This is a genomic window from Streptomyces akebiae, assembly GCF_019599145.1.
Taxonomy (GTDB): domain Bacteria; phylum Actinomycetota; class Actinomycetes; order Streptomycetales; family Streptomycetaceae; genus Streptomyces; species Streptomyces akebiae.
Genome location: NZ_CP080647.1, coordinates 5,854,168 through 5,910,175, shown reverse-complemented (window position 1 = coordinate 5,910,175; position 56,008 = coordinate 5,854,168). Strand labels below are relative to the sequence as shown.

Below are 56,008 nucleotides of genomic sequence, written 5' to 3'. Positions count from 1 at the left end.
AAGGGAGTTGGGGGCCCGACTGGCACGGGCGGCGGGAGACGCCGAAGGGTGAGGCACGGGTGAACGGCGCCTACGGTGCCTACGGTGCCTCTGACGTGCGGGGACGGCCGTCGCGGGGCCTCCGGCGGAGTGGGACTCTGTGGCACAATCTGCCGTTCGGGTCACCCCGGGGTTCAGGTCCGGGGTGGCCCGTCGGCGTGCGGGGCGGCAACGGTGGCGGCAGCCGGCGGCAGCGCCAGCGCCAGCGCCAGCGCCAGCGCGAGCGGCCCCCGGAAATCGAGCCGGGCTTCGGCGCCAGGGGGGAGGCGCCGAAGCCCGGCTCTGGGAGAGTCCCGGCGCTGGGGGGAGAGCGTCGGGACTCGGCTTCGGATGACTGCGGTCGCGGCGGTCGAACTCCGGGTCCCGGGCCGCACGGCTCCGGGCCGGTGAAGTCGGCCCGGAAGTCTTGTGCCCCGGGAACGGGGAGTTGAAGCGACGTAGTACGGCCAAGTAGCGGCGTAGTACGGCCAAGTAGCGGTGCACTACGACCAATCGGCGGCCAGAGTACGACCAAGAGTGTGGGTGACGTGCGGTCAAGGCGTGGCCGACGTACGACCGGGGGCTGCGGTCGGCGTACGGCCGGGGTGGGCGGCGTACGGCGGTAGGCCGGGCCGGGCCCCGTGGCGGCCCCAGGAGGGCGGGCCGTTACGGGGCCCTGGTCGGTGCCCGGGCTGGATCAGGCGGCGGCGTCGAAGCCGGTGTCGCGGGCGAGCTTCTTCAGTTCGAGCAGGGCGTGCTTCTCGATCTGGCGGATCCGCTCACGGGTGAGACCGTGCTCCTTGCCGACCTCGGTGAGCGTGCGCTCGCGGCCGTCCTCGATGCCGTACCGCATCTTGATGATGGACGCGGTGCGCTGGTCGAGGCGCCCGATGAGACCGTCCAGCTCCTCGCTGCGCAGCAGCGTCAGCACGGACTGCTCGGGCGAGACCGCGGAGGTGTCCTCCAGGAGGTCGCCGAACTGGGTGTCGCCGTCGTCGTCCACCGACATGTTCAGCGAGACCGGGTCACGGGCCCAGTCGAGGACGTCGCTGACGCGGTCCGCGTTGGAACCGAGCTCGGCGGCGATCTCGGCGGGCTCGGGGTCGCGCCCGTGCTCGCGGTTGAACTCGCGCTGCACACGGCGGATCCGGCCCAGCTCCTCCACGAGGTGGACGGGCAGCCGGATGGTGCGCGACTGGTCCGCTATCGAACGGGTGATGGCCTGACGGATCCACCAGGTGGCGTACGTCGAGAACTTGAAGCCCTTGCGGTAGTCGAACTTCTCCACCGCGCGGACCAGGCCGGCGTTCCCCTCCTGGATCAGGTCGAGCAGGGGCAGGCCGCTGCGCGGGTACCGCCGGGCGACAGCCACGACGAGGCGCAGGTTCGAACGGATGAAGACGTCCTTGGCCCGCTCGCTGTCGGCGACGAGGGCTTCGAGCTCGTCGCGGGTGGCGTCCGCCCTGGGCTCCTCCTCGCCGTCGAGGATCTGCTGCGCGAACACACCCGCCTCGATGATCTGGGACAGCTCGACTTCCTTGGCGGCGTCGAGCAGCGGTGTGCGCGCGATCTCGTCGAGGTACATGCCGACCAGGTCGCGGTCGGCGATCTCGCCGCCAGAGGCGCGAACGCTGCGAGCCGCGTCGGTCCGGCCGGAGGCGGACGAACGACGAGCGGCGACGGCACGGGTTGCCATGCGTGCTCCCTTGCGATGGTGGGCTGGCAGGGTCGTATCTGGTCCTACGTGGGTCGTGATGCGGCCGCTCGGACACTCTCCCGAGTGCCCTGCTTCCGAAGGAAACAACGACTGGAATCAGGACAGAATTCCCAACCCATCCCACTATTTTTCTGATCTTGCAGTACCCTGTGCCGCCACAGGAGGAGGCGTGATGTCAGCGGAGTCCGCAGAGGTGCAGGTCAGACCAGGAGTCGAGACCGACCTCGCCGCTCTCACCGACATCTACAACCACTACATCCGTGAGACGCCCATCACATTCGATACCGCTGTCTTCACCCCGGAAGAGCGCCGCCCTTGGCTGCTCTCCCACCTTGAAGACGGACGGCATCGTCTGATGGTTGCCGCCGAGACGGGTTCACAGCGGATTCTGGGGTACGCCACGAGCAGCCCGTTTCGCGCTAAACAGGCGTACGACACCTCGGTGGAGGTGTCGGTGTACCTCGCCCCGGAGGCGGGCGGCCGGGGCGTGGGCACGCTGCTGTACAAGGCGCTGTTCGAGGCGCTCGCCGACGAGGACGTGCATCGCGCCTACGCCGGCATCGCCCAGCCGAACGTGCCGTCGACCCGGCTGCACGAGCGCTTCGGGTTCCGGCACGTCGGCACCTATCGCGAGGTCGGGCGGAAGTTCGGGCGGTACTGGGATGTCGCCTGGTACGAGAAGGGGCTGTAGGACCTCCGGGCTCACCGCTCGGCGGCCAGGGCCTCCCTCATGACCTTCGCGGTGGCGCGCGGGTCATAGCCCGCGGGTACCCCTTCGACCAGGATGATGTCGCCCTCGATGTGGCGTGCGCGCAGGGGGGCGATCTCCTGGTAGGCGGGCGAGTCCCACCAGCCGCGCGCCTCGTCGATACCGGGGAAGCCGATCACCACGACGGCCCCGGGCCAGCTCCCCTCCTTCACCTCGTGCGGGGTGACGTGCACGAGGAAGCGTCCGCCGTACGGCTCGAAGGTGGCGGGGATGCGCTCGATGTACTCGGCGATCTCCGGATGCGGGGCGGCGTCCTTCAGATGGGCGATGGCGTAGGCGGGCATGCGGGTCCCTCCGGTCGGTCGGGTCGGTCGGGCTGCGTACGCCGTCGAGCCTGGCAGGCGTACGGGCCCGGGTCGATGACCTGTCAGGTAAGCGACCCGGGCCCGTCAGGTGAGCGACCCGGGCCCGCACCCGCGCTCGCGGGTCGGCCGACCCCCGTGCCCGCGGGGTCAGCCGAACTGCACCGACCTCTTCGCCAGGCCCATCCAGAAGCCGTCGATCACCGACTTCTGGGCGTCGAGCTCCCCGGCGGCCTCGGCCGCGCCCATCGTGACGAAGAGGGGGGCGAAGTGCTCCGTGCGGGGGTGGGCCAGCTGTCCGGCCGGGGACTTGTGGAGGAAGTCGAGGAGGGCGTCCCAGTCCCGGGACTCCAGGGCGCGGTGGCCCCAGTCGTCGAACTCGGTGGACCAGGTGGGGACGCCGGGCTGCCTCAGGGCGGCGAGGTTGTGGGTGAAGAAGCCGGAGCCGATGATCAGCACACCCTCGTCGCGCAGGGGGGCGAGTTTGCGGCCGACGTCCATCAGCTTCAGCGGGTCCAGGGTCGGCATGGAGATCTGCAGGACCGGGATGTCGGCGTCGGGGTACATCTCGACGAGGGGCACGTACGCGCCGTGGTCGAGGCCCCGGTCCGGGATGTCCTGGACGGGGGTGCCGGGGGCCTGGAGCAGCTTGCGGACCGAGGCCGCCAGCTCGGGGGCGCCCGGGGCGCCGTACTGGACCCTGTAGTAGTGCTCGGGGAAGCCCCAGAAGTCGTAGACCAGGGGGACGGTGGAGACCGCGCCCAGGGCGAGGGGGGCCTCCTCCCAGTGGGCGGAGACCATGAGGACCGCCTTGGGGCGGGGCAGGGTCGCGGCCCAGCCGGCGAGTTCGCCGGGCCAGATCGGATCGTCGGCGAGCGGCGGGGCCCCGTGGCTCAGGTACAGGGCGGGCATGCGCTCGGTGGTGGCGGACATAGGGGTGACTCCCTCAACACATGCGCGACGCACACGACACACACGCCTCGGCGGGCCCGGCGGTCGCTTCTGTCTCCTTGGTCGCGCCCGGCACGCCAGGCGCTTGAGACCTCTCCCGACTCCCCAGTAGTTGAAGTCTCAATATTTGTTGTTTCACCTTACATCTCTATAGTTCAAATTTCAAGGAAGGCCTCGTACAGTGGGGGCATGAAGACCGCATCCGCCGACGAAGAACCCCGCTGGCTCACTGACGAGGAGCAGCGCACCTGGCTCGCCTACGTGCACGCCAAGACCCTGCTCGAAGACCATCTCGACCGCCAGTTGCAGCGCGACGCGGGCATGCCGCACCTCTACTATCACCTGCTCGTGGTGCTGTCCTCGGCGCCGCAGCGGCGGCTGCGGATGACGGAGCTGGCGATGCAGACGAAGATCACGCGATCACGCCTGTCGCACGCCGTGGCCCGGCTGGAGAAGAACGGCTGGGTGCGGCGCGAGAACTGCCCCGTGGACAAGCGGGGCCAGTTCGCGGTCCTCACGGACGGCGGGTTCGAGATGCTGTCCAAGAGCGCGCCCGGGCATGTAACGGCGGTGCGGCAGGCGCTGTTCGACCGTTTGTCGCCGGAACAGCAGAAAGCCCTCGGCGAGATCATGGAGATCGTCGCGGAGGGACTTCAGCCGACCGAGGCGGGCGCGGACCTGCCCTGGCTGCGTTAGAAGAACCTTTCCGGGCCTTTGCGGGCCTTTGCAGGCCTCTGCAAGCCTTTCCGTCCGGGGCGGGACGGGACGGGGCAGGCACGGGGTGGGAACGGGGCGGGCACGGGGTGGAGCAGGGACTCCCGCGCCCCTGCTCCACCCCGTTCCGTCATCGCCCGTCGAGTTCCCTGCTCAGTGGGCGATCACCGGGACCTTGACCTCGCTCGCGTCCTCGCCCTCGGCCGTGGTCGCCGTCATGTCGGGCTTGCCCGTCGTGACGAAGGTGAAGGCGATGGCGGCGGAGGCCACGAGGATGGCCACGGCGAACCAGATGGCGCTGGTGTAGCCGTTGACCATGCCCTGGAGCTGGACCAGCTGCGCGGCCGGCTTCGAGGTGGCCGAACCGATGTGGTCCGCGACGTAGGACGTGGTGGCGGACGCGGCGATCGTGTTCAGCAGGGCCGTACCGATGGCGCCGCCGACCTGCTGCGAGGTGTTGACCATGGCGGAGGCCACGCCCGCGTCACGCGGCTCGACACCGTAGGTCGCCAGGGACATCGCCGGCATGAACGCCGTACCCATACCGAGGCCGAGCAGCAACTGGGCCGGCAGGAGCAGACCGGCGTACGAGGAGTCGATCTCCATCTGGGTCAGCAGGAGCATGCCGAGGCCGGCGACCAGGAAGCCCGGGGCCATCAGCAGGCGCGGCGGGACCCGGGTCATGAGCCGGGTGCCGATCTGGGTCGAGCCGGTGATCATGCCCACGATCATGGGCAGGAAGGCGAAGCCGGTCTTGACCGGGGAGTACCCCTTCACGATCTGCAGGTAGTAGGTCAGGAAGAGGAACAGGCCGAACATCGCGATGATCGCGAGGCCGAGGGAGAGATAGACACCGCCACGGTTGCGCTCGGTGATCACGCGCAGCGGCAGCAGCGGGGCCTTGACCTTGGACTCGACGAACACGAAGGCCGCGAGCAGCACCGCGGAGGCGACGAACAGGGTGATCGTCATCGAGTCGCCCCAGCCGTCGGACTCGGCCCGCGTGAAGCCGTAGACCAGGCTGACCAGACCCAGGGTGGACAGGACCACGCCGGGGATGTCGAGCGGGGAGCGGTTGCGGCCGCCCGCCGGTTCACGGATGACGAAGTACGCGCCGACCGCGGCGATCACCGCGAACGGGATGTTGACGTAGAACGTCCAGCGCCAGTCCAGGTACTCGGTGAGGAAGCCGCCGAGGATCAGGCCCACGGCGCCGCCGCCACCGGCGATCGCGCCGTAGATGCCGAACGCCTTGGCGCGTTCCTTGGCGTCGGTGAACATCACCGCGAGGAGGGAGAGCGCGGCGGGCGCGAGCAGCGCGCCGAAGGCGCCCTGGAGCGCGCGGGCGCCCAGCATCATCGCCTCACCGGTGGCCGCGCCGCCGAGCGCGGAGGCACCGGCGAAGCCGATCAGGCCGGTGACGAAGGTCCGCTTGCGGCCCCAGAGGTCGGAGATACGGCCGCCGAAGAGGAGCAGACCGCCGAAGGCCAGCGCGTACGCGGTGATGACCCACTGGCGGTTGCCGTCCGATATCCCCAGGTCCTGCTGGGCGGACGGGAGGGCGATGTTCACGATGGTCGCGTCGAGCACGACCATCAGCTGGGCGAGGGCGATGAAGACGAGCGCTTTCCAGCGGTTGGCGTGCGCGTCGTCGGTTTCGGACGTCTTGGATGTGCCGACTGTTTTGGATGTGCCGACTGTTTCGGACATGGGGATACCCACTTCGGGACTTCGTGACGGAAAGATCGGTATCGGGTGACGGAAAAGGGCGTCGAGGGGTAGCGGCTCGTCGTCGGCGTCGACGACGGCCGTGAACTCAGCGGGTCAGGACAGGCGTCCCGGAGTCGAGGGCCAGGACTGAGGTCTCGGGATCGATGGCCAGGACAGGGGTGGGTCTCAGGACGGGCAGGGCCTCCGTAGGTCCTCCACGGTCACCGGGGTGCCGGGCAGTTCGGAGCGGGCCGGGGCGCGCAGTCCGTCCAGGAACAGTTGCAGATGGCGGTGGAGGAAGCGGTCGACGCCCGCGCACTGGGTGCCGGCCGGCGGCCTGCTGAGCTGGCTGACGGCGATCATCAGGTCGCCGACACCCACGTCGGGGCGGAGCTGCCCGGCGTCCCGGGCGCGCTGCATGATCCCTTCAACCTGCTCCTCCAGGCGCTCGCGCGCCGCCTCCAGGTCGGGGTGATGCTTGTCGAACGTGCTCTGGACCATCGGGCAGAGCGCGCTGACCCGTTCGTCGGCCGAGGTGTGCACGAAGCGCGAGAGCGCCTCGAACGCGTCACCGGTCTCGGTGAGCGCGACCTCGGCCGCGAGGGCCGTGCGGTCCATGACCGAGCAGACGACCTCACGGACCAGTGCGTCACGGTCCGGGAAGTTGCGGTACAGCGTGGCGTTGCCGACACCGGCCCGGCGGGCGATCTCGTCGAGCGGCACCTCGGGGCCGAACTCCACGAACATCTCCCGGGCGGCGGTGACGATCCGCTCCCGGTTGCGCAGGGCGTCCGCCCGGGGGCGAGCCACCTTGCGGCGCACGGCGGTGGCGGTGCTGCTCTCCACGGCGTACTCCTCTGCCTGATCCAGTGGTGTGGGGGGCGCCCGGTGACGATCCGGGGATGGAGTCCCCGTTTCGCTCGGACGAAGGGTTAAACGGGGAAACGTTCCCCGGTTATTTCCCCGCACCGGAGACTTTTCGAGTGACCTGAGTCACATGAGCGCGGGCGCAGCCCACGCCTCCGGAGGCGAACCCGCGTCGCTGAGGCGAACCCGCGTCGCCGGAGGCGAAACCCACGCCCCCCGCAGGTGAACCCCGCCTCCCCACGTCCCCCGCGTCCCCGGAGGTGAACCCCACGTTCGGACCTTCCAGCGCGCGCCCGCGCACCCGTCGACCCAGGGTGATCGAGAGGGCGCAGCCTTGTCACCGGACGGCTGCCGTGGAGCGAAGGGCGCGGGCATGCAGCAGCCGTTCCGCCGAAACGGGATACCTCCACGCCGGATACCTCCACGCCGGATACCTCCGCGCCGGATACGTCCGCGCCGGGCCGTGGCGCTCGCGTCCGTCACCGCCCTCACGCTCGCGGTCAGCACCTCCGCCGGGACCGGGCGCCTGATGGCGAAGGGCACGACGACGGCCGCGGGGGCCACCGCCGTGGTCCGCGGTTCGGCGCTCGGTCCCTGCATGATCCGCGGCCCGCTCGGCACCCAGATGTCCGAGGGCGTCCCGACCCCACCCGGCTACTCCCGCTCCACCGGCACGGTCCGCGCCCTCAACCTGATGATCGACTTCTCCGACGCCCCCGGTGAGGGCAGCGCGATGGCCCGCTTCGCGGAGTTCGCGCCCCAGACCCAGAAATGGTTCAGGACGAGTTCGTACGGCCGCATCGACTACCGTCCCGAGGCCCCGCTCACCGAGTGGCTGCGGATGCCGAGATCCTTCCGCTCCTACGACATAGAGCGCGGCGCCCCCTTCGAGCCCGGCTACCGCCGGCTGGTCGAGGACGTGGTGCGGGTCGCCGATCCGCTCGTGGACTTCCGGTCGTACGACCTCGTCAACGTCCTCGTCACCCCGAACGCGGGTCCTTCCGCCCTGGACACCGTCCTGTCGGTGACGTTCGCGGGCAACCGGGAGGCGCCGGTCGCGGACGGGGTGCCGGTCGCCAACGCGTCCTTCGTCTACAGCCGCCAGGACGACGGCTCGGGCTCGTACGGGGAGACCGGGTACCGGGTGCTCCCCCACGAGAACGGCCATGTCTTCGGCCTCCCCGACCTCTACACCCACGAGGGCGGGGGCGCGGTCGGGCACTGGGACATCATGAGCGAGGACTGGGGCGTCGACAACGACATGCTGGGCTGGCACAAGTGGAAGCTCGGGTGGCTCGACGAGACGCAGGTCTCCTGTGTGGCGACCGTCGGTTCCGCGGAGTACGTCCTGACGCCGCTCGCCACCGGGCACGGCGCGAAGCTGGTCGTCGTGCCGCTCAGCTCCCGCACGGCGTACGTAGCGGAGTTGCGGACACGGGCGGGCAACGACGCGGTGGTGTGCCGGCCGGGGGTGCTCGTCTACCGGGTCGACGCGGCCGTCGACACCGGCAACGGCCCCATCAAGGTCCACGACTCGCGGCGCGACAGCGGGGGGTGCACCCGCAGCCCCAACGTGCACGCGGAGTTGTCCGACGCGCCGTTCGTACCCGGCGAGACGTTCAAGGACGCGCGGGCGGGGGTGGAGATCGCTGTGGCGGGGGTGGATGTCGGGGGGAACCATCGGGTGGTGGTGAGTCGGCGGTGAGGGCGGGGGTGGGTGCGTGGGGGGTGGGGGGTGCGTGGGGGGGGTGCGTTGTCGGGTGCGGGTCCGGTGGGGCTTCTCGCGCAGTTCCCCGCGCCCCTGAAGGACCAGGCCCTGCTCCCCTGGAGGACCACGCCCTGCGCCGCTGAAGGACCAGGCCCTGCGCCGCTGAAGGACCAGGCCCTGCGCCCCTGAAGAACCAAGCCCTGCGGGCCTGAAAGACCACGATTCCGCGGCGCTGGATGACACCAGTTGCGCCCCTGAGAAGCACGGGGCGCAGCCCTCTGCTTCTCAGGGGCGCGGGGAACTGCGCGAGAGCCCCACCGGACCCGCGGCCGCCAAGGCACCCGCACCCCCGAGCCATCAGGCGCCCGGCACAGCGGCGCAGCCCAACCGCATTACCGTGAACCCATGCTCCCGAACGCCCCCGACGCGGCCGCGGCCTCCGCCTCCGCGCCCGCCGAAGCCGTCGCACCCCTGATGCGGGGGATCACCGTGCTGCGCCGGCTCACCGAAGCGGACGGAACGCTGAGTCCGAGCGCGCTGGAGAAGGCGACGGGACTGGCGCGTTCCACCGTGGACCGGATCACGGCGACGCTGGCCCGCATGGGCTACGTACGGCTGGACGGCCGTGACGCGGTCCTCGCCCCCCGGCTGATGGAGCTGGGCAACGCCTATCTGGCCGCCATCCGTCTCCCCCGCCTCCTCGACGCCCACGCGGACGCCCTCGCCGACGAGCTCGACGAGTCGGTGTCCCTGGCGGTCGGCGACCAGGACGGCGTCCGCTTCATCCACCAGGCCACCCGCCGTCGTGCGATGTCCCTCAGCTTCCGCATCGGCGACCTCCTCCCGGCCGAACGCACCGCGCCCGGCCCGCTGTTCGCCACCGAGTGGGACCCGGCCGACTGGGCCCGGTGGCGCGCCCGCCGCGCGGCCGACCCGGAGGGCCACGGTTTCCCGGCGGTGCCTCCGCGCGGCGGCGCCTACGACGACTTCGAGGACCGTACGGCTCGGGCGGGCGCCCAGGGGTGGGCGCTGGACGACCAGTTGATCGAACCGGGGCTGGTGGCGGTGTCCGTACCCGTGCGGGATCCGCGTACGGGACGGGTCGCGTGTGTGGCGAGCGTCGTCAGCCACACGAGTCGGCACACGGCGGAGTCGCTGCGCTCGACGCTGCTGCCCCGGCTGCGGGCGACGGTGGCGGAGATGGAACGAGAGCTGCGGGAGTCGAGAGAGGTACGGGATACGCGGGATTCACGGGATACGCGGGATTCACGGGATACGCGGGATTCACGGGATTCACGGGAGTCGAGGGAGGTACGCGGGGTCGGTGCCGCCGTCGGGGACGGCGGGCCGGGGTCCTCAGGGCTCGCCGCCTGGACGGGTGCCTCCAAGCAGGAACTGGGCCGGGAGTTCGTCGAGTCGCTCGCCCGGGGGCTCACCGTGATCACCTCGTTCGGCGAGGGCCGGGCCGCACTCACCCTCACCGAGGTCGCGCAGGCCACCGGGCTCGCCCGGGCGACGGCCCGGCGCGCGCTGATCACCCTCGAACACCTCGGGTACGTCGAGTCGTACGACCGGTTCTTCCGCCTGACGCCCCGGGTGCTGGGCCTGGGCTTCCCGCCCCTGTCGATGGTGCCCCTCCCCGGGATCGCCGCGCCGCACCTGACCGAACTCTCCACGCGCGTCCACGACTCGGCGTCCCTCGCGGTCCTCACCGGGGGCGGGGAGGAGGTGCAGTACACGGCGCGGGTCGCCACCAGCCGCATCATGAGCGTCAACATCACCCTCGGGACGCGGCTGCCGGCGTACGCGACGTCCCTGGGTCGGGTGATGCTCGCCGACCTGCTGCCCGAGGTCCCCCTGCCGGAGCGTCGCGCCCCGCTGACCCCGCACACGGTCACCGACCGGCGGGAGCTGCTGACCGTCCTGGAGCGGGTGCGGGACGCCGGATACGCCCTCGTCGACGGGGAGTTGGAGGAGGGGCTGCGGTCCATCGCCGTGCCCGTCCGGGAGCGGGGCGGGCGGGTCGTCGCCGCGGTGAACGTCGCGATGCACAGCAGCCGGCGGTCGGTCGAGGAGTGCGTGACGGAGGTACTGCCCGAGTTGCGGGACGCGGTGGGCCGGATCGAGGGGGAACTGGCGGTGGCGGGGATGTTCCGGCGCGTACCGGAGGTCTGACGTCCGCCGGGGGCGCCACGCGGTGAACCGGGGCACTGCGAACACCGTACGCTGGGCGCGTCAGCCGTACGCAGGCAGAGGAGACACGCCCCATGGCACCCGAGAAGCCGGCCAGGAAGCAGGAGGGGTTCCAGTCGGTCTGGACCCGGCCCCGGACCGGGCGGGAGCAGCCCGCGCTGAGCCGGGAGCACATCGTGGCCGAGGCGCTGCGGCTGCTCGACGAGGAGGGCATCGACGCGCTGAGCATGCGCAAGCTGGGCGCCCGCCTCAGCGCCGGCGCGACCTCTCTCTACCGCCACGTCGCCAACAAGGACGAGCTGCTGGAGCTGGCCGTCGACGAGATCTACGGCGAGATCGAGGTGACCACCACCCCCGACCCCGCGAACTGGCGCACCGATACGGCGAGTTGCGCCCACAGTCTGCGCACCACGATCCTGCGCCACCCGTGGCTCGCCTCCGTGCTCGGCGAGCTGGGCATGTCCTATCTCGGCCCGAACTGGATGCGGGTCTCCGAGGCCATGCTGAGGCTGCTGACCACCGCCGGGTTCCCCGCCGACGAGGCCGACCGGGCGCTCACGACGGTCGTCGCGTACGTCACCGGCACGGCCACCGCCGAGGCCGCCTGGCTCAACGTCCTCGCGCGCAGCGGCCAGGACGAGCAGAGCATGGTCGAACAGCTGTGGCCCGCCGCCGAGGAGGCCGCCCAGGACTATCCACTGCTGCGCGAGGGCTACGCCGAACAGCGCGGCACGGATCCCCGGGCGGCCCGGGAGGAAGGGTTCCAGTACGGCCTCGACCGGGTGCTGGACGGGTTGGCGACGCGGCTGAGCGGCTGAGCGGCTGAGCGGCTGAGCAAGTACAACGCCCCTGTTCCTCCTACCCGTTGACGCCCGTGTACTTGCTGAGGCTCCAGTTCCACAGCAGCCGGGACAGGACGAACGCGGTGAGGCCGATGAGGGGTGAGGCGACCGCGAGTGCCTCCGGCACGCCCATCGCGTCTCCGTGGCCCGTCAGTACACCGGCCGGGAAGTAGGCGATGAACGCGAGCGGCACGACGAAGGTGAACGCGGCGGACGCCGCCTTCGGGAGGATGCTCAGCGGGTAGCTGCCGAAGGTGCCCATCAGCTCCTCCAGCCACTGGCTCCAGTACGACGTGGCCGGGAAGTGGAACGCGGCGGCGGCCAGGGCCGTGAAGAGCGCGGCCTCCACCAGCATGCCGCCGAGGACACCGGCGACCACGTACGTGATCCGGCCCGCCGTCCAGTCCAGGGAACTGCGCTGGAGCGCGGCGACGAACAGACCGACCGCGACGACCAGGTCACCGATGGCGTTGACCGGGAAGAACGTCAGCTGGACCTGCCGGTAGACCGGCATCGGGCGGATCAGACAGGGGTCGACGACTCCTTCCTGCACGAGCATGTTCATGTACTGGATCCGGCCGAGGAAGAGCACGTACAGCCCGTGGGCCAGCATGCGCATGCTGGCGATGAGGAGCACGTCGGAGCTGGACCAGCCGCCGAGGCCGGGGAACCGGGTGAGCAGCACCGAGGCGAAGACGACGATGGAGACCTGCCAGATCGCTCCGACGGCGACACCCATCAGGAACTCGCCCCGGTACTCCAGCCGGGCCTTGAAGTTGAGCTTGGTGATCCGCCAGACGACGCGCCAGGCGTGCGCGGGCCCGTGGGGAATCGCCCGGGGAGCCGTAGGGGGAGCCCCCTGGGAAGCTCCGTGGGGAGCTCCGTGGGGAGCGGTGCTGTGTGTGGTCGCCATGGTCATCCTCCCTGGGACACGACGCGACGGCCGGCCAGGTCCCAGAGCCGGCGGGTGAGCAGCGCGAGCAGGACGACCCAGACGGCCTGGACCGCCAGCTGCCCGAAGGCGTCACCGACCTCGATCCGGCCGACGTAGATGGAGAGCGGCACACTGAGCGTCGCCTGGAACGGCAGGAACGAGCTGAGCGTGATGAACCAGTCCGGGAAGTACCAGAGCGGGGCGTACACACCGGAGAGCAGGTTCTGCGCGAAGACCAGGATCAGCAGGGCCGCCTCGTTGCGCAGGGTCCAGAAGCAGAGCAGGTCGACCAGCATCATCACGTAGTACAGGACGAGTTGGCCGAGCAGCATGCTCACCGCGAAGACCCCGGCCACCGAGGGGGAGGCGGGCGGAGGGACGACCCCCACGGCGAGACACAGTACGTATCCGGCGAGCACCCAGCAGAAGCCGTACAGCTGGTCGCCGAGGGCGCGCAGTGCGTAGTAGCGCTGGGGCTTCATCGGCCGCAGGTACCAGTAGACGATCGTCCCGAAGCGCAGATGCTGGATCACCATGTCGCGGCCCGCCTGCCGGTCGAGGCCGCGGATCCGGTTCGCGAGCACGGCGAGCACGGCGTAGCCGACTGCCTGGGTCTCGTCGAGCCCGGCGCTGGATTCGGTGTTCGCGTACAGCCCGCGCCAGAGGTAGATGACCAGGCAGACCTGGACGAAGAGCCGTACGGCGGTGGCGGACATCCGGGGCGGCGCGAGCAGTTCGCCCCGTGGGGTGATCCAGGAGACGCGGCGGGCCCGGGAGAAGGCGGCGGTGAGGCTGCGGAGTGTGGGGCGGGTGGGGGGTGAGGTTCGGGTGGGGGCGGACGGGGAGGTGGCGGTCATGGGTCAGCCGCCTTGGGGGGTGGAGGCGGAGTCGGGGGCGGAGTCGCCGACAGGGGCAGGGTCTGCGGTGGAACCGGCAGTGGAGGCGGCGGCGGAGGCGGCGGCAGTCGTTGCGGAGGCGACGGTGGCCAGGTGTCGGCCCTTCTGGGCCGGTACGTCGCTGAGGTAGGCGGCGCGCATGACGTCCTCCAGGTCGTTCTCCTCCAGCGCGAGGTCCGCGACCCGGAACCGCCCGATGATCACCTTGAGGGCCTCGTGGACGGTGGGGGCGTCCTCCCCGACCGGCCCGAACACGACCCGCGGCCCTTCCCGCCGCAGCACACCGATACCGGCGAACCCGGGCAGCGGAACAGGTCCGCCGGCCCCTTCGCCCTGCTCTCCCGTCTCGACCGACTCGACCGTCTCGACGTCGGCCGGGTCGGCGAGTGTGGCCCGGACCTGCCAGGTGCCGCCGAAGCGCCGCCGGATCTCCTGGAGGGAGCCGTCGAGGACGATCCGGCCGTGATTGATGAGCACGACGCGTTCGGCGAGGCGTTCCACCTCGGTCATGTCGTGCGTGGTGAGCAGGACGGTACGGTCGCGCTCCTCGACCTGATGCCGCAGGAACCGCCGTACCTGCTCCTTCACCACCACGTCCATGCCGATGGTGGGTTCGTCGAGGAAGACGACGGGCGGATCGTGCAGCAGCGAGGCGGCGAGATCACAACGCACCCGCTGCCCGAGCGACAGATGCCGGACCCGGGTGTCCCAGAACTCGGAGAGTTCGAGCAGCCCGTCGAACTCCTCGATGCGCTCCCGGAACCGCTCCTCCGGAACCCCGTAGATGTCCCGCAGGATCTCGAAGGACTCCCGGGCGGGCAGATCCCACCACAACTGCGTCCGCTGTCCGAACACGGCCCCGATGTTGTGGGCGTTGCGCTCCCGGTCCCGGTGCGGGACCACCCCGGCGACGAGTGCCTCGCCCGAGGTGGGCGTGAGGATGCCGGTGAGCATCTTGATCGTGGTGGACTTGCCGGCCCCGTTGGGACCGAGCAGCGCGAGCAACTCCCCTCTGCCCACACTGAAGTCGACGTCCTGCACCGCGACCTTGTCCACGCGCCGCGGACTGACGAGCGATCTGAGCGCCCCCGCGAGACCGGGTTGCCGCACGGTCGTCTGAAACACCTTGGACAGCCCACGCGCCTCGATCACCGCGGACAACGGCATCACTCCCCTTCACACGACCCGCTCGACATCTCGCCCGACACACCGTCCCGACACGCCACCCATACCGTCCACACTGTCCGATATGCCGAACGCCATTCGGAACGACTGCGGCATGCTAGGCCCACGCCCCGCTCCGGAAAACCGATTTGTTTTGCCGCCCCGACCTACCCACCCCACCCACCCCGAACGCCTCCTCCGCACCCGCCCACCACCCGCTACGCTGACCGGGCACCTTGCCTTCGTTGCCTTCGTGGGGCCTGCAGAAAACTCCGTCGTGAAGCCGGGCACGTTCTTGTCGGCTCGAAGGTTTCCTGGCACACGCACTGCTTCACCCGGATGGCGGTGAACGATGGTGTCGTACGTGCGCCCAGACTGGCAGTCAAGCGGCCTCGCCCCAGTGGACCGGGCCGCGCACGTACGCGGAGAATGCGTCGTCGTCGCTGGCGCCACGTGTAATGACCCGCAGCGGCAGAGTGGGCGACGCCTTCGTCCCTAAGTCCCGCTGCCGCAAGTCGGCTCCTCAGGTGTGAACACATCAAGGACTCGTACCGCCCGTGGCGCAGCTGACGGACCACGGATTCCGCGGTACCCAGGGAAGCCGGCAAGCACGACTATGCATATCCGATACCGTCCGAGTACCGCTGTGATGCCGAGACCGTCATTGTTCTGGCAGGTCAGCGGTGTTGGACTCAAGGCATGAAGAGGCTCAGCAACAAGGTCGCGGTCATCACCGGCGGCAGTTCAGGTATCGGACTCGCCACGGCGCAGCGGTTCGTCGAAGAGGGCGCGGTGGTCTATGTGACCGGCCGCAAGCAGCAGGAGCTGGAAGCCGCCGCGGCGAAGGTGGGCGCGATCGCCGTCCAGGGCGACGCGTCGAACCCCGCGGATCTCGACCGGCTGTACGAAACCGTGCGGGGCGACGGCCGCCAGGTCGACGTGCTGGTCGCGAACGTCGGGACCGCCGAAGTCGCCAGGCTCGAAGACGTCACCGACGAGCACTTCGACAAGACCTTCACCATCAACGTCAAGGGCACGCTCAAGACTGTCCAGAAGGCCCTTCCACTGCTCAACGACGGCGCGTCGATCGTGCTGGTGGGCTCGGTGTCGGGAAGCACCTCGGCGCCGGGGTTCAGCGTCTATGGCGCGTCGAAGGCCGCGGTCCGCTCGTTCGCCCGGGGATGGGCGAACGAGCTCAAGGGGCGGAATATTCGGGTGAACACGCTGGCACCGGGCACCACTGACACTCCCGGTATCGGGAGCGGAGTCGATGACGACACCAGGCGCGCGTTCATGACGCACCTCACGTCGCGGGTCCCGCTGGGCCGGTGGGGGCGGCCGGAGGAGCAGGCTGACGCGATCCTGTTCCTGGCCTCGGACGAGAGCAGCTACATCACGGGCTTCGAGCTGGTCGTCGACGGTGGCGCCACCCAACTGGGCGCCTTCGGCTGAGGGGTCCACATCCCGGCCGCCACGCTCTCGGCCGTACGAACGAACGCGTCACGCGTCGCGGCCGGGACGCCCTGCCGCCATGTCAGCGCCACGCGTGTCGGTGGCGCATCGACGACGGGAACAGCCACGACGGCGGATCCGATCCGGTCAGTCGCGCTCGCCCCCAGCGTCACGACCAGTTCGCCCATCGCGACCTTGTCGATGATCTGGTCGAGCACGATCTCCGCCGCACTCTGCGGCCACAGCGGCCGGAACAGCTCGTCCTGCACGACATCGGCAACCGAAACGGCCGGTTTCGCCGCGAAGGCATGGTCCAGCGGCAGCAACGCGACTGTTTGCACCTCGGCGACCTCGGAGGATTCCAGTCCGTCAAGCGGGACGTGGCCGCACATCAACGCGATGTCCGCCGCGCCGTTACGTACCAGATCGACCTGGTTCCGGGTGAACACGATCGCGACCTCGGCCGCATCCGGCCGGCGACGGTAGGCGCGCACCACCTTGGCCAGCAGCCCGGAACCGGTGCCCTGCCGCGCGGCCACCACCAGCCGGTGGGAGTTAACGCTGCGTTGGGCGCGCGACACAGCGATGTCCACCGCAGTCAGCGCTTTCCGGCTTTCGGCCAGGAACTCCGCGCCCGCCGCCGTGAGGACGACACGACGACTGGTGCGCGTGAGCAATTGAACGCCCATCCGGCGTTCCAGCCTGCCGATCGCCCTGGACAACGGGGGCTGCGTGATACCGAGCCGTTCCGCGGCCCGCCCGAAGTGCAGTTCCTCGGCGACCGCGACGAAGTACTCGAGCTCGCGTGTTTCCGGCCGTTCCATACCCACAGCTACCCATCAGTTGCCCGAGCTCACGTTCGCTAGGAGCCGTATCAGTTTCCCCGCCCCGGGGCGGCGGCACCAGGACCTTCGGTATCGGCTGAGGCGTTCCATCAACACGAAGAGAACCTGGCCCCTCGCCGTTCCTGCGGATGCCGCGCATTGGCGGCCGGAAGATATGGATAAGTCGTTCCGATTGGAGTAGCGTCAAGCGGAACCGCTGGTCCACTTGCGCGGTCGTCGCGCTCAGGCCGGTGACGGGCCGATCAGGCGGCGGGGTCCGGCCGATGGCGGTTGCTGTCGCTGACCCCGTCCGCCGCCGGAGGGGCATCGGGCTCCTGATGTGCGGCGTGATGGTCGATCTCACGTCCGACCGGTGCGCACTGTCCTGCTGACCGGCGGGGACACGGAACAGTCGGCCCGCACCCTCCAAGCCGTACGCCACGCGAGGAGAGCCTGCTTCACGCCGCCAGCGACAGCACCCGTCTGGCTCACACACAGCCGACCCGGCCGGGAACACCCCGCGAGCACAGACCGCGGCGAGTTCAGCGAGAAATCCGGCACGACGAGACGACGCCAGCCCCAAGTCAGCCGTCCCCAGCATCCGACTCCGCAACAGCCGCCGGACCGGCGCGAAGCATGGCCCGGTAGAGGGCTTCATGCTCGGGTGAGGCGGGCAGGGGGCCGCGGGACGGGGCCTCGAAGGACTGGACCAGCAGAGCGACGACGCGGCGCCAGGCGTCGGGGGCGGCGTCGCCGGTGGCGTTGACGACACCGGCGTTGGCCATGTGCAGCAGGACCATGTCCGAGGAGTCGAAGTCCTCGCGCAGCCGGCCCGTCGCCTTGGCCCGGCTGATGAGCTCCACCATGCCCTCGTAGGCCTCGTTGCGGCGCCGCTCCAGGGCTTTGGCGGTGGGGAAGGTCGTGATCAGGACGTCGGCGAAGCCGCTGTCGGCGGCTTGCATCGCGCAGGCGGTCTCGATGTAGCCGACAAACCCGTTCCAGGGGTCGGGGTCCTCCAGGGCCACGGCGACCGCGGTGGCGTAGGCGTCCATGCGGTCGAGGAAGACGGCGTCGACCAGCTCTTCCTTCGTGGGGAAGCGGCGGAACATGGTGGCGATCCCCACCCCCGCCTCACGGGCCACGGAGGCCATCGAGGCACCCAGACCGTCACGCGCGAACACCTTGCGGGCAGCGGCGGCGATCCGCTCACGGTTGCGCTCGGCATCGCTGCGCAAGGGTTGGGCGGCAGGGCCGTCGGGACGCTGGGGGCCAGGGGTCATACCCGGGAGTCTAGCAATCGGATTGCCCTATCCATTTTCGGTGATACAGTGGCGACAGTGAACCGGAAAGACCTATCCGGATCTCGATATGGATAGACCTATCCGAATACCTGCTCCTTCGACCAGCTCAGGAAAGGATCGCTGTGACCAGCATCGCCATCATCGGAGCCGGCCCCCAGCTGGGTCTGGCCATCGCCCGCACCTTCGGCTCCCAGGGCCTGGACGTCGCCCTGATCTCCCGCAACCGCGCCAAGCTCGACGATCTCGTCGGCAGGCTCACCACCGAGGGCATCACCGCCGCCGCCTTCCCCGCCGACGTCCTCGACCGCGACGCCCTCACCCAGGCCCTCAAGGACGCCGCCGCGAGGTTCGGCAGCATCGACGTCCTGGAGTACTCCCCGGTCGCGGGCCTCGCCACCACGCTGGCCACCCCGGCCGAGGCCGAACCGGCCCAGGTGCAGCACGAGATCGAGTTCCAGCTCTACGGCGCCATCACCGCCACCAAGGCGGTGCTGCCGGCGATGCGGGAAGCCGACGCGGGCACGCTGCTCTACACCACCGGCGCGGGCTCCATCGATCCCGTGCCGCAGGTCGGCAACGTCAACGCCGCCGCCGCCGCGCTGCGCAACTGGGCGATCAACCTCCACAAGGAGCTGGACGGCACCGGCGTCCAGGCCGCCCACGTCGGCATCGACGTGTCGATCGGCACGCCGGCCGTCCCCGGCTTCCCGACCGCCCAGCCCGAGGAGATCTCCCCGGTCTACTGGGAGCTGCACACCACCAAGCGCAACCAGGCCGAACTCGTCTTCAGCCTCTGAGATCGCACCAGGGCTCCGTCCTCTCCTCCTTCGCCGGAGCCGGATCGCGCCATCGCGCTTGACGCTGCGGCGGCGCGGTCCGAAAGAGGGTCCCGCCGCGTTCACTCCTCCCGACGCCTGCGGTGGGGACGTATGTCTCCGCTGGTGCGCTGATCGGCGTCATCAAGCGCACCGCCTTACTTGAGCTGCACCGCGCAGCCGGCGCCGTCCACGCTGTGCTGCCCGTCCTCGCATCCATCGCGCTGGGACTGGTCCGGGTGTCGTCCATCGCCCACGACGCCCCGACGTCGGCAGGTGAAGACCCTGGTCACCGTCCGGCAGCGGGCGCCCGTCACATCGGTGCACTCACCGAGCACCGATGCCGCGACACCGGGCCCTGCGAGGTCGCTCACGCCGCGCTCACCGGATCCTCGCCCGACCTCGCCCGACCTCGCCAAGGAGGCTTCATGACCTACGCGTACGACCCCGAGATCGCACCCTGGCTCGACCTGTTCCCCAACGGGCCGTTCGCCGACTTCCATGAGCTACGAGCAATGGGCGAGGCAGCGGTCCGAGGCGGCCTGCCGGTCTACGAGCCGGACATCCCGATCAGCACCGCCGACGTCACCGTCCCCGGGCCCGACGGCGCACCCGACGTGTTGGTCCGCGTCTACCGTCCCGCGGAGCACGACGGCCTGCTGCCCGGCCTGCTGTTCATCCACGGCGGCGGATTCATCATGGGCAGTGTCGAGCAGTTCGACGCCACCGCCACCCGCATCGCCGCGGAGGTCGGCACTGTCGTGGTCTCCGTCGAGTACCGGCTCGCCCCGGAACACCCCTTCCCCGCCGGGCTGGAGGACTGCTACGCAGCCCTGGCATGGACCGCGAAGTCGGCGAACGAACTGGGCATCGACCCCCACCGCCTCGGGATCGCCGGGGAGAGCGCGGGCGGCGGCCTCGCCGCCGCGGTGACGCTCCTGGCCCGTGACCGCGGCGGGCCCACGCCGTGCTTCCAGTACCTGGGCGTCCCCGAACTCGACGACCGCCTCCAAACGCCGTCGATGCGCACGTACGATGACGTACCGCTGTGGAACAGCCGTGCAACGCAGGTAAGTTGGGACTGCTACCTCGGCGAGGGACGCCGGGGCACCGCCGAGGTTTCGGCCTACGCCGCGCCCGCCCGCGCCCAGGACCTGTCCGGACTGCCTCCCGCGTTCGTCTCCGCCTGCCAGTACGACCCGTTCCGCGACGAGGACATCGACTACGCCCAGCGCCTCGCACACGCCGACGTCCCCACCGAACTCGTCCTCTACCCAGGAGTTCTGCACGGAGGCCTCATCCCTGAATCCGCGGTGGGCACACGCGTACTCGCCGACATGCTCGCCGCACTGCGCCGCGGCCTCGGCGCATGAGGCAAGTGACGAACACCCCTCGGGCCTCCTGACGGTGTCCGCGACCGCAGTGACCGAGGGGTCTTGCCCGCAGCGTCGGCCGACGCCCGCCGAGGAGAGTTCCGCACACTCGGACGCCTATCCGGTTCACGACACACAGCAGGCGTGTCCAGCCGACCGGCACCGGCTCCGGAGCCCGACCACCGCTCGAGACCGCCGCCCTCAGCGTGGCGGCTCGACGGCGTGTGCTCGCAAGGTGAGGAAGATCGTGTCGAGTGCGTCGAGGAGCGGCTCTTCGCTGCGGGTCGTCTTCGTCATCAGCAGCCCCCCTTGCAGAATCGCGAGAATCGAGCGGGCGAGCCGCTGCGGATCGGTGTCGGCCCGCAGCAGGCCCGCAGTGATCATGCGCTCGGTCCCGGTCTGGAGCAGGCGCTGCCAGTCCGCCATCGCTTCCTGGGCTGCCGCGGCGACCTGGTCGTGGCCGCCGGCGAGCTCATTGACCATCGAGCCGATGGGGCAGCCCCAGTAGGGCTGCGCCCTGTAGTAGGCCGTGATCGCCTCGCGCCACTTCTGCCACGCCTCCCAGGAGTCGAGTTCCTCCAGGGAGGGCCGTTGCGCGTCCAGCAGCCTCGCGGCCTGCCAGCCCGCGAGTGCGCTGACGAGGTCGGGCTTGCCTTCGGGGAAGTAGTGGAAGAGCTGACTCCTGCTCGTCCTCGTCGCAGCTCGGACATCTTCGAGCGTCGTCGCGTTCACGCCGCGCGCCAGGACGAGTTCTGCGGCGGCTTCGACGATGCGGGCGCGGGTGGCCAGTCCCTTGCGCGTGAGGCCCTCTGGAGTGCTCATGAGCTCAGTCTAGTAGTTCTGGACAGGCACGTCTGTTACTTTGGACATGGCCGTCCAAATAAATGGATAGGTCAACCCATTATCGCCCCCAAGGAGTTCTCCATGCCTCAGCAAGGTCGACCGACCCCCGTGATCGAGCGTGACCTGTTCATCGACAACGAATGGCGCCCGAGCGCGGACGGCCGCTCAGAGTCGCTGGTCAATCCGGCGACGGAAGAGCCGTTCGGCAGGGTCGCACTGGCATCGAGTGCCGACGTGGATGCCGCGGTGCGGGCCGCGCGGACCGCGTTCGACGAGGGGCCGTGGCCTCAGCTGTCCGTGAAGGAGCGAGCCGACTACATGCTCGCGCTCGCCGACGAGATCGAGCAGCACACGGACGTCATCGCCGAGTTGGTGATGGCCGAGACCGGGCTGGTCATCGGTGCCGCCCGCGGAAACCCTCTGGCCTTCGCCGGTCTGTTGCGCTACTACGCGAGCCTCGCCGACTCGACCGAGCTCCAGGAGGTCCGCACCGGCCTGAGCGGTGTCACCGCGCGCATCGAGAAACGGCCCGTCGGTGTCGTGGCCGCGATCGTGCCGTGGAACGCGCCGCTCGGTCTTGCCGCCTTCAAGCTTCCTCCGGCGCTCCTGGCCGGCTGCACGATCATCATGAAGCCGTCCGACTTCTCGCCGTTGAGCGCCGGCTACATCGCGGACGCCGCGCTCAAGGTCGGCCTGCCGGCCGGCGTGATCAACGTCCTCACCGCCGGTCCTGAGCAGAGCCAGCAGCTCGTCAGCCACCCGGGCGTGGACAAGGTGACGTTCACCGGATCGACGGGCGTCGGGCGCGCCATCGCCGCGGCCGCGGCGCCCACACTCAAGCAGGTCACGCTCGAACTCGGCGGAAAGTCCCCGGCGGTGATCCTGCCGGACGCGGATCTCGAACGGCTCGTCTACACCCTGCCGATCAACGTCTGCAACAACAACGGCGCGCAGTGCACGGATCCGAGCCGGCTGATCGTTCCGGAAAGCCGCAAGGACGAGATCGTCGGGGCACTGGCCGACGCGTTCGCACAGGTCAAGGTCGGAGATCCGCACGACCCGGACGCGGTGGTCGGCCCGATGATCAACAAGGCGCACTACGACAAGGTCCTCGGCTTCTTCGAGACGGCCCGGCAGGAAGGCGCGACATTCGCCGTCGGCGGTGGCCGCGCGCCCGGGTTCGACAAGGGCTACTACGTCTCACCGACCATCATCACTGACGTGTCGCCCGACTCCCGTGTCGCGCAGGAGGAGATCTTCGGCCCGGTGACCGCGGTGCTGACCTACCGCGACGAGGCCGAGGCGATCCGGCTGGCCAACCACACCGAGTTCGGGCTCAACGCTGCTGTCTACGGCGCTGACGAGCAGCATGCGCTGGAGGTCGCCCGCAAGATCCGCAGCGGTACGGTCTCGATCAACAACGGCATCACCATCGACCTCGGGGTGCCGTTCGGCGGCGTCAAGCAGTCCGGTTACGGGCGCGAACTCGGCCCCGAAGGTCTCGACGCGTTCTACAACACGCACGCGATCTTCCTCGATGGCGAGCCGGTTGTGACGCTCTGACGTCACGCGGACACCCCGGGTCCGACGACGCGGAGACGGACCCGAGCCAACCGCACGCCACCGCGCCGGAGGTTCCTCGACTCGGCGGGCCTCCGGTGCGGCCGGCGAGTGATCGAAGACAGAGCGCGAATCCAGAACGGCGGCTCAGCTGCCGGGGAATTTCTCCGCCGCGGCCCTGGGGCGGCATCCGTCGGACCGGAGCGAGGCAGGCCACGGCGATCACCGTGCGGACCCGCGAGGGCGGCCCAGAAGCTTGCCACGGCCCCTCCCGACAAAGATCGCCCCGCTGTACCGGGACCTGCCCGCCCAGACCAGCGACACCGCTTCGCGGTTCACGCCCGAGTTCCCGACTTTCCAGCCACCCGAGTCTTCCCCACATCCAGCAGAACGAGGAGCCATGTCCAAGGCATACGTCTTCACCGAGTACGGCGGTCCCGAGACGCAGACCTTCGTCGATCTGCCCAGGCCCGTTCCGGGGCCGGGTCAGCTTCTGGTCGCGGTGCACGCGGCCGGGGTGAACCCGGTCGACTGGAAGGTACGCGCCGGCTACCTGCGGGCGGTCCTTCCTCTGACACTGCCGGCAGTCTTGGGTACAGAGGTCTCCGGCGTCGTCGAAGAGATCGGCGACGGGGTCGAGGGGTTCGGGATCGGAGACGAGGTTTTCGGGGCCCTGCCGTTGGCCGGCGGCTACGCCGAACACGCGCTGCTGCCCGCCCAGACCGCGGCACACAAGCCGACCGCCGTGTCGTTCACGGACGCCGCGGCCCTGTCGGTGTCGGCGGCCACCGCCCACCAGGGCATAGACCGGCTGAACCTCACGCCCGGTGCCACCCTGCTGGTGAACGGAGCCGGTGGCGGTATCGGCGTCGCCGCCCTGCAGATCGCCCGCGACCTGGGCGTCACCGTGATCGGCACCGCCAGTCCGGGCAAGGCGGAGTTCGCCTCTTCCCTCGGGGCCACCCACGTCGCCTACGGACAAGGAGTGGCCGAGCGGGTAGCCGCGGTAACCCCGAACGGCGTGGACGCCATCCTCGACCTGGTCGGCGGCGACGCCCTGTACGCCGTCGCCGGTCTCGCCGTGGACAAGTCCAGGATCGTCACCGCGGTGGATCCGACGGCAGCGTCCGAACTCGGCGGTGACTACTTCCAGGTGGCGCAGAACGGGGAGGCACTCGCCCCTCTCGCCGAACTGGTCGAGTCCGGCATGCTCGACCCCCACGTCACGAAGGTCGCGCCCTTCACCGAGGCCGCGATGGCTCTCACTGCGGTCGAAGCCGGCCACTCGCTGGGGAAGACCGTCCTGAAAGTGCGGTGACGGACGAGGTCTGGCCGACCCGAAGGGGTTCCGCGGCATCCGCAGGCTCGTCGCGCTCAATTGATCACGGGAGCGACGACGCGGCACCATGCGGACACGGCGCCGACGTGCGGACCAGTACCGGACACGGGTCGAAGTCCTTGCGCAGAGGTCCTGTGCCCTTGGCGCGGCCGTCGAGTCCCACGGCCGCAAACGCCTCATTACGGCGCAACCCCAGGGCCCGTGGTCATCCGGTGCCCCGCTCCAGAAATCGGATCACCCTATCCACTTCCCGTGCTACGCTGCTCACGAAAACGGAGCGACCTATCCGAATCGGCGATGGGCAGAGCTCTCCAAGTGCTGACCCGTCGTACGGCTCGTACGGCCTGCACCGCGGGGGCCGTACTGCCGACACGGAAGGCACGGCCGAACTCTCACCGCCCGATCCACCGTGCCCCCATGACACTTCTGCGAAAGGACCGCCGTGACCAGCATGTCGTTGACCGATGCGGCACGCACGTGCCTCACCTCCAAGTTCGCCACGTTCTCCGGTCGCGCACGGCGCGCGGAGTACTGGTGGTTCTCGGTGCTGTACATGGGTGCCGCCGCCGTGATCGTCGGGGTCGCCTTCGCGATCGAGGCTCCGTTGCTCAGCGTCTTCCTGCTGCCGTTCATCGTGCCGATGCTGAGCGTCTCCGTCCGCCGGTTGCACGACACCGGCAGGTCCGGCTGGAGGATGCTCATCGCCCTGATCCCGGCCGTCGGCCCCGTCCTCTACCTCCTGGGCATGACAGTGGACAGCACCCCGGGCACCAACCAGTACGGTCCCTCCCCCAAGACCGCCGACCAGCCCGTCGGCTGAACCGGTCACGTGGTACGACGGTACGGAGACCGCCTCCCCCGGAACTACGCGAAGTCCGGGCTCCTCGCCGCCGCATGCCACGTTCGCGGTCGGTCGTAACGTCGCAGAGGCCCACGGTCGGAGACCAGAGCCCAGAGCCAGAGACGACGGAACGCACTGACGGTGAGGCTCCCGCCGCGCCCTCTCCGCGCGCCGGGAGCGTCGGGGTTTATCGGCCTGCCTGACGGCGGTTACCCGGCGTCAGAGGCACTCGATCCATATGGTGGCGGTCCACCAGGTGCCACCCGGATTCCCGACGAGGCTGCCCTGGCTGTCGTAGACGTAGCTGCCGCCACAGGCAGCGCTCGCGTTCGCCGCCGCAGCATCATTCGCCGCCTGCGGCGTCGGTCCGCCACCGGTCACCGAGAAGGAGCCGGCCGCGCTGGCGGCTCCGCTCGCGCCCAGCAGAGTCGCTATGGACAGGGCACCCCCGACAAGTGCCCCCATGGCCCTGCGCTTCATCGTTCCCGAGCGTCGCATGTTCTTGACTCCTTGTCAGTTGACGGAGGTCGCAGTTGATCTTCGTTTTGTGGGATTGCCGACTGGCTGTCGCTGCGGCCCCGGCGGAACCGCCTGCGGTGACGCCCTGAAAGGGCTGTCGGGTCTCTTCGTCGGTAGTGCCGTTCCAGCGCTTTGGTGACCCCGTGCTTGGAAAGCGCGCTGCGCCAACGGCACGTGACGTGTCCCGCCTCTGGTCGCGGCTCTTCCTCAACGGGCAGATGCTCGTCGGCGGGAGCTGCCAAGACGGCTCCCGCCGACGAGACACGACGACACCGTGGGGGTGATCAGGCGGGGGCTGGGGCGAGGACCGGGTGGACCACGCGGTGGGCGATCTTCCAGTGCCCGTTGTCGAGCCGGTAGTGGTCGTTCAGTTCCTGGATGTGTCCGGCGTTCGCGGCCGGATACAGGGCGGGGCCCTCGTCGACGGGGGTGGGGCCGGCGTAGGCGATGAAGGTGACGGTGCCCTGGGCGGTCCCGTCCCCGATGCCATGGAACTGTTGGTTGGTGACGAGGTGGCGGATTGTCACCTCGGGACCGGAACGGGCGTTGAGCACGTCAAGGATCTCGGCATGGCCGCGCAGCTTGCGTCCACGGACCTCGTACAGGGCGTCGGGGGCGAACAGTTCGAGGAGCTCGTCGTACTCACGGCGGTCGTAGCGGTGGAAGAAGGCCGTGTTCAGCCGGGCCAGCGACCAGGCCGTGACGTCCTCGGGAGTCATGCCTTCTCCCCCTTCGGAGTGATGGTGTCCGGGCTGGTGCGGGTCTTGAGGACGAAGTCGAACTCCATGGTCCGGTAGGGGCCCTGGAAACCGTGGGCGGCTATGTCCTCGGGGTTCTCGTGCAGGGCGGTGTCCGCCTGCAGGGCGGGGTGGGCCAGCTTCGAGCCGACGAAGTCGACGGGGATGACGGGGTCTCCCTTGAAGTAGATCTCGCCGAACCAGGGGGTGATCAGATCGGGGTGGTGGACCTCGTAGTGGATGTGGGCCGGACGGTAGAGGCTGCGGCCGAGGGCAGCGGCGGCCTCGACGACGCTGTCGATCGCCATGGCGTATTCGTCGGCGTAGGCGACGGGGGTGACGGTGGTGAAGGTGTAGTGGCCGTCGGCGTCGGTGAACAGGTGCCCGCGCAGGTTGTACTTGGGCACTCCGTCGTCGTACAGACCGGAGTAGTTGCCGTTGTTGGCCGCGTGGTAGATCTCCAGCCTGGCGCCCGCGAGCGGCTGACCGTGGCCGTCCAGAACGCGGCCGGACACGATCAGCGGGGTGCCGGGCTCGTCCGGCCGCATCGGCAGGGTGCCGGGGTTGTCGATACGCGGGGAACCGGGGATGACGGTGGGGCTCTTGACATCCTCGGAGGGGGTGTAGCCGTCCCGGCCACCCTGGAACAGCTCGCCGTACAGGGGCATGGCGACCAGCGCGAGGGGGGCGCCGGTGGCCTTCTGGAGCTGCTGGAACAGGTCGGTGACGGCGTTGAGGTCGTCGAAGGTCAGCCCTTCCTCGTCGCGGAGGCGGGCCAGGGCGTCCTTGAACGCCTCGACGAGACGTAACGCGCGGGGGTTGATCAGTGCCGGGTCGACGTAGGACGGATCGGTGGTCGTGGTCATTGCGGTCTGCTCCTTCATGGTGGGGGGGATCACTGAGGGCGGGCATCAGGCGCCCGGGGCATGAGGAGAGTCGGCGGACCACGGGCGCGTAAGCCGGTGGCGACGGTCTTCACGCCGCCGTCACTTCGGGCGGCGGCGGGGCTGGTTCCCCGCGGATGGCGAGGGCGACCTCGGCGGCGCGGAGTCCGCCGGATTGGTCGGCGGTCGGCCCGGGGGCACATCGCTGGGCTTGCGGAGGCGGCACCCGCTGGTCGGGGCGCCGAGCCGGTCGTATGGCGGAGATCGCGAGGCGGTAGGCGGCTGCCGTGGTGGGGACGGTTCCTGCTCATGGTTTCGCCAGCTCGGCGCGGATCTGGGGCAGCACTTTCGTGCCGAGGAGTTCGATGGCGCGCAGGAAGTCGCGCTGTGGCATGCCGCCGACGTCCATCTGCAGGATCTGGCGGGTGTGACCGAGCAGCCCGTGCAGGTGGAGGATGCGGTCGGCGATCTCGTCGGGGCTGCCGACGAAGACCATGCCGCCGGGTTCGATGGCTGCGGCTCGGTCGGCGCGCGAGGGAGCGGGGCGGCCCAGTTCGGCGCTGCCCTCGGCCATCATCCGGTGCTCGTACTCCAGGTAGGTGGACCGGGCCTGGGTGGCGGACTCGGCGACGAAGCCGTGCACGGCCACTGCGATGTCGGCCCGCTCGGCGGGGTGCCCGGCCTCGTCCCAGGCGGCGCGGTAGGCGTGCCCGTAGCGCGCCCAGTGCTCGGGCGTGCCACCGAGGACACCCAGGAACATCGGCAGCCCGAGCTCGACGGCGCGGTAGACCGAGTCGGGGCTGCCGCCGGTGCCGAGCCAGATCTTCAGCGGTTCCTCGGGGCGGGGGAAGACGGTGACATCCTGGAGCGGCCGCTTGCGGTGGGGCCCGTGCCAGGTGATGTTCTCGCCGGCGTTGACCGCCATCAGCAGGGCGAGTTTGGACGCGTAGAGCATGTCGTAGTCGTGCTCGTTGTGGTCGAACAACGGGAACGTGATCGTCGACGAGCCGCGTCCGGCCACGGCTTCGATGCGTCCGGGCGCGAGGGAAGCGGCGGTCGCGAGCTGCTGGAACACCCGGATCGGGTCGTCGGTCGACAGGACGGTGACCGTGGTGCCGAGCTTGATCCGGTGGGTGGTGGCCGCGGCGGCGTTGACCACGGAGGTGGGCGAGGACAGCGGCATCGCCCGCATGTGGTGCTCGCCCACCCCGAAGAAGTCCAGGCCCACCTCGTCGGCGAGCTTGATGGCTTCCAGTACGTCGCGGATGGCCTGGGCGGTGGGGCCGCGGCTGCCATCGGGCAGGCGCGGGGTGTTGCCGAAGGAGTAGACGCCGAGTTCGAAGGTCATGGCGGAGTCCTGGCTTGAGTTGCTGATGGCGGGCATGGCTCGCCGGTGGAGGGCGCGGGTGAGCCGGGAGGACAAGGAGCGCGGCGATGTCGGCGCCGCTCACAACGGAACCGACTCCCAGCGGCAGAGAGCTCGGACGACACCCCCTCGGCGCTACACGAGGCGGATGACGCGCTTGCCGCGGGCGTGGCCGGTTTCGGTGGCTCGGTGGGCGTCCTGGATCTCGTCCAGGGGATAGACGCGCTCGATGACCGGGCGCAGGTCTTTCCCGTCCACGTGATCGGCGAGGGTTTTCAGGTCCGCGCGTCGGGAGCTGGCCATGAGGAGGCGTACGCGCGGGCCGGGCAGGACGGTGGACAGCAGGGCGAACGTTATGGCGCCGGCGGAGGGCGAGGCGATGCGCCCGCCGGGGCGGAGGGCGCGGCGGTAGTCGCGGACCGAGGAGCCGTGGCAGTCGAGGACGGCGTCGAACTTCCCTTTCAGGGAGTTCGGTGGGGTGGTGGCGTAGTCCAGGGTCACGTCGGCGCCGAGTTCGCGGCAGAACGGGGCGTTGGCGGCGCCGGCGATGGTGGTGACGTGTGCTCCCCAGGCGTGGGCCAGTTGGACCGCCGTGCTGCCGACGCCGCCGCTCGCGCCGACCACGAGCAGTCGTTGCCCCGGGCGCAGGCGCAGGCTGTCGCGGAGGGCGCGCAGTGCGGTGACGCCGACCGAGGGCAGGGCGGCGGCTGCCACCAGGTCGGTGCCGCTGGGTGCGGTGCTGATGGACTGGGGTTTGGCCAGGAGGTATTCGCCGGCCGCGCCCGTTCGTCCGGAGAAGTCGCTGAGCATGCCCCACACGTGTTCGCCCACCGTGACGTCGCTGACCTTGCTGCCGAGTTCGACCACCTCTCCGGCGAAGTCGAATCCGGTGCGTTTGGGGAAGCGCCGCCCGGTCATCAGACGCATCGCGCCGGAGCGGATCTTCGTTTCGACCGGGTTGACACTGGATGCGTGGACCCGGACGAGCACCTGGCCCGGACCGGGGGACGGACGCGGGACGGTACCGACGGAGAGCACTTCGGGGCCTCCGTAACGGTCGTACTGGGCGGCGCGCATCATCAGTTGGTCAGGCGACATGGGCGGGCTCCTGGCTGGAGGTGCGGTGGGCGACGCGGATCGGGTTCACCAGCCGCAGAGGGGCGAAGCGGCCCCGGTCGACGACGACGGCGAGCACGCGCAGAACCGCGGTGACGACGGCTGAGGACTTGTTGCCGAATGAGTGGCCGCCGGCTTCGAAGGTCATGGCGGGTCCTGGCCTCAGTTGCTGATGGCGGGCATGGCCCGCCGGTAGCGGGTGTCGGTGAGCTGGGCGACGAGGAACGCGGCGATGTCGGCGCGGGTCATTGCGGAGGCGACCTTGTCGTGGCCGAGGAAACCCGAGCGGATGCGGCCGGTGGCGGGCTTGTTCGTCGGGTTGGTGATGCGGGCGATGGTGTAGTCGAGATCGGAGCCGGTGACGGCCTCGGTCATGCCCTTCAGTTCGGCCAGCGCGTTGGGGAACATCAGGCCGGCGGCGACGGGCAGCACCTTGTGCTTCCAGTGCGGCCTGTCCCGCGGATCGGCCAGCGAGGGCGTGGCCAGGCCGATGAACCGGGTGACCTCATGCGCCTCCATGGCCTGCACGATGGTGCGGGTTCCGTCCGTCACCTGGGTGCCGGTCGTGGACCGTTTCAGGGACGGGCCGAGCGCGCTGATCACCGCGTCGGCGCCACTGACGGCCTGCTCGACGGCATCGCGGTCGGACAACTGCCTGGCGACGACCGTGAGATGGGAGTGGGTCAGGGCGAGCTTGGCCGGTGTGCGGACCAGGGCGGTGACCTGGTGGCCGTCGTCCAGAAGCTGCTGGACGACCAGGCGGCCGATGGCACCGGACGCGCCGAAGACGGTGACACGCATCAGGGGGTTCCTCGCGGTGGCGGTCAGAAGGCGGAGGTAAGGAGGCGGGGTAAGGGGGCAGGACGGAGAGGGTCAGAAGCTGTACGGCCCGAAGCGGCCCCAGGCCACCAGGGCGGCCGGGATCAGCAGAGCGGCGTTGAAGGCGATCGCGCCGGGCTCCTTGCGGCGGGCGTGAGTGATCGCGGCCAGCACCATGACCACGATCAGGCCGGTCGCGGCCAGCGGGGTCAGCACGGGGGCGATGTCGGTGGCCGGGGGGAGGATCAGCCCGAGGGCTGCGGCGAACTCCACGATGCCGATGAAGCGGACGGTGCCCTGGGAGAAGTCGGCCGTCCAGGGCAGCTGGCCGGCCAGCTTCTCCTTGGGCTGGGTGGACTTCATGACGCCGGCCATGGCGAACATGGCGGCCAGCACGGCCTGGACTATCCACAAGAAGACGTTCACGTACGGATTCCTTACGGGAGGGGACGGGGCAGGGAGGAAGCGGATGTCCCTCCCGGGAGCGGGGTGAGCCGGCCGGTCAGGCGTTGAAGACGGCCTCGGAGCGGTCACGCTTTTCGTGTAGGTCCCAGTACAGGGGGGCGATCTGCTCGGGTGTGGCCGTCGGGAAGCCCTCCGGTCCGCCGTCGCCGATCCACACGTTGATCGCCACGTGGGCGGCGTGCACACCGCTGCCGGCCAGCTCCTTGTCCAGGTTGATGACCCAGTTGCGCAGGGCCGCGCCGGCGGCGTGGATGTTGCCGAGCATGGGGACGGGATCCACCGAACCGCCGCCAGTGGTGAACAGCAGGGTGCCGGCGCCCGCCTCCCGCATGGCGGGCAGCACTGTGCGGGTGGCGGTGACGGCGCCGTAGAAGACGTACTCGATCTGCGGCTGCAGGTTGTCCACCGTGGCCTCCGAGGGAGTGGCCAGGGTGAGGGCGGGCACCGGGGAGTGCGCGGTGGGCGAGTCTTCCAGCAGGGAGTGCGCGGCCGGCGAGTACTCCAGGACGTCGATGCCGCCGAAGCGGGCCTTGGCCGCGTCCAGGGCGTCCGTCAGTGAGGCGCGGTCCATCACGTCGGCGGGGAACGCGGCGGCCGTGATGTCTTCCTGGCCGAGCCGGCCGACCAGGGTCTGAAGCTTCTCCTTGGTCCGGGCGATCAGGGCGACGTCGAAGCCGCGGCTGCCGAAGGTGCGGGCGATGGCGAGGCCCATACCGGGGCCGGCGCCGACGATGGCGATGGTGGGCACGGTCGTTGCCTCTTCCGTTGGACGGGTGTCAGGAGCAGGAGACGGCGATCTTGCCCGGGGTGCTGGCGCTGAAGGCGGCGAACGCCTCCGTGGCCCGCTCCAGCGGGTAGGTGGCGGTGACCGGCACACGCAGCGCGCCGGAGGCGACCTGTTCGGCCAGGGAGGCCAGGAGCTTCGCGTCGGGGCTGGACATGATCGTATGGACGGTGACGTCCTGTCCCTTGACGTCGTCCTGGGTCAGGCCGGTGGCGGAGGCGAGCTGTCCGCCCGGCCGCAGCAGGGCGACCAGTTGGGCGCCGTCGCCCGCCAGGTGGAGCACCGCGTCCACGCCCTCCGGGGCGATCGCGCGGACCTGTCCCTGAAGGTCGCCGGTGAAGTCGACCACGTGGACGTCCGCGCCGGTCAGGCCGGTGACGAAGTCGGTCTGCGCGCCGGGGCGGGCGGTCGCGATCACCTTCGCGCCACGGACGGCGGCGAGCTGCACCGCCAGCGCGCCCACCCCGCCGGAGGCCCCGGAGATCAGCAGCGTCTCGCCCTCGGCCAGGGCCACCGCATCCAGGCTCACCTGGGCGGTGGCTCCGGCCACGCCCAGCGCGCCGGCGTCTGCCGACTTCACGCCCGCAGGGATGTGAGCGACTCCGTGTCCGGCGGGCACGGTGACGTACTGGGCCAGCGACCCGGCTCCCAGGTACGGCTTCAGCACGACACCGAAGACCGCGTCGCCGACCGCGAAGCCCTCCACGCCCTCGCCGAGCTCCTCGACGGTGCCGGCGAAGTCCTGGCCGAGGACCAGCGGGAACCGGTGCTCCATGAACGCCTGCGTGTAGCCGGCGGCGGTGGCGAGGTCGATGCCGTTAACCGAGGCAGCGGCCACCTTGACCAGCAATTCCCCGGCCGCCGGGCGAGGAGCGTCCACGTCGTTCACGGCCGGGGCCGAGGGGACGGATTCGAGCGTGACAGCGCGCATGACAAAACCCTTCGAAACAAGTGGACCAGGTGGCCCACTTTCACTGCCGCCCACCGTACAACAAAAACGGCCTGGCCGTTCCACTTGAGTAGAGTGGGGGCATGAACTCGCCCCCTTCCGACCAGACGCCGTGCCAGCAGCCCGGTACGGGACTGCGCGCCGACGCCGAACGCAACCGCGACCGCATCCTGGCCGCCGCCCGCCGCCTCTACGCCACCGAAGGACTCGGCGTCTCCATGGCCTCCGTCGCCCGCGAGGCAGGCGTCGGCAAAGCCACGCTCGGCCGGCGCTTCGCGACCAGGGAGGAACTCGTCAACGCGGTCTTCGCCGACCGCATGGACGCCTACGCCGACGCCGTCACCGCGGCACTCGCCGACCCCGACCCCTGGCACGGCTTCACCGGCTACCTCCACGCCGTCTGCGCCATGCAGGCCGCCGACCGCGGCTTCGCCGACGTCCTGACCATGACCTTCCCCGCCGCCAAAGCACTGGAAGCCCGCCGCGCCGAGTCCCACAACGGGTTCCTCGAACTCATCGCCCGCGCCAGGAACAGCGGACACCTACGCGACGACTTCACCCACCAGGACCTCGTCATCCTGCTCATGGCCAACGCCGGCGTCATCGCCGCCGCCGGTGACGACGCCCCCGACGCCTGGCGCCGCCTCGTCGGCCACATGCTCCGCTCCTACGCCGCACCCGGCGCACCGATCCCCCCGCTGCCCGAAGCGCCGAAGCCCACCGCCCTCTACCGCGCCATGGTCCGCCTCTCACGAACCGGCCCGGACACCGTCTAGGGCGGCAGCTTTGGCCCGTGGTACGCGTTCACGCCGTGACGGATGCCCACCCGGCAACGGAGGACCGCGCGCTCCGGTGTCGGCTGCGGCGCGGGGTCCTCGCCAACGGCCGTGCCGCCCCCTCTCGCCGTCCCGATACCACCGCACCGATCACGTTCGGACGTACAGGGCAGCGGAGGCACCTGGAACAGTCGAGCGACCAGCAGCCCCATCCGTGCCCGCAGCGCTGTGAGGTCGGGGCGGCGTCAGCAAAGCCGTCAACCGCGATTCATGCCAGGGTGAAGGCGAGAGTCTGCACGGAGTTCCAGGAGGGGACCTGTCCCCGAACAAGGGGTGACCTGCCCTGCCAGACACCAGCGCTACAGCACTCAGTGGCCCCACAAGCTGACGCATGGAGCAGAACGGTCCAACCGCCCTCGGCCGCTTCCCTCAGAACGCCCACCAATCATTCGCTACAGGCCACGGAAGTTGCAGCTCAGAGACGTTCAAGCTCGCCGCCCCGCTCTCCTGCCTCTATACAGAGGACAGCTGCTGGCGCGCATCCGCTACGCTATCCCTGGTCGGTCGTTGGTACGTCGTGTTGTCTGCTCAAGTGACCGCGCAGAGAGCATCGCACCACGTCTGACCAGCGGGCTTGTGCCCCTTGCCGAAGATCCACGTCCTGGGTCTTCAACAAGGTTTTCTACAAGCCCCCGCCTTCGTAGCTCAGGGGATAGAGCACCGCTCTCCTAAAGCGGGTGTCGCAGGTTCGAATCCTGCCGGGGGCACAGCGCATTACGCCGCTGACCTGGGGTTTCCTCCCCAGGGAGGCGTTCTATTCGGCCTCGGACTCGTCGTCCGGGGCCGTTTGCGTGAGCGGACGGGCCTCCAGACCCCGATATTTCTCTCAACGGATCAGCGCCATCCGGCACGGACTCCAGCCGGGCTCTTCGGCGTCGTCAGGCTCGGGCTCCGCTTCGGGGGCGGTGCTCTCGGAGGTCGCGGGGGCGCGGTACGAGCCGGACTGCGCCCCCGCCGCAGCCGCCCGCGAAGAGCAGCACCGACTGCGACGGTATGCACGGGGCGCTCCTGCTTCCGTGTTCCGCGCATACCCGCTGCTCACGGGCTGTGCGGAAACGGCAGCCCGGCCTCACGTCCGTCGAGGGTCTGGTGCGCGCGCTGACCGCCCCGTGGTTGCCCCCTTCCGACCACAGCACGGCCCAGCCAGCAGTGTTGAGCCGGCGCTGATACCCCCGACGCTCGCGGCTGCGGGGACATCAACTCTTCCTACGGGTGTCTCCGCCAAGCGGCTTCGGCTCCGCGTAGAGCGCTTGACACACCAGCCCGCGTGACGGCGGACAACCGCGCGGCCCACGCCAGGACCTCGACCAGGTGCTCGACCAGGTGCTCGACCGGCAGCACCCAGGTCGCAGCCTCGGTGCGCCTACTGCCGGACACTCTCGCCGCCGGTGAGGGCCGTGTCCGTGTTGCCGACGATCGGGAGCCGCACCGTGACCTTCGGCACGCCCGTGTCCGACGGCGTCTCGGCTCGCACGGCCACCCCCTCACCGAACGCGTCGCCCGCCGTCGCGGTCAGCTCCCCGGTGTCCGCGATTTCCAGGCGCGCCACCGGGCGGGTGGGCGCGGGGCTGGGCGCGGGCGAGCCGGGTTCGGTGCCGGGATCGTTCGGGCCGGGGCTCGTCGAACCGCCGCCGTCCGGCTGCGTGTTGCCCGGCTTCGTGGTGCCCGGGTTCGGTGTACTCGGCTCGGACGTACCGGGCGTACTCGGTGACGGGCTGGGGTTCGGCCCGTCGCTGTCGTCGCTGCGGCCGGTCGGCAGGACACCCGTGCCGTCCGGGACCGCGTAGGTGCCCTTGCGGTAGTACTCGAGCCACTTCAGGACCGTGTTCAGGTAGGCCTGCGAGTGGTTGTAGCTGAGGATCGCCGCGTGCAACTGCGGGGTGACCGACAGGTCGCGGTCACCCGCGCACAGGTAGCGGCCGGCGGCGAGCGCCGCGTCGTAGATGTTGTTGGGGTCCTTCTTGCCGTCGCCGTTGCCGTCAGATCCCCAGCTCGCCCAGGTCGAGGGGATGAACTGCATAGGGCCTACGGCGCGGTCGTGCACCGTGTCGCCGTCGTACGCGCCGCCGTCGGTGTCGGTGATCTTCGCAAAGCCGTTGCCGTTGAGGACGGGCCCGAGGATGGGCGACAGCGTGGTGCCGTTCGCGTCCACGCGTCCGCCGCGGGCCTGCCCGGACTCCACCTTGCCGATGGCCGCGAGCAGTTGCCAGGTGAGGTCGCAGCCGGGCTTGGACTCGGCGAGGGCGGCCTGTGCCTTCTGGTACGCGTGCAGGACGGTGACGGGTATGCCGGCTTCGGGCTCACCGGTGTTGGCGTCACCGTCATCGTCGCCCGTGCTGGGCATCTGGGCGGGGCTGTCGAGGGGCGGCAGATCCGTGTAGTAAGGGGAGTCGCCGGTCACGTCGGAGTCGGTGTCGGTGTCGGTGTCGGCCGCGGGAATGTCCGTGCGCTGCCGACCGCTGTCGGTCAGGCCGGGGGCCTGGGACGCGGTCAGGGCCGCGACCGCGGCCGCCGTCAGGGCGGCGGTCGCCGTCCCCTTGCGCAGCCGCCTGCCGAAGCGCGCCGCCGTTGCGAGAACCCCTCCCGTCGACGATCGGGCGGAGCCGTCCGCGCTCCCCGGCGCATCGGGCCGCGTGACACTACGACAACTGCACGTGGATACCTGTTCGTTCCTGATTCTCACCGGTTGTCAACCTCCGATTTCAGTGGTCGGTCAGGTCCAGGCCACCCGCATCGGCCCGATCGGCGCGTCCCGCACACTGGGCGGCGTTGATCGCGTCACGGTTACGGGACTGCACGATCCGAGCGGCAGGACCGGGGTGGTGCGGTGCGGTCAGTGGACGTCGGACGGCGGACGGTGGCCGGTGGCCAGCAACGCGGCAGCCGTCCAAGCACTGCCCAGAGCTGCGGCGTCTCCCGTCACAGTGCGACGGGCGTCCTCTCGGTGTGCGTGGCGAGCCACAGGTCCAGCAGCTCCGTCCGGCGGGTGGGTTCCCAGCCGGGCACGAGGACGACCGGGCCGCAGTGCCCGCTGAGCAGGCGGGCGTAGAACTCCCGTATCTCCTCGCCGTCGTACGGGTCCCGGGCCGGCGTGAAGAGCACGGCTCTGCGGCTCGTGACCGCGAAGAGGACGTCGGAGTGCAGGGACATGCGTGAATCGGGGTCCGCCGGGGGGCCGCAGACGCACCAGCGCACGCGGGCATGGTCGGTCCACAGCGTCTCTGTCACCGGTCTCCTCTGCGCCTCGGCCGTCCCGGCGCCCGTCGTCGCGCGCAACCCGTGCGCCAGGGCGGCGCGAGGGGGGGAGCATCCGGGTCGGCTGTGCTGTGTCCGGACAGAATCCCCACCGGGTCAGGTAGTTGCGGATGGTCGTGGTGCCCAGGACGACGCCGAACTCCCGGTGGGCCAGCGCCGCGAGGGACTGCCAGGTCCACAGCACGTCCCGTAGTCCCACCTTGTCGGGCGTCGTCGTCGTCATGGTCCGGAGCATCCAGAGCTGCCGGGCGGACGAGAGCGCCAGTTGGTCGCCCGGTCGTCGGCCGCGTCTGCGCGGGCGCAGCGCGTCGGAGCCCTCCAGCCGGTAGGCCCGGACCCAGGCCCCCACGGTCTGCCGGGAGACTCCGTACAGCCGCGCGACCTCCGTGCGCGGCACACCCGACTCCACGGCCGCGACGGCACACCGTCGCAGATCCTCAAGTCCGTCAACCGACAGTTTGCGAGCGTCGCGTGTGTTCGGCACGTTGTCGCGATCCTCCTTCGTCCGGGCCACCGCCGCGGCGACCCTTCAGGCGACCCTTCAGCGGACATCAACCGGAATGCGTACGACGTCCTGGTCGATGTCGGACGTGCGTACGGTCAGCGCCAGTTGCCACCGCCCGCGCAGGGGCAGTGAGAAGGCGCTCGAGATGTGGTGACCGGGGCCCGCGTACGTCAGGGGAACGCGGATCGGCCCCACCGAGGGCTTGCGCAGGCTGAACTCCGCCCGTACCTCGGGCACGTCCCGTGGCTGTCCCCGGGTGTCGAGAACCGCGAGGTGGACTTCGTTCACCCCTCTCGCCGCGGGGCTGACCACCACGGCGACGACACCCTTTCCGCTCCGCCCTCCGCTGTCGAAGGCGGCCGCCCGGCTGAACGGCACGGCGGTCCGGGGTCCGGCGGACGCCGCTCCCGCCGCGGGCCGCCGGCCCTGCCGGTCCGCCGAGGTCCCGCCGTCCGCGGTCGCCGGATCGGTGTTCGCCAGGACGGTCGAGACCGCGAGCAGGACGGCGGCGATCAGTGTCTCCGCCATCACCAGCCTCCCGAAGCGCCGGACCTGGCCGCCGTCCGGCCCCGGCCGAGTCGGCCTGCGCCGACCCTGGACCACCAACGGCGCCTGGCCGTAGTGGCGCCGCACCCATGCACGGGCCCCGGCGCCCAGCCCGACCAGCACCGCGACCAGGCACAACTTGCCGAGCAGGACACGTCCGTACAGCGTGCCCGGCAGTGCCGGCACACCGCCCAGCTGCCGCCAGGCCTGGAAGAGTCCGGTGGCCAGGAGCAGGACGACGCACATCCCCGCGACGCGCGAGAACCGGGTGACGGCGGGCTCCAGGACCGGGGCGCCGGGGGCGTCCCACGACCGCAGCAGCACCGTGCCCAGGGCGACGAGCCCGCCCGTCCAGACAGCCATGGCGACGAGATGGACCGTGTCGGCCGGCACGGCGAGCGCGGCCAGTGGGCCCGCTGCGCTGTGGCCCGCGAGGCTCCATGTCAGGGCGAGCGCGCAGCCGACGCCGAGCACGGCGACGGTGTTGCGTATCCGGCCCCGGCATCCGGGTCCGCACGAGGGCCCCGCCCCGAGTGCGTACTCCGCCCGGTCGCCCGGGACCGGACTGCCGGCGGTCACTCGCCGGCGGGCGAGGACCAGTCCTGCCGCGACGAGAGCGAGGAGCACGGCACGCAGCGCGAGCATCAGGCCCATGCGGCTGCCCAGCGTCGCGGCGATGAGGCGCCCGTCCAGGGCGGAGAACAGGGAGGTGCCCGCCGCGTACGGCCCGTAGACGAGCAGGGAGAGCACCGTCGCCGTCATGAGGGCGGACCAGCCGGTCCACACAAGCACGTGGACAGGGCGCCGCCGGATCCCGTCGGGCCGGCAGGCCGCGACGAAGAAGGCGGTCCCCACAAGAACGGCGAAGCCCACGAAAGAGACCCATCGCGCCGCGACGTGCAGGGCGACGGCCGCGGTCACCGAGCCGTGTTCCACGCCCGCGGACGGGCCGCCGGACGCGGGCGAGCTCCCGGCCGTGGGCCGGCCGACGCTGAAGGAGAACGTGCCCTGCACGGGGTGGGAGTCGGCGGAAACCGTGTGCCAGACGATGGTGTAGGTGCCCTTGGCCGACAGGGTCCGCAACCTGACCGCGACCTCCTCGGCCCTGCCCGCGGGATGCTCCGGCCGCCCCGTCGCGATCGTGTCGCCGTCCGGCGCGATGACGTCGACGCGGGTCAGGCCGAGGCTCACGGGTTCGGTGAACGACAGGGACACCCGTGGTGGAGGGGTGCCGAGCACCTGGCGGTCGGCCGGCGCCGTCGACACCACGGAGGCGTGGGCTCGGGCCGGGGTGGAGCCGGCGACCACGGCCAGCGCTGCCAGCAGGAGTGCGACGCATGCGTACACGGACGGGTGGAGCGTTGTTCGGTGCATCGTGATCTCTCTCGTCGGAGGCGGCAGGGGAGGCGCCGACGGCCTGGGGGACGGGGCTGTCGGCGCCCCCGGCTCTCTCAGGCCGTGATCTCTTCCTGCCTCGCCGCCTGGGCGGACCGCGTCGCGGTGGCCCGCCGCCCGGCCGCCGCCCAGCCGAGGGCGGCGAGGCCGACGGCCAGCCCGCTGCCGCCGAGCAGTCGCGACACCATGTCGGTGGCGGGCGCCTCCGCCTCGTACGAGGTCCTGGCCGCGGCCGGTGCCGCCGCCGTGACCGGTGCGGTGCTCTTCAGTGCGAGGACCGGTGCGGGGTGCTCGGGCTCGGCCTCGCCCTTCTCCGGGACGTCGATCCAGCGCACCACCTCGCCCCCCGAGTAGGTCTGCACCGCCTTGAAGACCAGCTCGGGGGCGTCCTCGGGAAGGGGCCCCAGGGACACGGGGAATTCCTGGAACTCCCCTGGGCGGATCGTGCCGCCCTCCCACAGGACGGACGTGACCGCCTCGGTGATCTCGTGGTCACCGTCCACGATCGGCTGCTTCAGTCGCTCCTTCTTCACCGTCACCTTCCAGCCGGGAACGGGCTGGACCGACACATGCCGCAAGGGGTGCTCGGCCGGGAAGGCTATCTCCACCCGCACGGTGAAGTCGGCGTCCCGCTCGTTCGGCACCCGGAAGTCGGCCTTGGTGAAGCCGCCGGGCTCGGCCGTCCTCGGGTTGACGGTGACGTGGGCGAAGGCACCGGGCGCGGCGAGGAGGACGACGGCGGCGGCTCCGGCGACGGCCGCGACCGACAGGCGGCGGCAGCGGCTGGACGGATGCCCGGGAGCGCGGGAAATCATGGGGATCGGTTCCTTTCAGCAGGGGACGGGGACGCGGGGAAGCGGGGACGGGGACGCGGGGACGGGGAGGGGGAGACGGCGGGTCGCTGTGCTCAGTTGATGAGGGGCAGGTCCGGTACGGAGACGACCGCCGGGTCGACCTGGAAGACGGAGACGAGTCCCGCCATGCCCTCGTGGGTCTCCGAGTGCGAGAAGATGTGGCAGTGGATCATCCACTTGCCCGTCGTGGTGGGTGTCCAGACGATGTCGTAGGTCTGTCCCACGCCCACGTTCAGCGTGTCCATCTCCTGCGGGACGGGCAGCGGCCGGCCGTCCTGCGCCACCACCGTGAAGTGGCCGCTGTGCAGGTGGATCGGGTGGATCATCTCCGGGCCGGTGCCGATCAGACGGATACGGACCTTCTCGCCCACCCGGGCGCTGAGGCGCTCGGTCGCCGGGAAGCTCTTGCCGTTGAACACGAAGCCCAGCGCACCGTCGCCGATCATGATGCGGTAGTCACGGTCGGCCCGGATGTCGCCGGTCCTCGGCACGACCTCAAGGGATCCGTAGAGCCCCTTGCCTTCCTGCTCGCCGTGCATGTGCGAGTGGTACCAGTGGGTGCCCGGGCTGATCGCTTTCCACTCGTAGGTGTAGCTCTCGCCGGGCTCGATCTCGGGCTGCGTGAGGCCGGGTACGCCGTCCTGGCTGTTGGGCAGGTCCATGCCGTGCCAGTGCACGGCTGTCGGCTCGGGCAGATCGTTCTCGACGACGATGCGGACCGGGTCGCCCTCGTTCACGCGGATCACCGGGCCGGGGACGATGCCGTTGAAGGCGTAGGCCTGGCGGACCTTGCCCGGCGCGGTCTCCCAGGAGACGGGCGCCGCGTGGAGCTTGAAGACCTTGACCCCGTCGACGACCTCGTAGGGCGCCAGTTGGGTGCCGTCCCCGAGGTTCTTGGCCTCGCCGGGCGCCCCGACCGCGGACGGGTTCGGCCGGTGCGGAGCGTCGGGTGCCACCTGCTTCATGAGGACGGGAGCGAAGGAGGTCAGGCCGATGACGACGAAGAACGCGGCGCTCGACGCCACGACGTGGGAGAGGCGGAACGTGCGGCGGGGTCCGGCCGGTGGAGGGTACGCGGGGTCGGGAGATTCCATGGAAGTGTGTCCTTCTCATGCGCTCATGAGGGCTCTGAGGAGAACCGGGGGGCCGCCCGCGGGCGGCCCCCCGGCCGTGGTGGATCGCTACGAGCACTTGCTCTCGTAGTCGATGGGGTTGCGCTGACGGCACGTCAGCTGGTCGTTGACCGCGTTGCCGGGCACGCGCTGAGCCCAGCCGTTGTAGACCAGCGGGACCGCGAGAACACCCTGCCCGCCCATGCCGGCGTAGCCGGTGATCTTGTCGTCCATCTTGGTGTTGTCGTCACCGGTCAGGAGCATCCGGCCGACGACCTTGGCGTCCGAGATGTCGCCGTCGCCGTTCGGGTCGACGTCGACGACGGACATGGCGTTCGAGAACTTGCTCGAGACGTAGCCGTAGTAGCCTCCGCCCTTCTTGGCGCCGAAGTTGATGCCGTGGCACCCGGCGTCACAGGGGAGGTACTTCACGATCTTGTCCGTCTTCGGGTCGATCACCGTGATGTTCGACGTCAGGGTGTTCGCCACCAGGAGCGCACTGCCGTCCGGGGTCACCGGCAGCTGGATCGGCAGACCACCGAAGTCACCCGTGGCGCCCTTGACCGGGTCGTAGTCGCCCCACAGGTCGATCTCCTTGTAGTGGGTCTTCGTGCCGCCGTCGACGCACGCGTCCTCCTTGATGGAGATGCACGAGACGGAGCCACCCAGGAAGTTGGCCTCGTACGCCTTGGCGCCGTCCGGTGTCATGCCGGTCGCGATCGGCAGTTCGCCGGTCTTCTCCTTGCGGATGCCGCCGGTCGGAATGTCCACGATGGTCGAGTCGTAGGTGTTCACGTTCGGCGTGACCATGTGCTTGGCGTCGCCGCTCATCCAGTGGGCGTGCGGGTGGGCGATCTTCTCACCCGGGGCCTGGACGGGAATGCGCCGGTCGATACCGGTGCCGCCCGGTGCCAGCTCCATGACCGCGCCGCCGCCGTTGAGGGCGACGTGCAGCTGGTCCGTGTCCGTCCTGGTCATGACGTGGGACGGGTCGGGGCCGACCTTGATCTGCCGGACGAACTCACCGGTCTTGCGGTCGAAGACGTCCAGCTTGTCGTTGAACCACTCGGTTTGGTAGATGTACTTTTCGTCACGGTCCGTCCACATATTGTGTGGGTTGTTCATGTTGATCTGGGGCAGCGCGACCTTGCGGTCGACGGTCCAGTCGGAGGCGTCGATCTTGGTGGCCGCACCCGGCTTGGACTTGCCCGCGAACTTCTCGAACTGGGTGTCCACCCAGACCTCACCGACGCCCGGGACGCTGGGCTTCTGGTTCGCGGCGGGGAGGGTCTTCGGCGTGTTGAACTTGTTCTTCAGGTACGCGTCCAGGCTGGGGACGAGCTCCTGCTTGCCGTCGCTGGTGTTCATCAGGATCGGCGCCGGCGGGTAGGACGGGTTCCACTGCGTGGCCTCGGTGTCGCTGTACCGCTGCCAGTTGGCCGGGACCGTGATGGTGAAGAACTTCTGCACCAGCTCGGCGATGATGTCGGCGTTGGACGGCACGTTCAGCGAGCGGCTGTTGACGCGCAGCTTCTCGCCGAAGTCCAGACCCGGGGTGAGCGGGTCGTCGACGACGATCGCACCGAGCATGAACGGGTGCACCTTGCACGCGAAGGCGTACAGGCCCGGCTCGGTCAGCTGGACGCTGGTCTTGCCGACGAAGGCGCCGCCCTGGTCGAAGGGGAAGCCCTTCGCCTTCTCCGGCCAGATGAGGCCGGTGACGGTGTGCGCCGAGGCAGCGGCGGGAGCCGAGACATCGAAGTTCGCCGTCACCGGGAGCTCGAGGTCGTTGGTCTCGGCGTACTTCTGGATGTCCTCCAGAAGCGGGAGCAGATCGGCGCCGACCGGCAGGTCGTCCAGCGTGGTCGGCGCGTTCGCCGGCTTGTCCTCCATCTCGTCGGACAGCTGGTCGAGCAGCGTGGCCGCCTCCTCGGCGCGGGGGTCGCCATCGGGCAGGGCCTTGTTGATGGCGTCCTTGGTCGAGTCCAGACCCAGCAGCTTCAGCGGGTCGACCCCGAGGTCGCCGATCAGCGGTGCGTCCGAGCCGTCGAAGTCGAACTCGTCGAGGCCGGGCAGGTCGCCGTTGAGCGCACCGAGGGCGTCGCCACCGAGCAGGCCGCCGTCGCCGGTCGCCTCACCTATCAGGGGGAGACCGTCAAGGTTCAGCCCCGGGAGGCTGGACGTGGTGCCGCTGATCGGTACGCGCGGCATCTCGGCCACCGCAAGGGCGCGGCCGCCGAACAGGTTGGTGTTCGTGTCGAACCACGCGTTCTGGTTGTCGGTGAGGTGGAAGGAGACGGGCAGGGGCCCGACGCCGACCGGGCCACCGCCCTCACCGTCACCGCCCGTACCACCCGAGGGCGCCGGGGAGGTGGTGCCCGTGGGAGGCGGCGTCGGTGTCGGGCTGGAGGTGCTGGTGGAGGTCGGGGTCGGCGAGGGCGACGACGAACCGCCGACGACCACGGTGCCGGTCATGTCCGGGTGGAACTTGCAGCGGTAGTCGAAGGTCCCAGCGGACGTGAAGGTGAAGGAGTAGTTCTCCCCCGGATCGAGGTCGGGTGAGTTCAGCGGTCCCCCGGTCACGCTGTGGATGACGCTGTCGTCGTTCGACCAGGTCACGGAGTCGCCGACCGCTACGTTCATGCTGGCCGGGTTGTACTGCAGATTCCTGATCGAGACCGGGTGCGTCGCCGCGGAAGCCGCGGGAGCGGTCACGGCCAGGACGAGCCCGCTCAAGGCGAGCGCCACGGCACCCGCCACAGCACGCGTCGTCCAGGGCCGGCGTTGCCGCCAGCCTCTGGACGAGCGCATGCGTGGCGCATTGAGAATGAACATTCTAGCCCTTCCCGCAATTAGAGATGAGTGCATCGGCAGACACCACCACAAAGGCTTCACAGTCGCCACTGGACATTCATGGAGCCGGGACTCGAAGAAATCCGATGAATCGCATCCCGTTCCACCTCTCAGCGGCAGCCGAGACTTCACCTTCACGGCATGGAGCGAAACATCTACCGAGCCCTTATGTCCCACTTATCTCTGCATTGTTAACCGAAGATTAATAGAGCTTCAACCTGGGTTCCGGGAGAACGTGAAGAGGACCATTGAGGCGTAATTACAACACCACCGAAAACAAATGGAAGACACGCTGGGCGAGCGGTCGAAGGGCGAAAGGATGGCGTTGCGACAGGTCAGGTCGGCATGGCGCTCAAACGAAAGTGTCAGGTATTTGCCTTCCAGGCTCGTGGCATGCCGGTCACGTTCTCCGGGAAGCATGGAAGGACCATGACGACCCCAGCAGAACCGGTTACCAACGGGATCGAACGCAGGGCCGTCAGCCTTAGCCAGGATTAATTCCGTGAACACTGGTCAAGGGAGCCGACTGAATGCCACCATGACAGCTCGAACACACGGTCCGTCGGCACCCCAGGGCCATGCTCGGCCCTCCGCGATTCACCGGATTCGGCCGTGCCCGACCGGCCGCACAGGACAGAAAGCGAGAATTCCCATGCCTCCCGCACTAGACGGTCACCGCGCCAGATGGTTCCTCTGGTCACTCGGCGTCCTGCTGCTCGCCACTGCCGGCGGTGCCGTCCTCGCGGCCGTCGGCGGCCCCGGGGAACCAAGCCCTGAGGAGCGCGCGCGGCAGGCTCTCCAGCCCACGCGGCACACGGTCGTCTACCAGGTCACGAGCCCCGACTCCACGTCAGCACTGATCACTTACCGGGCGAACGGCATCAACAACGACAAGAGCGTGGACAACGCCAAACTCCCGTGGAAGGAGGAAGTCACCATCACGGCAGGCCCCGGGGCGGCCGTGGCGCAGGTGATGGCGGCGGGCGGGAAGGCCGGGTCGGTCTCCTGCTCCATTCGCATCGACGGCCGGGTCGTCGACAAGCGGACCGCCAAAGGCCAGTTCACCGATGTGTCCTGCTCAAGTGTCGTGCAGCCTGGCGCAGAGTGACGGTGAGCAGATGCCGGGCGCCTCACTCCTCGACACCCGCCGACGCCCCGGAGCTGGACCGTCAGGACGGCACCCGGCCGCCAAAACACAGGAAGACAAGGAGAGAGGGAAAAGGAAAACGACACCGAGAGTCCAGCTTCTTATGCGAACAGAAGTCGGCGCTTCGACCAAGGATTTCTCCGACATGAGTAGGCAGCCCGCCTGTGTGGCACCGCCGATCAGACTCGGCACACAACCGGGACAGGGCGCTTATGGCACCACCGGGTGATTTCCGAAGATCAGGTCGAGCACGTACATCCCGCCGGAATACTGGCCGTAGCCATGGAGCTGGTTATCGGGAATGTTGCCGTGATCACGGTGGATCCAGCGCGAACCGTTCTGGTGGATGTCGCACTGATTGGCATGGCCGATACCGGAGACCGGGATTGTGATATGGGCTGCCAACGTTGCGCTCGACCACCGCGCGGGCGTGGCTCCCGTCGTTCCGCAACAGTCGGACGGAGAAATCCACTCCAGTTGCGGTGCGCCGGGAGTCGGACATGGGAACTGCCGCTGATCTTCTTGTGGCGTGGGGTCGGACTGATGCCCTTCGGTGTGAACGTTCAGGGATTCGGCCGGTAGCGGTGTGCCGCGGCCTCGGCACCGGAAATTTCCTGTGTCGTACACCATCCCCAGGTCGTCGCCGTGAAAACCGGTATTCGGAGCAGCTGCCGCTTTCACGCCCGATTCCATCGCCGGGGGAGTCAATGTACGGGTCCGGAATGGAGGCCTCGTGCGTGGTGCGGAACTTGGTCGACGTGCGGATGCCGGCGGGCGGAGTGCCGCCCGGTTCGGCGCCGCTCGGCGCTTCCTCGACATCGGTGATGGCCACCTCGCCCCCGTAGCGGTACCGGGCCACGGTGCGCCCTCGGCCACGGCCACGCCCTCGGCCACGGCCACGGCCACGGCCACGGCCACGGGAAGACTGCGATCGACGTCGATCCCGTACGCGCCCCGCCGTCCGGGCACAGCTCGGGTGCGGGCATCGGTTTCGAGGCGTTCGATGTCACGGAACAGAGCTTCGGCGCGTCCGCTCAGGCAATGGTCGATCGTGACGGTCCTTCGGCCGGCATGCCGGGTGTCACCGGCGGCGGCCGTGGGAAGGTGTTCGTCTCCCAGGGCCGCCCGTGTTGCGGCGCTCGCGTCTTCGGAACTGACGGGGAAGGCCGCCGCATCGGCTGTTCCCGGAGCGGCGGACAGACGGACGACGGCAGCGGTGCGACGGTCCACCTCCGCGGTGACTGCACGGGCACCGGCCTCGCCCGCTGCGATGGCCCGCCGACGGGGCGGCCGCAGCGCGTCACCGTCCAGGTGGCTGACGGCCTCCTGGCCGACGAACTGCCGGTCGGCGGAGAAACCCGAGACGCTGTCCTGGACGAAGCGCGGCGCGGCCTCGCGTGCCTGGTCGGCGGAGAACCTGTGGCTGCGGCTGCCGGTTCGGCTCCTGCATCGAGTCACGCGTAACTCGCCTCCTCACAGAGCCGCCTTGGCGGCAGCGGCGTGGATACGTCACCTGCTCTACGGGGACGAGCGGCGCGTGAGTCGCACGAGAGGAGAGATTTTTTCGAGAGAGTGCGCGGACGCTGTGACCTCAGCGCCGAGCCGGCGGCCGCATTCCCGTCGTCAGCGGTCCGGCAGCAATGTGGCAAGCGCACGGCCCGGCTCGATCGAGCGGAGCCGGCCCCGATGGGTCGAGCAGCGGAACCGGCAGCCGGGACGGGACTACGGCGGACACGTCCGGCCCCGTCGGCAGAGCCAGTTCGGGGCCTTCCGGCAGGGCGGGCAAGGTTGGCAGGGCAGGCAAGGTTGGCAGGGCGGGCAAGGTTGGCAGGGCGGCCAAAGTTGGCAGGGTTGGCAGGGTTGGCAGAACAGTGCCCCGCAGGTTCGACGGGGCCGCGGACGCCGGCGCCAGGGCACCCGCGGCCGTCCGCGACACCGGACCGTCCCCGAGCCCGACGGGAAGACCGGACAAGGCCGTCTCGGACGGAATCGATTCTCGCCCCGCTGAGGGCCCCGGACCTGCGGGGAGATACGTCACGTACGGACGCCGCGAAAGCGGATCCTCCTCGGTCTCCGCTTCGGAAGGTGCGCTCAGGGCCAGTCCCGCCACCGTCAGGGTCACCGCCACGGACGCCAACGCGGCTGCCTGCGCGGATGTCTGCGCGGCTTCCTTCACCACTCGCGGCCGCCCGCGCCACACCCAGACGGCGAGAACCAGTGTCGCCTCCAGTACGGCGCGGAGCGCCCTGCGGGCCCTGGCCAGAAGCGACCGAACCGCCTGGTAGCTGAGTCCGGTGCGCTGCGAAATCTGTGCGAGGTCAAAGCCCTGCGCCCGCAGGCTCAACACCTCCGCCTGGCGTAGCGGAAGGTCCGCGCTGTGGCCGGCAAGCCACTTCGCCTCCGCCTGGTCGCACACCGCCTCCTCCACCGTGGCGGGTCCGGCCGCGGCGCGCGCCGAACGGGCGTGAACATCGGCCTCGCGGTTGATCTGCCGATACCGGTCGACGCACAGCCGTATCGTCACCGATGTCAGCCACGCGCCCAGCCGGGCGTCGTCCACGTTGGCGTTTTCCGCCGCACGGACCATGGCTTCGTGTACCGCGTCCTCGGCGTCGTCCACATTCATGGACCGCCGTCGCGCCACCTTCAGCAAGGACTCACGGTGACTCAGCACCCGCTGCCAGCGATCGGCGGGATGCCCGTCCACCGAACGTCGCTCCGCAGGCTCATCGTGTCCGCTCACTGTCGCCTCTCACCCCGCCGAGATCACGTGCCGACCACCGCCCACGAACCAGCACAGCGCGAGGCCCGTGCGTGGGGGCTCCTGTCGATGACGCCGCAACGAACGGGTTCACAACCCAGTACCTCGGCGCGGCTCCTGGTCCTCTGAGTCGGGTTGCGCGCCCCGCGGAGTGGCCGAGGTCCGCGACATCGCCGCGGGCGAACAGGTGGGCACGCGCAGCGTCGTTGAGCTGCAGCCCGTCGGCGAGCAGTTCGGCGACAGCCCGCGACGGCCGGCACGGTCCGGCTTCCGCATCGTGCAGGTAGGAAGCGGACAGGCCGAGCGGCCGTGCGGCTTCGCGTAACCGCCAACCGCGCCGGAGCCTGGCCGCGTTCAGCATCGGGCCGAGTCCAACGGCCGGTATACGGCCGGGCTGTACAGCGAGAACATCTCCCATCGACAACCACCCCAGGTCAGAGGCTAGGCCGCCGCATCGTCGTCCCGATGTCTACGGCATTTCCTGAGCATTACAGGCCCGGCAGCGGCCTGTGGCGTGTGTGACAGCGGACAACAGCGCCCACGGCGCATCGGAGACCGGTCGGCGGATCCGCGCATCCAGCGGCCTCGAAGGGCTTCTGCGCCTTGGGCCCGTGGGAGTCGTCCACCTCCTTCGTCTTCCGCAACCGCCTCTTTCCACGCGGTGAGGTCGTGGACGAGGCGGGACAGGTTGAGGTGGTCGAGCCGGGCGTAGGTGATCGTCACGGTGGTGACCCCGTTGGTTGGGACGGTTCGACGTCGGCTGCGCGTGCGTCAGCCGAAAGCGGCGCGGATGTCGGCGTGCGCGCCGTTGAACGTCGCCGTGTGACGCGCTCAGCACCTGTGTACGCGGACCATGTGTCCCACGTCTTCCGACCGAGGTCGCGGTAGGTGGTGTGCAGCGCTTCGCGCTGGTGGTCCATCCACCGGGTCGCCGAGGGCTTCAGGGCATCGCCCAGCCGACCGTCCCAGCTGGCGGCGGACAGACTCGCGGCTGCCTCGTCCCTCGGTGTCGTCGGCATACGGGCCCAAAGCGGGTGTCGCAGGTTCGAATCCTGCCGGGGGCACAACGCATTACGCCGCTGACCTGGTATCCCGGCGCACTCAGGAGGACCACGCCGCGAGAAGTTCCGCCGGGCCGTACGCGGCGTCGAGCCCCGCGCAGTCGATCCCGCTGCGCGAGACAGCGATCACAGGTACGGGAGCAGGCGTGAGCGCGGCGCGGTGCCGGTGCAGCGCCGCGAGATCGTGCCGGTCGAACGGGGAGTTCTCCAGCCACTTCACCGAGCCCACGAACAACAGTTCCTTGGCGATCGGCGCGCGGTCCGCTCCCACGACGTCGATCTCCACATCGTTGGTACGGGTCCAGTAACCGCCGATGGCGGGGGCGGCCGGGAGGTTCGCGTCGGGCAGCAGCCGCGCCAACGCCTCGCGCACCAGAGGTTCAATGGCCCTGCCACGCCAGCTTGTCCAGTTTTCACGGATGCGCCGCAGTGTCAGGTCACCCCGGCCCCGCTCGATCTCTTCCATCGCCGGACCCAGGAGCTTCAGCCAGAAGCGGAGGTAAGGGTCCGCGACCCGGTAGCGACGATCCTTCGAAGGCCGCGTGGACACGGGAAGCTCCGCCGCGATCACCCGTTTGTCCGCGAGGATCCCCAGCGACCGCTGTAGCGGGGTCGCCCCGATCCCGCCGGCGGCGCGGGCGATGTTGGAGAACGTCCGCTCACCGCTGCCGATCGCCGAAAGAACGGTGCGTGCCTGGACCTGCTGGGGGAACTCCGCGGCGAGCGAGCGCTCCGCCGATACCAGCAAGGCCGAGACCGGATCGCTGAGCGCCGCCCGCAGGAACTCCCACATCCCGGCGCCGTGCGTCCACTCCGCACAGATCAGAGGCAGTCCACCGGTGATCAAGGCCGCGTCGAAGGCCGAGGCGGGATCGAGGCCGAGCATCTCGCCCACCTCCGCCGGGTTCAGCGGACCCAGCACCATCTCCCGTCCGCGCTGGTGGAACGGGCGTCCATAGCTGTTCAGCGCCTCCATCATCGACAGGTCGGAACCGATGAGAACCAGCAGAACCGGCTTTTTCTCCAGCACTCGGTCCCAGGCCCGCTGAAGCATGCCTTCGAAGGCGCCCTCCGCATCCATCAAATAGGGCACCTCGTCCACGACCACCACACTCGCCCGGTCGTGCGGCAGTGCCGCCGCCAGTACGTCGAAGGCCGCATCCCAACTCGCCGGACGGGCCGCGGACAGCAGATTCGCCAGCGGAAGGCTGGACGACTGCGCATCCTGGCTGAGCCGCTCCAGGTCCGCCCCCGGCGACGCCCCTGTGGCGGCATAGAAGAGGAACGGCGCACCGGACCTCTCGGCGAACCGCTCCACCAATCGCGACTTACCCACCCGGCGGCGCCCTCGAAGCATCACGCACCGCCCGGGCCGCTCCCCACCGACCCCGGCCGTCACCTTGCCCAGCTCGCGATCCAGCGTTTCGAGCTCATACCGCCTGCCCACGAAATCTGCCATGCCGCCGCCTCCCCAGTGCCACGCCTCCCGCAGATACTAACATCACAGTTAGCAACATTAGTGTTAGTTACAGGATGGGCTTGGGGAGGCACCACTCCCCCGGTGCACCCACGGGAGACGATCAGCCTTCCGCGCCCCGGCACGGTTCGCCATTGGACACCCCACGGTCACCGGATGCGTGAGCGGCGCGTGAGCGGACTGCACAACAAGAGCCGTCCTGACCCGGATGGACCGGCCGTACCAGGCGGCGCCGATCAGGCCGAAGAGCACCACGCGGCACAATCAAGCACCACCCGTCAGAGATTCGACCCCACTCCTAAAGCGGGTGTCGCAGGTTCGAATCCTGCCGGGGGCACAACGCATTAAGCCGCTGACCTGGGGTTTCTCCTCCAGGGAGGCGTTCTATTCGGCCTCGGGCTCCTCGTCCGGGGCCTTTTGCGTGAGCGGACGGGGAGTTGATCTCCCGACCGTCTCCCAACGGATCAGCACGTTCGGCACGGATTCCGTATCGGGCTCCTCCCCGTCGGCGGGTTCGAGCTCCGCTTCAAGCGGTGTTCTCGGAGGTGGCATGGCTTCGCGGTACGAGCCGGGCCGCGGCCTCGGCGATCGCCAGATCCGCCGCTTCAGGGAGCAGGCACTGCAGATCGTGGTTTGCCACGAGTGCCCGGAGCTGGTCCGGCCAGGTCTCCCGGATCGGTACAGCGAGAGCGGCCGGGGTACTCGGCCGTGCCGGTCGGGACGACGAATTGAACGTGAAGCGTGGCGGCAGAGCAGCGCTACCGCTCCGCATAGCGAAGGAACTGCCACCCCAGTACTGCCAGGGCAAGTGTCTGTGCGAAGGAGACGATCACGAGTAATGGCTGGACGGCGGCAGAGCACCAGAACGCGGTCACGCAGATCATCGGCAAGGCCAAGTACGTGAGCAGATCCACAGCGGTCTGTAGTCGCTTGCGCGTGGTGCGGCTCGCATCGTCGCGGTGGTAGATCTCCCAGCCGAACACTGCGCCGTGAGCGCCGCTGAGCTCGGCCAGCCGCGGTCCCAGTTGCTCGCGGATGTAGCGACCCACCGCCGAGATCTTCTCGTCGTTGACCAGGTAGGTCCAGCCCAGGACCAGGCAGATCACAGGGATGGTGAGCAGCAGTTGAGCCTGCCTGCTCTGGACGGTGATGGCCAGGACCGCGGTGGACGCGGCGAGCGTGAAGCAGAGCAGGTTGTCACGGAATCCTATCCGGGTTTTCTGCTCCTCCTTGATGCGGTCGTACTCGGCCAGCAGCAGTCTGCTCTCAGTGAGGTCTTCTGGGGCGGTCATGGCCATTCCTGAGCTGGGAACCCGGCTGGGCTGATGAGTGGGCGGGCAGGGCTCCGGCGCTCCGGCCGCTGCCCGCCCCAAGGACCCGGAAGAGTCAGTCGGCGGCGCGGAAGGGCGGCAGGTTGTTGGGGTTGTTTCGTTCGAGCCAACCCTTTCCGTCCGCCGCGATTCCCTCCAAGAGGCGGAAGGTGTGGGTGAAACCAGCCGAAGCGAGGTTGATCTCGGCGATTTCCCGGGCGTTTTCATCCGGTGCCAGTTGATGGGTGTCGGCGTCCTTGACACGAATGTTCCTGGCCGGCCCGTTGGTGAGGATGAGCTCCAGGTCGTAGCCAACATCGGTGCGTTCCGTGACCTGCACGGAGGAAAACGCGTCGAACCGATAGTTGCTTCGCTGCTCTTTCTCGCGTTTCGCATCGGTGAAATCGAATTCCGTGCTGATTTCACGAACGCCATCCTGAGTGACCAGGAAGAGACGGAAGTTGTAGCGCGAGTATCGCCAAGGACCGCCCTTCACCCGCCCTCGCTTGTAGGGGCGTGCGGGTGTCATCAGGATGGCGTGGGTAATCAGGTCACGCCAGGTGAGCTGGTGGTGGCGGAGCGCTTCGTCGACGAACAGCGTCTTGTCGCACGTGAGCCAGTTCTCCATTTCCAGCTCGCTGGGTCGCGTGGTGTCCAGGAACGACTTCCAGTTCTGGTACGCGACTTTCCGCGCGGTCAACTGCTCTTGATACTGCTGGGTTTCCTCGGCCATTCGGCGCTCTTCGCCTCGGGCCTCCAGCCACGAGAAAGCGGCCGCGCGTCCGGACAAGACCGCACCGACTACGGCCAGGACAGCCATCAGCAGCGACTCGCCGGAACCTGCAGCCACTGTTCCGAGCATGCCCAGAGTGGTGACGCCGAGAGCGATGAGGGCAATCACGCACAGCCCTTGCGCCACCGCAGCCGTCTGGTTCTGGCGACGTTGATCGAACAGAGTTCCTCTGTTGTGGCGGTCTCGGGCATCCTCGGCAAGATAGCGGATCAGCCAGTTGACCCGGTCCACGCTGATTCGGCTCTCGCGGTAGAGAAGCGCGATCTCGGCGACGAGGCTATTACGGATGTGGATGGTATGACCGAGCCATTCCTGCGGGGCGAATCCATGCGGCGCGCGGACACTGAAGTAATGGTCGAACGAATGACGGACGCGGTTGGTGAACCCGTCCCCGGGAGAGGCGGGATCACGTGGGTGCGGGATGTGGGGCTGAGCGTTCTTGGCCTTCAGCTGATGTTCCTGGTACCACCATCGGCTCCCGGAGAAGGCCGCGGCCAGGCCCGCACCGAGCGCCACCAGCAACTCGATGACGGCCGCGGCCGGATTCGCGATCAGCGCCAGGATCCAGAGGAATGCGCTGCTGACGGCGAACAGTCCGGCGCGGACCGGGAGGGCTGCTCGGGCGGCAGCGGCGGTGCTCGGACGGGGCAGCATGGCCCGTGCCCCGATCGGGTCGGGTTCGAAATAGGCCCAGACCCGTTTGACCCGTTCGTTGGCGAAGCGATCTGTCTCGGCCCGTTCGCGGTTCTCGGCCCACAGACCGTCCTTCAGACCTCCGGTGAGTACGAGGTCGAAGTGGCGGAGGATCACGTCACGCCGACGAGGTGACAGGGCCCGCAGCCGCTCCAGTACGCGTCTTGTCTCGCCATCCGCGGTGCTGAGCATCGCCAGCAGTTCGAAGGCGATGCGCAGAGCGTCTTTCCACTCTCCGTCGACGTAGTTCCGTACGAGCCCGGAAGCATGGTGCAGCCGATGGAGTTCTTCGGTGCTGAGGTCGTGGTAGGCGCGTCCACTGAGCATGGCGAGCACCCAGTGGAAACGGACCTCCGCGTTGTCGTATCCGTGAGCGATCGCGTCACTGATCATGTCGCGGGCGCGGCTGGGGATGCCATCCTCCAGGAAGCGGACACCGACGCTGTACTTCTCCTGAGGCGACGCATCAGGATGGACGAAGTAGACGTTGGAATCGTGTACGGTCTCGGCCTGGATTCCGACGGTGGAGTAACTGGCCGAATTGTTCGTGACAGGGCTGCCGTCGATCATGACAAGTCACCCGCCGCGACAACCAGTGGTGCCAGCCTGGAGACCAGCTCGGGAAACTCCGCGATCAGACCGCGTAACCTCTTGAGTGCCATGGTCGCCCTCTTGGACGATTCGGGCGTGCTCTCCCTTGCCGCCCGGCGGGCAAAGCCCAGTTCGGCCAGTGCCTCTCGGTAGGTGTCGTCGTCGGGGGCGCCGTCGGCGTGGTGACGATTCAAATGCTCCCGGAACCTGTCCAGTTCCGCGACCAAGTCCGCCGGACCGGTCACCTTCGGGTCCGCATTCACATAGACGCTGCTCCCGGTGACCGAGCCGGCCATGATGCCAACGGTGCTGTTGTGTGCGGTATTGCTGATGTGCTCCTTGAGTCCGTTGGCCGTACGTGCCCTGTCTGCCTGGGACATCGCGATCTGCTCCTGTTCTCCCACCAGTTCCACGGCCAGCCGTGTGGCGAATGCCGCCGCGCTCGCCGCCGCCCGTGGCTGCCAATTACGGTCCTCCGCGCTGCCCTTCGTACCGTCCGCCCGGTCGCTGATTCCTCGGATGATGGCCACCGGCGCCCCGTTGAGATGACCGGCCTGGGCCACACCGGCGGCCTCCATCTCGATCGCGAGCGCGTCGTTGTAGTGCTGCCGGATCCACCGCGCCTCGGCCGAGATCGTCGAGTTCTGCACGACCTCGCCGGCGGCGATCGCGCCGAAGTGCACGTGCGGCGCGCGCCCATGACTGGGTGCGTAGTCGGCCCAGTCGTTCACACGAGCCAGATGCGAGGCGAGTTGGCTGATACCGTGCGCCGTCTCCCACACGCGGGGACGGGCCTTGAGTCCGTCGTCCTCGCTGGTCCCACCGTGGTAGGCGTACACGTGTGTCGCCATCACCACGTCGCCCAGCCTGGCGGTGTCCCACAGGGCACCTGCGACGCCGACGAACAACACGGCCATCGGCGAAAACTGCTGGATCGCACGCTCAGCGATCACCGCGGCGGAATGATTCCCCTTGTTCGCCAGACCGAGCGCGACACGACATGAAGTGCCCTGCACGGTTCCCACCTCGAACCGCGTTCCACGCTCATGACGGTGAAGCTGTGGACCGGCCAGTTTCCGACGCACAGCCTCGTACTCGAGATTGAGGGCGGTGAGAATCACCACCAGGTCATTCGACATCTACTCCCCTTCCTCTCCCGTGTCCTCTTCCAACCCGGACGGCATAGGTCGGATCAGCGGTGGAGACAACACTGTCTTCGGCCCGGCTCGGTACAGCCGCGCGGGGCGTCCTCCCGTGGTTCTGCGTCCCGAGCCGGCGGGTATGATGAATCCCTTTACAGCCTGGACTTTCCGGTAGAAATTACGGGTGTCGAGTTCGGTACCCCAAACCGCCTCGTACACCTTCTGCAACTCGGCTATGGTGAAGAGTTCTCCGCAGAATGCGGTGGCCAGCGCCGAGAATTCGAGCTTGGTACGAGCGCGTTCGATTCCGTCCGTCACCATCCGGCGGTGATCGAAGGCCAGTTCCAGCTCACCGGACAGGACGGCTTCCGCCGGAACCCACGCAGCATCCACGGCATCCGTTCCCGCGACCGGTTCGGGGAGTCCCGGTGCGATCGCCAAGTAGGCCACAGAAACGACTCGTCCCCGTGGATCACGGGCTGCGTCCCCGTAGATGGCCAACTGCTCAAGATGCACCGACCGGGCACTCAGAGCGGTTTCCTCACTCAACTCGCGGTGGGCGGCGTCCAGGATCTCCTCACCAGCGTGATTGAGGAATCCGCCAGGCAGAGCCTGCATCCCCTGAAAAGGATCTTCGCCCCGCTCAACGAGCAGGACACACAGTCGCCCCTCACGCAGCGTCAGGATCACGAGATCGACCGTCAGTAGTACGGGGATGGGTGACCATGCGTCAACTTGCATAGGGGTTAAGCTACTTCAATTCCTGTCACTATGACAAGAAGGGGTGTACGGAGGCTGCTGGCGCTGTAGGCGGAGGCGCGCCGAGTCCTCGACTCGGCGCCCGCTCCGCGGCCTGGTGTGGGCCGATCGTGGTCAGCTGGTTCGGTGTTGCGTCGAAGCAGCTC

Annotated in this window: 50 protein-coding genes, 1 tRNA gene and 1 pseudogene (1 of these 52 cut by a window edge); 15 read left to right on the top strand and 37 right to left on the bottom strand. The window is 69.4% G+C overall.

Annotated elements, in window-relative coordinates:
• A protein-coding gene (locus tag K1J60_RS25550; protein WP_220648220.1) for a helix-turn-helix transcriptional regulator crosses the window boundary here: on the top strand, positions 1–52 show its 3' portion. Its footprint begins 923 nt before the window's first position; only the last 52 of its 975 coding nucleotides appear in the window; its start codon lies off the left edge, out of view; it ends in the stop codon at positions 50–52.
• Positions 53–715: 663 nt separating this feature from the next.
• On the opposite strand, the gene K1J60_RS25545 is transcribed toward K1J60_RS25550, so the two are convergent.
• Positions 716–1,714 (bottom strand): sigma-70 family RNA polymerase sigma factor, encoded by a 999-nt coding sequence (locus tag K1J60_RS25545; protein WP_220648219.1) that lies wholly within the window; start codon positions 1,712–1,714, stop codon positions 716–718.
• 193 nt (positions 1,715–1,907) lie between these two features.
• Between K1J60_RS25545 and K1J60_RS25540 the strand changes: the two genes are divergently transcribed.
• Positions 1,908–2,426, top strand: a complete 519-nt coding sequence (locus tag K1J60_RS25540; protein WP_220648218.1) for a GNAT family N-acetyltransferase — start codon at positions 1,908–1,910, stop codon at positions 2,424–2,426.
• A gap of 11 nt (positions 2,427–2,437) precedes the next feature.
• Here the strand turns inward: K1J60_RS25540 and K1J60_RS25535 are convergent, their stop codons facing one another.
• A complete protein-coding gene (locus K1J60_RS25535; protein WP_220648217.1) occupies positions 2,438–2,788 on the bottom strand; it encodes a DUF1330 domain-containing protein in 351 nt (116 codons plus the stop codon).
• 168 nt (positions 2,789–2,956) lie between these two features.
• Positions 2,957–3,739: a dioxygenase family protein gene (locus K1J60_RS25530; protein ID WP_220648216.1), complete on the bottom strand. Its 783-nt coding sequence runs from the start codon at positions 3,737–3,739 to the stop codon at positions 2,957–2,959.
• Between the two features lie 207 nt (positions 3,740–3,946).
• Between K1J60_RS25530 and K1J60_RS25525 the strand changes: the two genes are divergently transcribed.
• Positions 3,947–4,453 carry a MarR family winged helix-turn-helix transcriptional regulator gene (locus K1J60_RS25525; protein ID WP_220648215.1) on the top strand — a complete coding sequence of 169 codons (507 nt, stop codon included), beginning with the start codon at positions 3,947–3,949 and terminating at the stop codon, positions 4,451–4,453.
• A gap of 171 nt (positions 4,454–4,624) precedes the next feature.
• Here K1J60_RS25525 and K1J60_RS25520 read toward each other — a convergent pair whose 3' ends face one another.
• On the bottom strand, positions 4,625–6,181 hold the full coding sequence (locus K1J60_RS25520) for an MFS transporter (protein WP_220648214.1): 1,557 nt from the start codon (positions 6,179–6,181) through the stop codon (positions 4,625–4,627).
• A 186-nt stretch (positions 6,182–6,367) separates the two neighbouring features.
• The gene (locus K1J60_RS25515) at positions 6,368–7,027 is read right to left on the bottom strand and encodes a TetR/AcrR family transcriptional regulator (RefSeq protein WP_220648213.1); all 660 of its coding nucleotides are present in this window, start codon (positions 7,025–7,027) and stop codon (positions 6,368–6,370) included.
• A gap of 394 nt (positions 7,028–7,421) precedes the next feature.
• Here K1J60_RS25515 and K1J60_RS25510 point away from each other — a divergent pair, with 394 nt between their 5' ends.
• The 3 genes from K1J60_RS25510 to K1J60_RS25500 all read left to right on the top strand — a co-directional run bounded on the left by K1J60_RS25510 (position 7,422) and on the right by K1J60_RS25500 (position 11,767).
• Complete coding sequence (locus K1J60_RS25510; RefSeq protein ID WP_220648212.1) at positions 7,422–8,753, top strand: M6 family metalloprotease domain-containing protein; 1,332 nt, start codon at positions 7,422–7,424, stop codon at positions 8,751–8,753.
• A gap of 408 nt (positions 8,754–9,161) precedes the next feature.
• A complete protein-coding gene (locus tag K1J60_RS25505) occupies positions 9,162–10,931 on the top strand; it encodes an IclR family transcriptional regulator domain-containing protein (protein WP_220648211.1) in 1,770 nt (589 codons plus the stop codon).
• Positions 10,932–11,023: 92 nt separating this feature from the next.
• On the top strand, positions 11,024–11,767 hold the full coding sequence (locus K1J60_RS25500) for a TetR/AcrR family transcriptional regulator (protein ID WP_220648210.1): 744 nt from the start codon (positions 11,024–11,026) through the stop codon (positions 11,765–11,767).
• A 40-nt stretch (positions 11,768–11,807) separates the two neighbouring features.
• Here K1J60_RS25500 and K1J60_RS25495 read toward each other — a convergent pair whose 3' ends face one another.
• The 3 genes from K1J60_RS25495 to K1J60_RS25485 form a co-directional block, all read right to left on the bottom strand.
• Positions 11,808–12,704, bottom strand: coding sequence for an ABC transporter permease (locus tag K1J60_RS25495; protein WP_259407912.1), 897 nt, complete (start codon positions 12,702–12,704; stop codon positions 11,808–11,810).
• Between the two features lie 2 nt (positions 12,705–12,706).
• Entirely contained in the window at positions 12,707–13,441 is a 735-nt protein-coding gene (locus tag K1J60_RS25490) for an ABC transporter permease (protein WP_259408312.1), read from the bottom strand.
• 144 nt (positions 13,442–13,585) lie between these two features.
• Positions 13,586–14,788: an ABC transporter ATP-binding protein gene (locus K1J60_RS25485; protein ID WP_259407911.1), complete on the bottom strand. Its 1,203-nt coding sequence runs from the start codon at positions 14,786–14,788 to the stop codon at positions 13,586–13,588.
• Between the two features lie 696 nt (positions 14,789–15,484).
• On the opposite strand from K1J60_RS25485, the gene K1J60_RS25480 reads away from it, so the two are divergent.
• The gene (locus tag K1J60_RS25480; RefSeq protein WP_220648209.1) at positions 15,485–16,237 is read left to right on the top strand and encodes an SDR family NAD(P)-dependent oxidoreductase; all 753 of its coding nucleotides are present in this window, start codon (positions 15,485–15,487) and stop codon (positions 16,235–16,237) included.
• Here the strand turns inward: K1J60_RS25480 and K1J60_RS25475 are convergent.
• Both K1J60_RS25475 and K1J60_RS25470 read right to left on the bottom strand, forming a co-directional pair.
• Positions 16,174–17,061, bottom strand: coding sequence for a LysR family transcriptional regulator (locus K1J60_RS25475; RefSeq protein ID WP_220648208.1), 888 nt, complete (start codon positions 17,059–17,061; stop codon positions 16,174–16,176). The two genes, K1J60_RS25480 and K1J60_RS25475, sit on opposite strands and share 64 nt — an antisense overlap.
• A gap of 584 nt (positions 17,062–17,645) precedes the next feature.
• Positions 17,646–18,341: a TetR/AcrR family transcriptional regulator gene (locus K1J60_RS25470; RefSeq protein WP_220648207.1), complete on the bottom strand. Its 696-nt coding sequence runs from the start codon at positions 18,339–18,341 to the stop codon at positions 17,646–17,648.
• A 143-nt stretch (positions 18,342–18,484) separates the two neighbouring features.
• Here K1J60_RS25470 and K1J60_RS25465 point away from each other — a divergent pair, with 143 nt between their 5' ends.
• On the top strand, positions 18,485–19,159 hold the full coding sequence (locus K1J60_RS25465) for an SDR family NAD(P)-dependent oxidoreductase (protein WP_220648206.1): 675 nt from the start codon (positions 18,485–18,487) through the stop codon (positions 19,157–19,159).
• Between the two features lie 176 nt (positions 19,160–19,335).
• Here the strand turns inward: K1J60_RS25465 and K1J60_RS25460 are convergent, their stop codons facing one another.
• The gene (locus K1J60_RS25460; RefSeq protein WP_220648205.1) at positions 19,336–19,551 is read right to left on the bottom strand and encodes a hypothetical protein; all 216 of its coding nucleotides are present in this window, start codon (positions 19,549–19,551) and stop codon (positions 19,336–19,338) included.
• A gap of 54 nt (positions 19,552–19,605) precedes the next feature.
• Between K1J60_RS25460 and K1J60_RS25455 the strand changes: the two genes are divergently transcribed.
• Positions 19,606–20,550 (top strand): alpha/beta hydrolase, encoded by a 945-nt coding sequence (locus K1J60_RS25455; RefSeq protein WP_220648204.1) that lies wholly within the window; start codon positions 19,606–19,608, stop codon positions 20,548–20,550.
• Between the two features lie 201 nt (positions 20,551–20,751).
• Here the strand turns inward: K1J60_RS25455 and K1J60_RS25450 are convergent, their stop codons facing one another.
• Positions 20,752–21,372 carry a TetR/AcrR family transcriptional regulator gene (locus K1J60_RS25450; protein ID WP_220648203.1) on the bottom strand — a complete coding sequence of 207 codons (621 nt, stop codon included), beginning with the start codon at positions 21,370–21,372 and terminating at the stop codon, positions 20,752–20,754.
• 102 nt (positions 21,373–21,474) lie between these two features.
• Here K1J60_RS25450 and K1J60_RS25445 point away from each other — a divergent pair, with 102 nt between their 5' ends.
• From K1J60_RS25445 to K1J60_RS25435, 3 genes are all read left to right on the top strand, one after another.
• The gene (locus K1J60_RS25445) at positions 21,475–22,956 is read left to right on the top strand and encodes an aldehyde dehydrogenase family protein (RefSeq protein WP_220648202.1); all 1,482 of its coding nucleotides are present in this window, start codon (positions 21,475–21,477) and stop codon (positions 22,954–22,956) included.
• Positions 22,957–23,353: 397 nt separating this feature from the next.
• Positions 23,354–24,271, top strand: a complete 918-nt coding sequence (locus tag K1J60_RS25440; protein ID WP_220648201.1) for an NADP-dependent oxidoreductase — start codon at positions 23,354–23,356, stop codon at positions 24,269–24,271.
• 472 nt (positions 24,272–24,743) lie between these two features.
• Positions 24,744–25,112, top strand: a complete 369-nt coding sequence (locus K1J60_RS25435) for a DUF805 domain-containing protein (RefSeq protein WP_220648200.1) — start codon at positions 24,744–24,746, stop codon at positions 25,110–25,112.
• A 240-nt stretch (positions 25,113–25,352) separates the two neighbouring features.
• Here the strand turns inward: K1J60_RS25435 and K1J60_RS25430 are convergent, their stop codons facing one another.
• From K1J60_RS25430 to K1J60_RS25385, 10 genes are all read right to left on the bottom strand, one after another.
• The gene (locus K1J60_RS25430; protein WP_220648199.1) at positions 25,353–25,631 is read right to left on the bottom strand and encodes a hypothetical protein; all 279 of its coding nucleotides are present in this window, start codon (positions 25,629–25,631) and stop codon (positions 25,353–25,355) included.
• A gap of 305 nt (positions 25,632–25,936) precedes the next feature.
• Complete coding sequence (locus tag K1J60_RS25425) at positions 25,937–26,371, bottom strand: nuclear transport factor 2 family protein (RefSeq protein WP_220648198.1); 435 nt, start codon at positions 26,369–26,371, stop codon at positions 25,937–25,939.
• Positions 26,368–27,255 (bottom strand): dioxygenase family protein, encoded by an 888-nt coding sequence (locus K1J60_RS25420; RefSeq protein WP_220648197.1) that lies wholly within the window; start codon positions 27,253–27,255, stop codon positions 26,368–26,370. The genes K1J60_RS25425 and K1J60_RS25420 overlap by 4 nt, the downstream gene beginning before the upstream one ends.
• 325 nt (positions 27,256–27,580) lie before the next feature.
• On the bottom strand, positions 27,581–28,621 hold the full coding sequence (locus K1J60_RS25415; RefSeq protein WP_220648196.1) for an LLM class flavin-dependent oxidoreductase: 1,041 nt from the start codon (positions 28,619–28,621) through the stop codon (positions 27,581–27,583).
• 153 nt (positions 28,622–28,774) lie between these two features.
• On the bottom strand, positions 28,775–29,737 hold the full coding sequence (locus K1J60_RS25410; protein ID WP_259407910.1) for an NAD(P)-dependent alcohol dehydrogenase: 963 nt from the start codon (positions 29,735–29,737) through the stop codon (positions 28,775–28,777).
• On the bottom strand, positions 29,727–29,903 hold the full coding sequence (locus K1J60_RS25405; protein ID WP_220648195.1) for a hypothetical protein: 177 nt from the start codon (positions 29,901–29,903) through the stop codon (positions 29,727–29,729). The genes K1J60_RS25410 and K1J60_RS25405 overlap by 11 nt, the downstream gene beginning before the upstream one ends.
• Positions 29,904–29,917: 14 nt before the next feature.
• Positions 29,918–30,556, bottom strand: coding sequence for an NAD(P)-dependent oxidoreductase (locus K1J60_RS25400; protein WP_220648194.1), 639 nt, complete (start codon positions 30,554–30,556; stop codon positions 29,918–29,920).
• A 72-nt stretch (positions 30,557–30,628) separates the two neighbouring features.
• Positions 30,629–31,000, bottom strand: coding sequence for a DoxX family protein (locus tag K1J60_RS25395; RefSeq protein WP_220648193.1), 372 nt, complete (start codon positions 30,998–31,000; stop codon positions 30,629–30,631).
• A gap of 76 nt (positions 31,001–31,076) precedes the next feature.
• Positions 31,077–31,787 carry an SDR family NAD(P)-dependent oxidoreductase gene (locus tag K1J60_RS25390; RefSeq protein WP_220648192.1) on the bottom strand — a complete coding sequence of 237 codons (711 nt, stop codon included), beginning with the start codon at positions 31,785–31,787 and terminating at the stop codon, positions 31,077–31,079.
• A 28-nt stretch (positions 31,788–31,815) separates the two neighbouring features.
• Positions 31,816–32,754, bottom strand: coding sequence for an NADP-dependent oxidoreductase (locus tag K1J60_RS25385; RefSeq protein WP_220648191.1), 939 nt, complete (start codon positions 32,752–32,754; stop codon positions 31,816–31,818).
• Between the two features lie 101 nt (positions 32,755–32,855).
• On the opposite strand from K1J60_RS25385, the gene K1J60_RS25380 reads away from it, so the two are divergent.
• Complete coding sequence (locus K1J60_RS25380; RefSeq protein WP_220648190.1) at positions 32,856–33,548, top strand: TetR/AcrR family transcriptional regulator; 693 nt, start codon at positions 32,856–32,858, stop codon at positions 33,546–33,548.
• A gap of 694 nt (positions 33,549–34,242) precedes the next feature.
• A tRNA-Arg gene (locus tag K1J60_RS25375) sits at positions 34,243–34,315 on the top strand.
• A gap of 656 nt (positions 34,316–34,971) precedes the next feature.
• Here K1J60_RS25375 and K1J60_RS25370 read toward each other — a convergent pair.
• From K1J60_RS25370 to K1J60_RS25345, 7 genes and pseudogenes are all read right to left on the bottom strand, one after another.
• A complete protein-coding gene (locus tag K1J60_RS25370) occupies positions 34,972–36,291 on the bottom strand; it encodes a lytic transglycosylase domain-containing protein (RefSeq protein ID WP_317619726.1) in 1,320 nt (439 codons plus the stop codon).
• A 236-nt stretch (positions 36,292–36,527) separates the two neighbouring features.
• Positions 36,528–36,758: a hypothetical protein gene (locus tag K1J60_RS47210; protein WP_398684350.1), complete on the bottom strand. Its 231-nt coding sequence runs from the start codon at positions 36,756–36,758 to the stop codon at positions 36,528–36,530.
• A gap of 175 nt (positions 36,759–36,933) precedes the next feature.
• Positions 36,934–37,347: pseudogene (locus K1J60_RS47205) on the bottom strand (helix-turn-helix domain-containing protein); the annotation flags it as partial.
• Between the two features lie 57 nt (positions 37,348–37,404).
• Positions 37,405–39,288 carry a copper resistance CopC/CopD family protein gene (locus K1J60_RS25360; RefSeq protein WP_220648188.1) on the bottom strand — a complete coding sequence of 628 codons (1,884 nt, stop codon included), beginning with the start codon at positions 39,286–39,288 and terminating at the stop codon, positions 37,405–37,407.
• Between the two features lie 77 nt (positions 39,289–39,365).
• Complete coding sequence (locus K1J60_RS25355) at positions 39,366–40,124, bottom strand: YcnI family protein (protein ID WP_220648187.1); 759 nt, start codon at positions 40,122–40,124, stop codon at positions 39,366–39,368.
• Between the two features lie 92 nt (positions 40,125–40,216).
• Complete coding sequence (locus tag K1J60_RS25350; protein ID WP_220648186.1) at positions 40,217–41,257, bottom strand: multicopper oxidase family protein; 1,041 nt, start codon at positions 41,255–41,257, stop codon at positions 40,217–40,219.
• Positions 41,258–41,344: 87 nt separating this feature from the next.
• A complete protein-coding gene (locus K1J60_RS25345; protein ID WP_220648185.1) occupies positions 41,345–44,086 on the bottom strand; it encodes a cupredoxin domain-containing protein in 2,742 nt (913 codons plus the stop codon).
• Between the two features lie 694 nt (positions 44,087–44,780).
• Here K1J60_RS25345 and K1J60_RS25340 point away from each other — a divergent pair.
• Positions 44,781–45,236, top strand: a complete 456-nt coding sequence (locus tag K1J60_RS25340; protein ID WP_220648184.1) for an MmpS family transport accessory protein — start codon at positions 44,781–44,783, stop codon at positions 45,234–45,236.
• Positions 45,237–45,485: 249 nt separating this feature from the next.
• Here the strand turns inward: K1J60_RS25340 and K1J60_RS25335 are convergent, their stop codons facing one another.
• The 8 genes from K1J60_RS25335 to K1J60_RS25300 form a co-directional block, all read right to left on the bottom strand.
• Positions 45,486–46,733 (bottom strand): hypothetical protein, encoded by a 1,248-nt coding sequence (locus tag K1J60_RS25335; RefSeq protein ID WP_220648183.1) that lies wholly within the window; start codon positions 46,731–46,733, stop codon positions 45,486–45,488.
• Positions 46,734–46,866: 133 nt separating this feature from the next.
• The gene (locus K1J60_RS25330; RefSeq protein ID WP_398684286.1) at positions 46,867–47,949 is read right to left on the bottom strand and encodes an RNA polymerase sigma factor; all 1,083 of its coding nucleotides are present in this window, start codon (positions 47,947–47,949) and stop codon (positions 46,867–46,869) included.
• Between the two features lie 52 nt (positions 47,950–48,001).
• The gene (locus K1J60_RS47200) at positions 48,002–48,397 is read right to left on the bottom strand and encodes a helix-turn-helix domain-containing protein (protein WP_220648181.1); all 396 of its coding nucleotides are present in this window, start codon (positions 48,395–48,397) and stop codon (positions 48,002–48,004) included.
• Positions 48,398–49,137: 740 nt separating this feature from the next.
• On the bottom strand, positions 49,138–50,556 hold the full coding sequence (locus K1J60_RS25320; protein ID WP_220648180.1) for an ATP-binding protein: 1,419 nt from the start codon (positions 50,554–50,556) through the stop codon (positions 49,138–49,140).
• A gap of 776 nt (positions 50,557–51,332) precedes the next feature.
• Complete coding sequence (locus tag K1J60_RS25315; RefSeq protein ID WP_398683298.1) at positions 51,333–51,866, bottom strand: hypothetical protein; 534 nt, start codon at positions 51,864–51,866, stop codon at positions 51,333–51,335.
• Between the two features lie 94 nt (positions 51,867–51,960).
• Positions 51,961–53,940: a hypothetical protein gene (locus tag K1J60_RS25310; RefSeq protein ID WP_220648178.1), complete on the bottom strand. Its 1,980-nt coding sequence runs from the start codon at positions 53,938–53,940 to the stop codon at positions 51,961–51,963.
• On the bottom strand, positions 53,937–55,100 hold the full coding sequence (locus tag K1J60_RS25305) for a 5'-methylthioadenosine/S-adenosylhomocysteine nucleosidase family protein (RefSeq protein ID WP_220648177.1): 1,164 nt from the start codon (positions 55,098–55,100) through the stop codon (positions 53,937–53,939). The genes K1J60_RS25310 and K1J60_RS25305 overlap by 4 nt, the downstream gene beginning before the upstream one ends.
• On the bottom strand, positions 55,101–55,844 hold the full coding sequence (locus K1J60_RS25300; protein WP_220648176.1) for an NUDIX hydrolase: 744 nt from the start codon (positions 55,842–55,844) through the stop codon (positions 55,101–55,103).
• Positions 55,845–56,008 lie beyond the last annotated feature (164 nt).

What these genes read in the sequence shown, in the direction of transcription:
- K1J60_RS25545 (WP_220648219.1), bottom strand. Translation starts at nt 1,714, where the DNA reads ATGGCAACCCGTGCCGTCGCCGCTCGTCGTTCGTCCGCCTCCGGCCGG.
- K1J60_RS25540 (WP_220648218.1), top strand. Translation starts at nt 1,908, where the DNA reads ATGTCAGCGGAGTCCGCAGAGGTGCAGGTCAGACCAGGAGTCGAGACC.
- K1J60_RS25535 (WP_220648217.1), bottom strand. Translation starts at nt 2,788, where the DNA reads ATGCCCGCCTACGCCATCGCCCATCTGAAGGACGCCGCCCCGCATCCG.
- K1J60_RS25530 (WP_220648216.1), bottom strand. Translation starts at nt 3,739, where the DNA reads ATGTCCGCCACCACCGAGCGCATGCCCGCCCTGTACCTGAGCCACGGG.
- K1J60_RS25525 (WP_220648215.1), top strand. Translation starts at nt 3,947, where the DNA reads ATGAAGACCGCATCCGCCGACGAAGAACCCCGCTGGCTCACTGACGAG.
- K1J60_RS25520 (WP_220648214.1), bottom strand. Translation starts at nt 6,181, where the DNA reads ATGTCCGAAACAGTCGGCACATCCAAAACAGTCGGCACATCCAAGACG.
- K1J60_RS25510 (WP_220648212.1), top strand. Translation starts at nt 7,422, where the DNA reads ATGCAGCAGCCGTTCCGCCGAAACGGGATACCTCCACGCCGGATACCT.
- K1J60_RS25505 (WP_220648211.1), top strand. Translation starts at nt 9,162, where the DNA reads ATGCTCCCGAACGCCCCCGACGCGGCCGCGGCCTCCGCCTCCGCGCCC.
- K1J60_RS25500 (WP_220648210.1), top strand. Translation starts at nt 11,024, where the DNA reads ATGGCACCCGAGAAGCCGGCCAGGAAGCAGGAGGGGTTCCAGTCGGTC.
- K1J60_RS25495 (WP_259407912.1), bottom strand. Translation starts at nt 12,704, where the DNA reads ATGGCGACCACACACAGCACCGCTCCCCACGGAGCTCCCCACGGAGCT.
- K1J60_RS25490 (WP_259408312.1), bottom strand. Translation starts at nt 13,441, where the DNA reads ATGTCCGCCACCGCCGTACGGCTCTTCGTCCAGGTCTGCCTGGTCATC.
- K1J60_RS25485 (WP_259407911.1), bottom strand. Translation starts at nt 14,788, where the DNA reads ATGCCGTTGTCCGCGGTGATCGAGGCGCGTGGGCTGTCCAAGGTGTTT.
- K1J60_RS25480 (WP_220648209.1), top strand. Translation starts at nt 15,485, where the DNA reads ATGAAGAGGCTCAGCAACAAGGTCGCGGTCATCACCGGCGGCAGTTCA.
- K1J60_RS25475 (WP_220648208.1), bottom strand. Translation starts at nt 17,061, where the DNA reads ATGGAACGGCCGGAAACACGCGAGCTCGAGTACTTCGTCGCGGTCGCC.
- K1J60_RS25470 (WP_220648207.1), bottom strand. Translation starts at nt 18,341, where the DNA reads ATGACCCCTGGCCCCCAGCGTCCCGACGGCCCTGCCGCCCAACCCTTG.
- K1J60_RS25455 (WP_220648204.1), top strand. Translation starts at nt 19,606, where the DNA reads ATGACCTACGCGTACGACCCCGAGATCGCACCCTGGCTCGACCTGTTC.
- K1J60_RS25450 (WP_220648203.1), bottom strand. Translation starts at nt 21,372, where the DNA reads ATGAGCACTCCAGAGGGCCTCACGCGCAAGGGACTGGCCACCCGCGCC.
- K1J60_RS25445 (WP_220648202.1), top strand. Translation starts at nt 21,475, where the DNA reads ATGCCTCAGCAAGGTCGACCGACCCCCGTGATCGAGCGTGACCTGTTC.
- K1J60_RS25440 (WP_220648201.1), top strand. Translation starts at nt 23,354, where the DNA reads ATGTCCAAGGCATACGTCTTCACCGAGTACGGCGGTCCCGAGACGCAG.
- K1J60_RS25435 (WP_220648200.1), top strand. Translation starts at nt 24,744, where the DNA reads ATGTCGTTGACCGATGCGGCACGCACGTGCCTCACCTCCAAGTTCGCC.
- K1J60_RS25430 (WP_220648199.1), bottom strand. Translation starts at nt 25,631, where the DNA reads ATGCGACGCTCGGGAACGATGAAGCGCAGGGCCATGGGGGCACTTGTC.
- K1J60_RS25425 (WP_220648198.1), bottom strand. Translation starts at nt 26,371, where the DNA reads ATGACTCCCGAGGACGTCACGGCCTGGTCGCTGGCCCGGCTGAACACG.
- K1J60_RS25420 (WP_220648197.1), bottom strand. Translation starts at nt 27,255, where the DNA reads ATGACCACGACCACCGATCCGTCCTACGTCGACCCGGCACTGATCAAC.
- K1J60_RS25415 (WP_220648196.1), bottom strand. Translation starts at nt 28,621, where the DNA reads ATGACCTTCGAACTCGGCGTCTACTCCTTCGGCAACACCCCGCGCCTG.
- K1J60_RS25410 (WP_259407910.1), bottom strand. Translation starts at nt 29,737, where the DNA reads ATGTCGCCTGACCAACTGATGATGCGCGCCGCCCAGTACGACCGTTAC.
- K1J60_RS25405 (WP_220648195.1), bottom strand. Translation starts at nt 29,903, where the DNA reads ATGACCTTCGAAGCCGGCGGCCACTCATTCGGCAACAAGTCCTCAGCC.
- K1J60_RS25400 (WP_220648194.1), bottom strand. Translation starts at nt 30,556, where the DNA reads ATGCGTGTCACCGTCTTCGGCGCGTCCGGTGCCATCGGCCGCCTGGTC.
- K1J60_RS25385 (WP_220648191.1), bottom strand. Translation starts at nt 32,754, where the DNA reads ATGCGCGCTGTCACGCTCGAATCCGTCCCCTCGGCCCCGGCCGTGAAC.
- K1J60_RS25380 (WP_220648190.1), top strand. Translation starts at nt 32,856, where the DNA reads ATGAACTCGCCCCCTTCCGACCAGACGCCGTGCCAGCAGCCCGGTACG.
- K1J60_RS47210 (WP_398684350.1), bottom strand. Translation starts at nt 36,758, where the DNA reads ATGTCCCTGCACTCCGACGTCCTCTTCGCGGTCACGAGCCGCAGAGCC.
- K1J60_RS25360 (WP_220648188.1), bottom strand. Translation starts at nt 39,288, where the DNA reads ATGCACCGAACAACGCTCCACCCGTCCGTGTACGCATGCGTCGCACTC.
- K1J60_RS25355 (WP_220648187.1), bottom strand. Translation starts at nt 40,124, where the DNA reads ATGATTTCCCGCGCTCCCGGGCATCCGTCCAGCCGCTGCCGCCGCCTG.
- K1J60_RS25350 (WP_220648186.1), bottom strand. Translation starts at nt 41,257, where the DNA reads ATGGAATCTCCCGACCCCGCGTACCCTCCACCGGCCGGACCCCGCCGC.
- K1J60_RS25345 (WP_220648185.1), bottom strand. Translation starts at nt 44,086, where the DNA reads ATGCGCTCGTCCAGAGGCTGGCGGCAACGCCGGCCCTGGACGACGCGT.
- K1J60_RS25340 (WP_220648184.1), top strand. Translation starts at nt 44,781, where the DNA reads ATGCCTCCCGCACTAGACGGTCACCGCGCCAGATGGTTCCTCTGGTCA.
- K1J60_RS47200 (WP_220648181.1), bottom strand. Translation starts at nt 48,397, where the DNA reads ATGCTGAACGCGGCCAGGCTCCGGCGCGGTTGGCGGTTACGCGAAGCC.
- K1J60_RS25320 (WP_220648180.1), bottom strand. Translation starts at nt 50,556, where the DNA reads ATGGCAGATTTCGTGGGCAGGCGGTATGAGCTCGAAACGCTGGATCGC.
- K1J60_RS25315 (WP_398683298.1), bottom strand. Translation starts at nt 51,866, where the DNA reads ATGACCGCCCCAGAAGACCTCACTGAGAGCAGACTGCTGCTGGCCGAG.
- K1J60_RS25310 (WP_220648178.1), bottom strand. Translation starts at nt 53,940, where the DNA reads ATGATCGACGGCAGCCCTGTCACGAACAATTCGGCCAGTTACTCCACC.
- K1J60_RS25305 (WP_220648177.1), bottom strand. Translation starts at nt 55,100, where the DNA reads ATGTCGAATGACCTGGTGGTGATTCTCACCGCCCTCAATCTCGAGTAC.
- K1J60_RS25300 (WP_220648176.1), bottom strand. Translation starts at nt 55,844, where the DNA reads ATGCAAGTTGACGCATGGTCACCCATCCCCGTACTACTGACGGTCGAT.